Source organism: Pseudomonas fulva (assembly GCF_023517795.1).
GTDB lineage: Bacteria > Pseudomonadota > Gammaproteobacteria > Pseudomonadales > Pseudomonadaceae > Aquipseudomonas > Aquipseudomonas fulva_D.
Map to the genome: position 1 here is coordinate 3639927 of NZ_CP082928.1, position 57225 is coordinate 3697151.

Here is a 57225-nt window from a genome sequence, read left to right on the forward strand (position 1 = left end):
CGCGGCCAAGGCGCTCGGTGCGTTTCGCAAGAACGTGCCGCAGTACCTGGCCGACAAGCAGTACGCCACCGGCTGGGATGATGGCTTCCAGCAATGCCAGGCCAGCGCCAACGCCGATATCGAGCGGCGCCTGCAGCCGGAGAACGATCGGGACCGTGATTGGCGCCACCAGGTCGACCAGGACATGGCCAAGGCCATGAGCCGTTCGCTGAAGCGCAGCTGAGTCGGTCGATTCGCGGTGCAGCGGCGCCTTTAAAAAGTCATCTGGACAGGGCACATTGAGGGGCCCGACCGTCGAGAACCCTGCATGGCCCATGCCCCACGTGACGACCGCAGTCCCTGGTCGATCTTCCTGATCTTTCTACGCCTGGGGCTCACCTCGTTCGGCGGCCCGGTCGCCCATCTCGGCTACTTTCGCCAGGCGTTCGTCACTCGCCGGGGGTGGCTGAGCGAGGCGGCCTATGCGGAGCTGATCGCCATCGCCCAGTTCATGCCTGGGGCGGCGAGCAGCAAGGTGGGCATGGCGATCGGGCTGTCCCAGGCTGGCTACCGTGGCGCACTGGCCGCATGGCTCGGCTTCACCCTGCCGTCGGCCCTGTTGCTGATGGCGTTCGCCTACGGTCTGGTCGCCAAGGGTGATGCCCTGGCCTCCGGTGCCTTGCAGGGCCTGAAGATCGTCGCCGCCGCCATCGTCGCCCAGGCGGTGTGGGGCATGGCCCGTGCGCTGTGCCCGGATACCCCACGGCGGGTACTGATGCTGGTGGCGGCGGCCGTCGCGCTGCTGGTGCCGGGCGCCATCGGGCAGTTGGCGGTGATCATCGGCGCAGGCCTGGTTGGTATCGCACTGCTCAAGTCGAAGACGCCGGCCGTTGCCGATTCGCTGCCCATCGCTATAAGTCGAAGGGCCGGCACGCTCTGGCTGGCGCTCTTTGCGCTGCTGCTGGCTGGCCTGCCACTGCTGGCTCAGCTGCTGAACAGTCCGTTGCTGAGTATGCTCGAGGTGTTCTACCGAACCGGCGCCCTGGTATTCGGCGGTGGCCACGTGATGCTGCCGCTGCTGCAGGCCGAGGTGGTGCCCAGCGGCCTGCTGGGCAACGACCTGTTCCTGGCCGGTTACGGCGCTACCCAGGCGGTGCCGGGCCCGCTGTTTACCTTCGCGGCCTTCCTCGGCACGGCCATGGCCGGCTGGCTGGGCGGCCTGCTGTGTCTGCTGGCGATCTTCGCGCCATCGTTTCTGCTGCTGGTCGGTGTGCTGCCATTCTGGGCGAGATTGCGCACTTGGCCGCGCCTGCAGGCGGCGATGGCGGGGGTGAATGCCGGGGTGGTCGGTTTGCTGCTGGCCACGCTCTACCAGCCGGTAGGCACGGGCGCCGTCGGCAACCTGCTGGACTTCGCTCTGGTGCTGCTCGCCCTGCTGGCGCTGATGGCCGGCAAGCTGCCGCCGTGGTTGGTGGTGCTGGCTGGTGCGCTTGTCGGCCTGCTCGTACTGTGACGGTCTCTACCATCGGCAGGGACGACGAGCATGGCTTTCGATTGGCACGGCGGCACCATCACCCGCGATACGCCGGTGAGCAGCAATTACCGCAACACCCAGAACGTGCGCCGCTTCATGAGCGCGCAGTGTGGCACCGGCTTTCGCTTCGACCGGCCGCTCATGGCCTGGATTCGCAGCGGCGCGCCGCGCACCATGGGCGATGTGGTCGACGAATGGACACGCCGTAACGGCGCTGTCCAGGCCTGAGAACCTTTTCATAACCTTTCCGCCCAGGTTGGCAGCTAAGTGGCGGGAGCGGCCATTTGCAGGCCGTAGGGTGGATGACGCCTTTCTCATCCACCATTGCGATCCTGAGGTGGTGGACGGGTGAAGCGTCGTCCACCCTACGAAAGGCCGCTTCTGCCTTGTAGTTGCTGCTTGATGCGCATAAAGATCGTGAACAGGCTCTGAGACCGGCTTCTAGTCGCTGCCGTGGCGCAGGCGTTCCACCAGCGGCGGCAGCTCGCTCATGCGCCCGATCAGGTGCTGAACGCCCAGTTGGCGCAGGGCTTCGCCATGCTCGGGCGGAATATGGCTGGCGCCGAGAAAGCCGATCACCTGCATGCCTGCGGTCAGCGCCGCCGTGGCGCCGGTGATGCTGTCCTCGACCACCAGGCAGCGGCTCGGGTCGACGCCGGCGCGTTCGGCGGCCAGCAGGTAGAGGTCCGGTGCCGGCTTGGGCCGTTCGACCTGATCGGCGCTGAAGGCCCCGATGTTGACCCGCTCGACCAGCTCGCAGCGCTGCAGGGCGAAGGCCAGCGCATCGGCGTAGCTGTTGGAGGCCACGGCCAGCGGCAGGTCGATCTGCAGCAGCGCTTCACGCACGCCGTCGATCGGCTTTACCTGCTCGCGGATCAGCGCCTTGGTGATGGCGCGGTTCTTCTCCAGAAAGCCCTCGGGCAACGGCTTGCCGAAATGCGCCTCGGCGCGGGCCATGATGTCGCGGGTCTGCAAACCGAAGGTGCCGGCCAGTACCACGTCCAGTTCGTGGGCCGGGTAGTGTTCGGCCAGGGCGGCATGCAGATGGCGCTCGGCGATGATCTCGCTGTCGATCAAGACGCCGTCGCAGTCGCAGATCAGCAGTTCGATGGGCGGTTTCGGCGGCATGGCAGGCTGTCTCCTGTAAAAGCGGGAGGGCCTGTGTAACACAGAAACCCGTTCAGTTCGAACCGCTCGCCACGGCTTCGGCCGGCCGTTGCAGCAGCAACAGGGGCAAGCCGGCGGCCAGGATCGCCAGGCCCAGCAAGGCGCCGACCCCTGCATACAGGGTGCTCGACCAGAACAGCCCCAGGCAACTGGCTGCGAACACCAGCGGCAGCAGTGGGTAAAGCGGCACGCTGAACGGTCGGCCGCGGGTGGGCTGCAGGCGGCGCAGACGCAGCAGCGACAGGGCGGTCAGGCACATGAACAGCCAGAACACCGGCGCGGTGTAGGCGACCATGCTCTGCACGCCGTTTTCGCTCAACGCGCCGAACAACAACAGTGGCAGGGTAATCAGGCACTGCACCAGCAGCGCCCGCACCGGCGTGGCGGCGCGGTCGTTCCAGGCGCCGAGCATCGCCAGCTGCGGCACGTCGCGGCCCAGGGCGTAATAGACCCGCGAGCCGGTGAGGATGGTGGCGTTGAGGGTGCTGATCGCGGTGATGCAGATCAGCGCGCTGAGCAGCACGCCGCCCCAGGGGCCGGCGACGATGGTCATCAGGTCGGCGCCGATGGCGCTGGACTGGCGCAGGCCCTCGAGGCCGAAGATGTCGAGGAACACCAGGTTGGCCAGCAGGTACACGCCGGTCACCACCAGGGTGCCGAACAGCAGCACGCGACTCATGTTGCGGCCCGGGTTGCGCAGCTCGCCGGACAGGTACGCGGCCTCGTTCCAGCCGCCGTAGGTGAGCAGCACGAACACCATGCCCATGCCGAGCATGCCGGCCAGGTTACCGCCGCCGTCGACCGCCGCCGGCGCTACCTCGGTTAGCGGTTCGGCCAGCAGCAGGCCGGCGACCACCACCGTGAGCAGCGCCAGCAGGGTGATGCCGGTGAACAGCACCTGCAGGCGCTTGGATTCATGGGTGCCAAGGATGTTCAGGGCGGTCAGCGCCAGCACCACCAGGGTGGCGTGCCAGGCGCTGCCGTATTCGCCGAGCGGCAACAGGCGCTGGGCATAGTCGCCGTAGATGAAGGCCACCACGGCGATCGCCCCGGTCTGGATCACCGTGCCCCTGGCCCAGGCGAACAGCAGGCTGACCTGCCGGCCCCAGGCCAGGTTGAGGTAATGGTATTCGCCGCCGCGATCCGGGTAGCTGGCGCCCAGTTCGGCGTAGCACAGCGCGCCGACCAGCATCACCAGGCCGCCGGCCAGCCACAGGCCGATATACACGAAGGCGTTGTCGGCGTGGTGGGCCACCAGGGGCGGGAAGCCGAAGATGCCGACGCCGATCACCACGCCGACCAGCATGGCGACGCCGTCGAGCACCGACAGGCCGGGTTGTCGTGCCGCTGCGCGTGCGCTCATGGCTTAGCTCCGCCGTGCGCGCCAACCGGTTACCGCGCCTTCGGCGGAAATCGGTTCGATGCGATCACCCTCGACCTGGCCGACGTACAGCTGGCCGTCGACCTCGAAGCGCACTTCGGTGCCGTTCAGACGCCCGCGCAGGCGCTCCTGATGCCCGGTGGTGCCGCTGATTTCCTGGAAGCGCTGCTCGAGGTCGACGGTGAAGGTTTCGCCCTCGCGCTCGACCGTCCAGTTGCCGGCGATCCTGGCCGGTACGATCCACAGGTAGATGCGCGCGCCCTCGACGATATCGCTGCGATCCGGTTCCCAGTCCTCCATGCTGAAGGCGTGGGACACCACCCGGGTGCCGGGTCGCAGGGTGTCGAGGATCACCGGGCGCAGGCGCATGTTGACGGTATTGAGCAGGTACATGGTCAGCACGTCGGCATCGGCGATGTCCTTCTTGAACAGGTCGCCCTGCTCGAACACCACCTTGTCGGCGACGCCGGCCCGCTCGGCGTTGGCCTCGGCTTCCTCGATGCGCAGCGGGTTCAGGTCGATGCCGTAGGCGGCCTTGGCGCCGCGATCCTTGACCGCCGCGATGGCGATGCGGCCATCGCCGGAGCCCAGGTCTATCACGTAGTCGTCGGGACCGACGTCGGCCATCTCCAGCATGCGCGCCACCACCGGTTCCGGTGTCGGTACGTAGGGTACGTCGAGGGCGATGGTCTGGGCCTGGGCGGCGGACTGCAGCAGGCCGAACAGGGCCAGGGCAGAGGCGCACAGGGAAAGGGGGCGAACGGCTGCGGTTGTCATCGGCGGATACCTCTCAGCGGAGTCGGCAGGGGAAGGGAACGATTTTCCGACCGGAGCCTAAGCGCCAGGGTTCGACCTGTGGAACCCGGCCTGCCGGCCGGCCGCCGGAAAATCGCCCCGCAGCCCAACGGGTACGGCGCCTGCCGGGTGTGTTACCTCATGTGAAACCATTGCCTTGGTCGCGCCGAGAAGGCATGGTGGCGGCATTTTTCAGCCACGGGATCGAGCTGCGCATGCGCCTTCTGCACACCTCCGACTGGCACCTGGGCCAGCACTTCATGGGCAAGACGCGCCAGGCCGAGCACCAGGCGTTCTGCGCCTGGCTGATCGAGCAGGTGCGCGAGCACGGGGTGCAGGCAGTGCTGGTCGCCGGGGATATCTTCGACACCGGCTCGCCGCCCAGCTATGCCCGTGAGCAGTACAACCATTTCGTGGTGGCGCTGCGCGAAACCGGCTGCCAGCTGGTGGTGCTCGGCGGCAACCATGATTCGGTGGCCATGCTCGGCGAGAGCCGCACCCTGCTGGCGCAGCTCGGCACCCGGGTGATTCCCGGCGTCGGCGCCCACCTGCACGAACAGTTGCTGGTGCTCGACGGCGCCGATGGCGCGCCGGCGGCGCTGCTCTGCGCCATCCCCTTCATCCGCCCGCGCGATGTGCTGCGCAGCGAAGCGGGGCAGAGTGCGGCGGACAAGCAACTGTCTTTGCAGCAAGCCATTCACGCCCATTACCAGGCGCTGTACGAGCTGGCCCTGGCGCGGCGCGGCGAACTCGGCGCGGCTCTGCCGATCATCGCCACCGGCCACCTGACCACCGTGGGCGCCAGCGCCAGCGAGTCGGTGCGCGAGATCTACGTCGGCGCGCTGGAGGCCTTTCCGACCTCGTCCTTCCCGGCGGTCGACTACATCGCCCTGGGGCATATCCATCGGCCGCAGAAGGTCGCCGGCCTGGAGCATATCCGCTACAGCGGCTCGCCGATCCCGCTGAGCTTCGACGAAGCCCGCCAGCAGAAGGAAGTGCTGCTGGTCGACCTGGACGAGGCAGGCCTGCGTGAGGTGCGCGCCTTGCCGGTGCCGCGCCTGCAGGCCCTGCAGTCGCTGCGTGGCTCGTTGAAGACGCTGCCGACGGCGCTGGCCGAGGCGGCGCGCGAAGGCAACGCCGAGCGCCCGGTATGGCTGGAAGTGCAGGTCGAGCTGGACGATTACCTGAGCGATTTGCCGGTGCGCATCGCCGCGCTGTGCGACGGCCTGCCGGTGGAGGTACTGCGCATTCGTCGCGCCCGTGGCAACGCGGTCGCCAGCCTGCAGGGCGAGCAGGGCACGCTCGACGAACTGACCCCCGAGCAGGTGTTCGAGCAGCGCCTGGCCAGCGAAACCCTGGAGCCCGAGCAGCGGCAGCGCCTGCAGGGGCTTTACGGCAAGGTGCTGGCTGAACTGCGCGACGATCCTGCCTGATTCAGACTAGTTTTATGATCTTTCAGCCCAGGTTCGTCTATTTTGGCAGCTAAGTGGCGCAAGCGATCATTTGCAGTGGTGGGCTAAAGCCCACCCTACCGATAGTGCCAGCCTCGTAGGGTGGGCTTCAGCCCACCGATGTGAGCAGGTTTGAAATCGCAGCACGAAAGGCCGCTTCTGCCTTGCAGCTGCCGCTTCACGCGCATAGAAGGTCATGAGCAGGCTCTCAGGCCCTGAAGAAACTCACCCGCTCGATCAGCCGGCGTGCCAGCGACGACAGTTCCTCGCTGGCAGCGGACACCTGGGTGGAGCCCGCGGTGGTTTCCACCGTGCTGGCGTGAATGCGGCTGATGTTCTGGTTGACGTCTTCGGCCACCAGGCTCTGCTGCTGAGCGGCGCTGGCGATCTGCGCGTTCATGTCCTTGATCGCGCCGACCTCCTGGCGAATCCGGCCCAGGGCCTGCTCGGTCTCGGCGGTCTGCGCGACCGTCTTGCGGGCCATCTCGCTGCTGGTCTGCATGATCTGCGCGGCGCTGCTGGCGCCGGCCTGCAGTTGCTCGATCATGCCGCTGATTTCCCGGGTCGAGGTCTGCGTGCGATTGGCCAGGGAGCGCACCTCGTCGGCCACCACGGCAAAACCGCGGCCATGCTCGCCGGCCCGGGCCGCCTCGATGGCGGCATTGAGCGCCAGCAGATTGGTCTGGTCGGCAATCGAGGTGATCACCGCGATGATGGTCTCGATGTTGCTGCTGTCGCGGGCCAGTTGCTCGACCCGCTCGGCGGCCGCGTCGAGCACCCTGGCCAGTTCCTGAATCGCCTGGCCGCCCTGGGTGACCAATTGGCTGCCGGTCTCCACTTCGCCGTCGGCGTTGCGGGTGGCCGAGGCCGCGGTGTCGGCATAGCCGGCCACTTCGTTGACCGTGGCCGCCATCTGGTTGATCGCCGCGGCCATCTGCTCGGCTTCTTCGGACTGCGCCTGCAACTGCCGGTTGTTGCTGGCCGACGTGGCGCGCAGCTGGTCGGCGGACAGGTTCAGCTCGCTAGCGGCGCTGCGCACCTGGCTGATGGTGTCGCCGAGGCGTGCACTCATGTCCTTCACCGCGCCCATCACGCTGTGCGGGTAGCGGGTGTCGATGCGCTGGTCGAGGGCGCCGCCGGCCAGGCGCTGGATGACCTCGGCCACCTGGTGCGGTTCGGCGCCGAGGGTCGAGCGCAGGCGGCGGATGATCAGCAGCGAGACGATCACGCTGAGCAGGATCGCCACGCTGGTGACCGCCACGATCAGCAGGCCGAAGCTGCCCGCGGTTGCACGCACGCCATCCAGGCTGCTGGTGATGTCCTTCTCCTGCAGGTCGATAAAGGCGTTGATGTCCTTGAGCCATTGCGTGTAAAGGGCTGCCACCTCCCGCGACAGCAGCGCCTGGGCGCCCTCGATGTCACCCCTCTGGCGCTGCTCGATCAGCCGTTGGGTCAGTTCGCGGGCGCTGCGCTCGATGGTCTTGATCTGGCCGAGCTGGCGTTGCTCCTCGGCACTCGAACCGGCAGCGGCAACCAGCCTGTCGAGCGGCGCGGCCGATTGCTGGTAGAAGCCGTCGAGGCGTTCGATGTTGCGCAGCTGGACGTCCATCGCCGCCGGGTCGCGGGCCAGCACCAGGTCACGGATGGCGATGGCGCGGTCATGCACGCTGCCGCGAAAGTTGATCGCGTAGCGTTGCTTGAGGCTGGCGCCCTCGTTGACCTCGCTGAGGCTGCTGTCGATCACCTGCACACGCTGGATTCCAACCAGGGCGACCAGAATCATCAGCGATAATACCAGCCCGAAGCCCATGGCCAGGCGCTGGGCGATCGTTAACGGTTGCGACATTTTTCGAGGTACCTATGGAGGGGAGAGGCCACAGGTTCGCTCGCAACGCAGTGATTGCAGGAAAGGTTGGCCTGAGGGCGCTGAGGCTATTGGTTCCGTGGCGGAAATCAAGCGCTTTGTGCTGGCTGATTGATGCTATAGCGTGCCGCTATGGCGTGTGATTTCGCCGTTTGCCGCCGGCACCTGTCAAGGGCGCCGGTTCTGCTCCTGCGCCCGACTCCGGGGAAGCGGGCGCGAGGGCGGCACTCAGATACGGAACTGCCCGAGCAGGCGACCGAGTTGCTCGGCCAGTTGCTTGAGGTGCTGGCTGGCCGCGCTGGATTGCTCGGCCGACTCGGCGGCGCTGTGGGCCAGCGCCGCGGTATGGGTGACGTTCTGGTTGATGTCGTCGACCACATGGGACTGCTGCAGCGTGGCGCTGGCGATCGAGGCATTGAGGCCAGTCAGGTTGCGCAGCGACTGGGCGATCTGCGCCAGGCTCTCGCCGGCCTGGCTGGCCTGCTCGACCGTCAGGCGCGAGGCCTGGCTGCTGTCGCCGATGGCTTTCACCGCAGCCTGGGAATTGCCCTGCAGGCGCTCGATCATGCCCTGGATCTCCGCCGTGGATTTCTGCGTGCGCTGGGCCAGCAGGCGTACCTCGTCGGCGACCACGGCAAAGCCGCGGCCCTGTTCGCCGGCACGGGCGGCTTCGATGGCGGCGTTGAGCGCCAGCAGGTTGGTCTGCTCGGCGATCGAGCGGATCACCTCCAGCACGCCACCGATCTGCGTGCTTTCGCTGGCCAGCGATTCGATCACCGCCACGGCCTTGTCGATGGTGGCGGACAACTGGTCGATCTGCTGCAGGCTGGCATCGATATTGTGCTGGCCCTGGCGCGCCTGTTCTTCGGCGGTGTGCACTTCGCTGGAAGCGTGCTCGGCGTTCTTGGCCACATCCTGCACGCCGTAGGTGACTTCGTTGACCGCGGTGGCGACCAGCTCCATCTGCTGGGCCTGTTGCTGGCTGTGCTGCTGCGCGGCGCTGGAAATGTCGCCGAGCGAGGAAGCGGCCTGGTCGAGGGAGGCGGCGGAGTCGAGCAGTTGGCGGATCACCTGGCGCATCTTGCCGGTGAAGGCGTTGAAGTGCCCGGCCAGGGCGGCCAGCTCATCGCGGCCCTGGTCGTCGAGCCTGTGGGTCAGGTCGCCCTCGCCACTGGCGATATTGGCCATGGCGGTGACCGCCTGCTGCAGGGGCACGGCGATGCTGCGTGAAATCATCACCACCAGGGCGATCAGCAGCAGGGTGGCCGGTACACCGATGGCCAGCGCCTTCAACGCCTGGGACCTGAACTCGGCCTGCACATCGTCGACGTACACGCCCGAACCGATGATCCAGCCCCAGGGCTGGAACAGCTCGACGTAGGAAATCTTCGGCACCGGCTCGCTGGCGCCCGGCTTGGGCCAGCGGTAGTCGATCGGCCCGGCGCCCTGACTTCTGGTGAGTGCCACCATGTCGTTGAACAGCGCCTTGCCGTCCGGGTCCTTGATGCTGGACAGGTTCTGCCCCTCGAGCTTGGCATTGGTCGGGTGCATGATCATGGTCGGCGTCTGGTCGTTGATCCAGAAGTACTCCTGACCACCGTAGCGCAGGTTGCGGATCACCTCGATCGCCTGCTTCTGCGCCTGCTCGCGGCTCAGCGTGCCGCTGGCCTCCAGGCCCTGGTAGTGCTTGAGAATGCCCACGGCGGTCTGCACCACGTGCTGGGTCTTTTCGGCCTTGCCGGCATACAGGCCAAGGCTGATCTGATTGAGCATGTAGGCGCCGAGCAGCACCAGCATCAGCACCGGCATCGCGATGATGAGCCACAGACGACGATTAATCGGCAAGCGACGCAAGCTGTTCATGGGGGCATTTCCTGATCTTGTTGTTCTTGTAAGGGCAGCCGGTGCGAGCCGGCAGCCGTTTTGCACCTGATAGCACTTCACTGGCTCGGCGTAAATCGAAAAGATGCGGGCACGGTTTTTTTACCGTCGAAATGGCTGAAAGCCCCTGTTTACGGGGTTTTCAGGTCGTCGGACATCAGTCGAGCGGTGGCGCCGACCCAGCCCGCCACACGCCTGGGCGAGGCGAGGCGAGGCGAGGCGGCAGGCGCGCATCCTGCCGCAAAGGCGGGGCGGGGAAAGGTCAGCAGATATCGATCTGGTAGCGAAAGTTGGCCGCTGCCGCGCGCGACAGGCGGTACTCCAGCGGGCTGCGGTCGTAACCCAGGGCCGTGCGTTCGATCACCACGATGGGGTCGCCCTCGCCAATGGCCAGGGTGTCGGCCATTGGCCCGTCGGCGCAGCCCACGGTCAGGGTTTCCCGGGCCGAGGCGATGCACTGGCCGCACTGCTTCTCGTAGAAGGGGTAGAGCAGGTCGCCGAAGGTGTCCGAGTCGATATCCAGCAGCACGATGAAACGCGAAGCGGGCAGCCAGATCTCCTCGTGGAACAGGGTGCGGTCTTTGATCACCCGCAGGCGCTCCATGCGCAGCACCTGCTCGCCGGCTTTCAGGGCGAGCGCCTTGGCGATCTCCCTGGAGGGCTTTTGCAGGGCCTTGGAAAGAATCCGGCTGGTGGGGATTTCCCGGTCGCCGCTGGCATCCACCTGGCGAAAGAAGCGCGCCAGCGAGGCGTCGAAATTCGGCCGCCGCACGAAGGTGCCACGGCCCTGGCTGCGCAGCAGCAACCCTTCGTTCACCAGGGTATCCACTGCTTTGCGCACCGTGCCGATGGCCACGCCGTAAAGCTTGGTCAGCTCTGCTTCGGTGGGGATGGGCGCGCCGGGCGACCACTCGCCAGCGGCGATCTTGGCGAGCATTTCCTCACGCAATCGTTGGTACAGCGGCAGGCGTTGGTCGTATCCGAGGGTCATCGCGTCTGGTGGTCCGGTTGCAACAGGCTGGCGCCACTCTACCACCGGCTGATCGATTGACAGAATGGCTGAAGCAAATATATGGTCAACTATTCATATATATGAATGTATGTCGTGATAACAAGGGCCAGCCCTGCTGCCGGCCTTCACAACAATCGATCAGGTACGCCCAATGAGCACCTTCAGCCCTGCCATCACCGGCATCGACACCCACGCGCATATCTTTCGCCAGGATCTGCCGATGGTCGCCAACCGCCGTTACAGCCCGCACTACGACGCCTTGGTCGAGCAATACCTTGCCCATCTGGACGCCCATGGCCTGTCCCATGGCGTGTTGATCCAGCCGAGTTTTCTCGGCACCGACAACGGCTTTATGGTCGAGGCGTTACGCCTGCACCCGGAGCGCCTGCGCGGCGTGGCGGTGGTCGACGTGGCGATCACCGATGCCGAGCTGGACGCGCTCGCGGCAGCCGGCGTAGTGGGCATTCGCCTGAACCTGATCGGCAAGGAGTTGCAGGACTACACCGGCGCCGCCTGGAGCGCCTTGTTCGAGCGCCTGGCCCGTCGTGGCTGGCAGGTGGAAATCCAGCGGGGCATCGATGACCTAGCGCAGATCGTGCCGGCCATCGTTGCCGCGGGCGTCAAGGTGGTCATTGACCATTTCGGCCTGCCCGCTGGTGGTATCGATGCGCACAACCCCGACCACCAGGCATTTCTGCAATTGCTCGGCGATTCGCGGGTGTGGCTGAAGCTGTCGGCGGCCTACCGCAGCAACACCGACCCGGTGCAGTGCGCCGCGGTGCTGGCGCAGGTGCGTGCAGCGGCCGGCGGTATCGAGCGTTTCCTGTGGGGCAGCGATTGGCCCAACACCCAGTTCGAAGATCGGACAGACTATGCCGAGCAGTTCGAATTGATCGAGGCGCTGTTGCCGGATGCGGCCGAGCGTCATCAGGTCCTGGTCGCCAACCCGGCGCGCCTTTTCGGTTTTCCCGGCAGCCGCTGATCCCATTCGAACAACAACAGGAAATCTCTCACCATGATGAGCATCATCGTCGTCGCGGCCATCGTCGTCGCGGTCGCCCTCGGCTACAAGACCAAGATCAACATCGGCCTGTTCGCCATTGCCTTCGCCTACCTGATCGGCTGTTTCGGCATGGGCCTGAGCCCGTCCGACGTCATCAACATGTGGCCACTGAAGATCTTCTTCATCATCTTCTCGGTGTGCCTGTTCTACAGCTTCGCCACGGTCAACGGTACCCTGGAAAAGCTCGCCGAGCACCTGATCTACCACTGCCGCAAGGTGCCGCAGTTGCTGCCCTTCGCGGTGTTCTTCACGGCCACGGTGATCGCCGCGATGGGCGCGGGCTATTACACCGTGCTGGCGTTCATGGCGCCGATCACCCTGCTGCTCTGCCAGCGCACCGGCATGAGCCTGATCGTCGGCGGCATGGCGGTGAACTATGGCGCCCTGAGCGGTGCCAACTTCATGTCCAGCCAGAGCGGCATCATCTTTCGCGGCCTGATGACCAACGTGGGGATCAGCGACAACGATGCCTTCATCAATGCCTTCGGGATCTTCGTCAGCACCCTGATCATTCCCCTGCTGGTGATCTCGGCGTTCGTGTTCCTGACCCGCGAAGGCCGTGCGATGAAGACCGCCGTGTTCGATGCCGGCGAGCCGACGGCGCTGAACCGTGAGCAGAAAATCACCCTGTGGCTGACCCTGGCGATGATGGCCATCGTGCTGGCTGCGCCCATTGCCCATATCGCGCTGCCCGACAACGGCACCATCGGCTTCATCAATTCGAAGATGGATATCGGCCTGATCGCCAGCATCTTCTCGGTCATCGCCCTGCTGCTGAAACTGGGCGACGAACGCAAGGCCATGGCCTCGGTACCCTGGGGCACGCTGATCATGATCTGCGGCGTCGGCATGCTGATCTCGGTAGCGATCAAGGCCGGCACCATCGACGTATTGGCGTCGTGGATCGGCGGCAGCATTCCACCGGTTCTGGTGCCCGTGGTGTTCGGCATGGTGGCGGCGTTCATGTCGCTGTTCTCCAGTACCCTGGGCGTGGTGACGCCAGCGCTGTTTCCCATGGTGTTGCCGATCGCGCAGTCGCTGGGCCTGGAGCCGATGGTGCTGTTCATCGCCATCGTGGTCGGCGCTCAGGCCACGTCGATATCGCCGTTCTCCTCGGGTGGCAGCCTGATCCTCGGCTCCTGCACCTCGGAGCAGAGCCGCACCGCGCTGTTCCCGCAACTGCTGTTCAAGGCCGCGCCCATCGGCTTCGTGGCCGCGCTGGTGTTCAACGTGGTGCTGACGTTCGTCTACTGAGGCGAACATCGGCAAAAAAAACCGCAGCCAGGCTGCGGTTTTTTATGGCCTCTGCGTAGCCCGGGTTGAGCGAAGCGATACCCGGGAACCCGATTATTTGGGCTGCAGCTCCAGCAACCGGCCGCCGCTGCCGTCTTCCAGCAGCCACAAGCTGCCATCCGGACCTTGCTCCACTTCGCGGATGCGCGCGCCCATGTCGTAGCGCTCGGCCTCGCGGGCGTTGTCGCCGTCGAAGGCGACGCGCACAAGCGCCTGGGAGGACAGCCCGCCGATCAGCCCGGCGCCGTTCCAGCCGGGAAAATGCTCACCCTGGTAGATGACGAAGCCTGCTGGCGAGATGACCGGGGTCCAGGTGATCTTCGGTGCCGCGAATTCCGGCCGGGTGTCGTGGTCCGGGATCGGCTTGCCGCCGTAGTGATCACCGTTGGAGACCTCGGGATAACCGTAGTTTTCGCCGCGCACGATCAGGTTCAGCTCGTCGCCGCCGGCCGGGCCCATCTCGTGTACCCACAGCTTGTCGTTGGCGTCGAAGGCGATGCCGAGCATGTTGCGATGGCCCAGCGACCACACCTGCGCGGCCACGCCGCCCTGGTCGGCGAACGGGTTGTCGCCCGGCAGGCTGCCGTCATCGTTGAGGCGCACCAGCTTGCCGAGGTTGGCCTTCATGTCCTGGGCCGGGGTGAACTTCTGCCGCTCGCTGGAGGTGATCCACAGCTTGCCGTCCGGGCCGAAGGCCAGGCGATGTCCATAGTGGCCGCTGCCGCTGACTTTCGGCGTCTGCTGCCAGATCACGCTCAGCTCGGTCAGGGCGCCGCCGCCATCGTCATTGAGTTGCAGCTTGGCGCGGGCGACCGCAGCGCCGCGGGTGTCGCCCTCACCGGCTTCGGCATAGCTGATATACACGTAGTGATTGTTGGCGAAGTCCGGGTGCAGGATCACGTCGCCAAAGCCGCCCTGGCCGCCGTAGGCGACTTCCGGCACGCCGGCGATATCGCTGGCTTTACCGCTCTTCGGGTCGACATGCTTGAGTACGCCGCGCTTCTCGGTGACCAGCAGCGTGCCGTCGGGCAGGAAGGTCATGGCCCAGGGCTCGTCGAGGGTGGCACGTGGCTCGGCAGTGAATGGCCACTGTGCCTGGGGCAGGGCCTCCGCCGCCTGGGCGCCGAGACTGGCGAGACCGAGTGCGATACCACCGAGCAAAAGATGAACGGGACGGGTCATGGCGAATCTCTCCTGATAAGCGAACCTCACACGTTACCCGCGCGACGCAGATGTAACAGGACGTATTTGTTACCACCCGCGTCAACGACTGCGTTCGGCAAGGCCCCGCCAGCCGGCAACAATGCCACAATAGCCACCTGCTACCGTTTCGAGCCCAGCCCAGCCGTCATGAAAATCCTCAGCCTGCGCCTGAAGAACCTCAACTCGCTCAAGGGCGAGTGGAAGATCGATTTCACCGCCGAGCCGTTCGCCAGCAATGGCCTGTTCGCCATCACCGGGCCGACCGGGGCGGGCAAGACCACGCTGCTCGACGCCATCTGCCTGGCCCTGTATCACCGCACCCCGCGCATGGACAAGGTCGGTGGCGAGAACGAGCTGATGACCCGACACACAGCCGAGTGCCTGGCCGAGGTCGAGTTTGCGGTGAAGGGCCAGGGTTACCGGGCGTTCTGGAGCCAGCGTCGTGCGCGGGACAAGGCCGATGGTGCGCTGCAGGGCGCCAAGGCCGAGCTGGCGCGGCTAGACGGCGAGATCATCACCGACAAGCTCAGCGAAAAGCCAAAGGAGGTGGAGCGCCTCACCGGCCTGGATTTCGGCCGCTTCACCAAGTCGATGCTGCTGGCCCAGGGCGGTTTCGCGGCTTTCCTCGAAGCCTCCGCCAACCAGCGCGCCGAGCTGCTCGAAGAGCTGACCGGCACCGATATCTACGGGCTGATTTCCCAGCGGGTGTTCGAGCAGACCCGTGAGGTGAAGACCGCACTCGACCAGCTGCGCGCGCGCGCCGAGGGCGTCGAGTTGCTCGATGACGGGCAGCGCCAGGCGCTCGCCGACGAGGCGGCGCAGTTGGCCGTCGAGGAGGGCGCGACGCAGGCCGCCTGTACCGAAGCCGGTCGGCAGCGCCAATGGCTGACCGACCTGGCGCGTGCCGACGCGCAGGTCACCGCGGCGGCGGCTCAGGTCGAGGCGGCCACCTTGGCCGAGCAGGATGCCGCTGGCGAGCTGAAGCGCTTGCGTGACAGCGAGCCTGCGCAGCGCCTGCAGCCGGCTTATCAGGCCCGGCGTGAGGCCGCCCGAGTACTGGCTGCCTGTGAAGAGGAACAGCGCGCCCATCGACAGCAACTCGCCGAAGCCCAAGCGCGGCTGCGCGACCACCTGCACCAGGCCGCCAGGGCCAGCGCGGCAGTCTCCCTGGAACAGCACCAGGCTTTGCAGCGGCTGGAGGAGGAGTGTCGCGCCCTCGATGCGCAGTTGCAGGCTTCGGCCGACCAGGAGCGGCTGAGCGCCCAGCTCAGCGGCTGGCAGCGCGCCTTCGAGGTGCGCGATCAGGCCCGGCAGGCAATCGCCGGGTTGCAGGCCAGGCGGCAGGCGGGCGCCGACCAGCTCCAGCAGTTCGAACTCGACCTGAGCCGCCTCGCGCAGTCGCTGCAGGCCGTGGCCCAGGCCAAGGTCGATGCCGAGCAGCGGGTCGCCGAGGTGCAGGGGCGCTGGCAAACCGCGCTGGCCGGGCGCAGCGAGAGCGACTGGCGCACCCACTGGCAGCAGGTGCATGCCCGCGGCAGCGCGCTGGAGCAACTGGCGCAGCTGGCCGAACGGCGCGCGCAACTCACCCAGCAACTGCAGCGCGTTACCGCCAACCTCGCTAAGCAGCTGCAAGGCCTGGGCGAGCGTGAAGCGCAGCGTACGGCCCTGCGCGAGCGCTACCGCGAAGTCAAACAGCGGCTGAGCGATCAGGACAAACTGCTCGAGCAGGAGCAGCGTATCCAGGCCCTGGAGGCCTACCGTGCCCAGCTGCAGGCCGATGAGCCATGCCCGCTGTGCGGCGCCATCGAGCACCCGGCCATCGCCGCCTACCAGGCGTTGGACGTGTCGGCCACGCAGCGTGAGCGCGACGACGCGCGGCAGACCCTCGAGGCCTTGACCGAGCAGGGCCAGAGCCTCGGCAATCAGGTCGCCACGCTGCAGGCCCAGGTGACGCAGAGCCGTGAGCAGGAGCAGGACCTGCAGCGCCAGCTCGACGCGCTGACCGCTGCCTGGCAGCGCCAGGGCGAGGTCCTCGAGCCATTGCCCGAAGGCGAGGCGGCGCTGGCCGCTGCGCAGACGCGGCAGATTGCCGAGCGCGTCGAGGTCGACGCGACCTTGAAGCAGCTCGACAACCTGAAGCAGGAGCTCGAACGCGCACGCCAGGACGCCACGATCGGCAGCCAGAAACACGCGGCGGCCCAGCAGCAACTGGGCGCCGTCGAACGTGATCGCGACCGTGCCCTGGCGGCGCAACAGGCGCTGGACGAACAGCTGGCGGCGCAGCGTGCGCATCAGCAGCAGATCGAGGCCGAGCTGACGGCGCAGCTGGCCGCCTTTGGCCATGCCTTACCCGAGGACGGCGCGAGCTGGCTGGCGGCGCGGCAGGCCGATGTCGAGCATTGGCAGGGGGCGGTGCAGCGGCGTCAGGCACTGGCGCAGCAGCAACCGGCATTGCTGCACCAGGCCGGTGAGGCCGACAAGCAGGCGCAGCAGTGGCAAGGGCGGTGGCAGGAGGCGGGCGGTGAGCCGATCGTCGCCCAACTGCTCGACGGGGCGGCAGCGCAGCTCGAATCCGCCGAGGCCGGGTGGCAGAGCGCCGAGCGCCGTTGCCTGGAGCTGCGCATCACCCTGGACGGCTGTGCGCAGCGCCAGGTTGGCCTGCGCGAGGCAGAGCAGACTGCCACGGCGTACTGGCAGGCGGCGCTGGCGGCCAGCCCGTTCAGCGATGAAGGCGAGTTTCTCGGCGCCTCTCTCGATGACCAACAGCGCGAGCAGTTGCAGGCGCTCAAGCAGCGCCTGGAAAAGGCCCAGACCGAAGCCCGGGCGTTGCATGCGGCCGCTCAGGCGCAACTGGACGCACTGCGTGCCGAGCCGCAGACCGAACACAGCGCCGAGTATCTGGATGAACAGCTGCAGAGCCTGCAGGCGACCCTGAAGCAACTCGGCCAGCGCCAGGGGGAGATTCGCGGGCAACTGCAGGGCGATGATCAGCGCCGGCTCAACCAGCAGGCGCTGTTCGAGGCCATCGCCCGGCAGCAGGGCGAGTACGACAGCTGGCAGCAGCTCAACAGCCTGATCGGTTCGGCCGATGGCGCCAAGTACCGGCGCTTCGCCCAAGGGCTGACCCTCGGCCACCTGGTGCACCTGGCCAACGGTCAGTTGCAGCGCTTGCACGGTCGTTACCAACTGGCGCGCAAATCCCTCGGCGAGCTGGAACTGGAGGTGGTCGACACCTGGCAGGGCGACGTGGCCCGCGACACCCGAACCCTGTCCGGCGGGGAAAGTTTTCTGGTCAGCCTGGCCCTGGCCCTGGCGCTGTCCGATCTGGTCAGCCACAAGACGCGCATCGACTCGCTGTTTCTCGACGAAGGCTTCGGCACCCTGGATGGCGAAACCCTGGAAGTGGCCCTCGATGCCCTCGACAACCTCAACGCCAGCGGCAAGATGATCGGCGTGATCAGCCACGTCGAGGCGCTCAAGGAGCGGGTCGCCGTGCAGCTCAAGGTCAATAAAGGTGTAGGTATGGGTTACAGCACGCTGGAGAAACGCTATGCAGTTTAGAGTTCTTATTCTTTGTCTGTTAGTTGCTGGCGCAGCCCGCGCCGAAGACGTGCAGAAAGACCATGGCCTGCAGGCGATGGACGAGCGCGGCTGCGTGCTTGGCAATGCCGGCATGCAGGCGCCGACCCTGACGTTGATGGCGGCGGCCTACAGCGAGTCCGAGGCGCGCAAGGGGATGGCGCTGGCGCAGATGAAACAGGCGCTGGAGGCCGGCTGCCCGGTCGACGAGCCGGACCAGATGGGGCTGTCCGCCCTCAATGGTGCCATCCTCTACAACGAGCCGGTGTTGGTGAAGCTGCTGCTCGAACAGGGCGCCAACCCGAAGCGCAAGATCGTCAGCCCGAAGACCATGCTCAACGGCCTCGACTCCTTCGCCTTTCTCGATCTGCTCGACAAGCGCGACGGCAAGCGTGACCGCAAGGCCATCGGCAACCTGCTGAAGGCGGCGCGCTAGGGGCTGTTGCCGCTTCACCCCAGCGTTTCGCTTGTGCCGCTGGCGGCGTTTACCGCCGGTTGCACATTCAGCGCGGAACCATGTGGCGGGTAGGGCTATCTGTTGTAGGGAATTTTCATCGCCCCGGTCAGGGGCGGCGTGCAGACTCCTTATCGATTCCGGGATGCCCATGCATAGACGTAACCTTCTCAAAGCCTCCATGATGCTGGCCGCCGCCAGTGGCCTGCCGGCCAGCCTGTTCAGCCTGCACAGCTTCGCCAAGACCGCTGACGGCGAAGCCGAGCCCTTCGATTTCAAGCAACTGCAGGCTCGCGCCAAGCGCATGGCCGGCAGGGCTTACCAAAGTACCGCCGAGGTGTTGCCAGAGACCCTCGCCAAGTTGACGCCCCAGCAGTTCAACGCCATCCAGTACGACCCGGCCCACTCGCTGTGGAACGAACTGGACGGCCAGCTGGATGTGCAGTTCTTCCACGTTGGCATGGGCTTTCGCCAGCCGGTGCGCATGCACGCCGTCGACCCGAAGAGCCGCCAGGCCCGTGAGGTGCATTTCCGCCCCGACCTGTTCGAGTACGGCAAGAGTGGCGTGGATGTATCGCAGCTCAAGGGCGACCTGGGCTTCGCCGGCCTCAAGGTGTTCAAGCAGCCGAATATCGCCAAGTACGACATCGTCTCTTTCCTCGGTGCCAGCTATTTCCGTGCGGTGGACAACACCGGCCAGTACGGCCTGTCGGCCCGGGGCCTGGCGATCGACACCTTTACCGATACCCCGGAAGAGTTCCCCGACTTCACCGAGTTCTGGTTCGAGACGCCGGACAAGGATGCGACCCGCTTCGTGCTCTACGCCTTGCTCGACTCGCCGAGCGCCACCGGCGCTTTCCGCTTCGATATCGACTGCCAGGAAAAGCAGGTGGTGATGGATATCGATGCCCATATCAACGCCCGCAAGACCATCAAGCAGCTGGGCATCTCGCCGATGACCAGCATGTTCTCCTGCGGCGGCCATGAGCGGCGCATGTGCGATTTCATCGCCACGGCGATCCATGACAGCGATCGCCTGTCCATGTGGCGCGGCAACGGCGAGTGGGTCTGCCGGCCGCTGAACAACCCGGAAAAACTGCAGTTCAACGCCTTCGCCGACACCAACCCGAAGGGCTTTGGCCTGGTGCAGTTCGACCATGACTTCAAGTCCTACCAGGACACCGTGGTCTGGTACAGCCGCCGTCCGAGCCTGTGGGTCGAGCCGACCACCCAGTGGGGCGAGGGCAGCATCGACCTGCTGGAGATTCCCACCACCGGCGAAACCATGGACAACATCGTCTGCTTCTGGAACCCCAAGCAGCCGATCGAGCCCGGCACCTCGCTGAACTTCGGCTACAAGCTGTACTGGGCCGCGCTGCCGCCGGTGAAACCGACCCTGGCCCAGGTGCATGCCACCCGTTCCGGCATGGGTGGCTTCACCCTCGGCTGGGCGCCGGGCGAGCATTGGCCGAAGGTCTGGGCACGGCGCTTCGCCATCGATTTCGCGGGCGGCCCGCTGGCCAAGATGGATGCCAAGGCCCAGGTCGAGGTGGTGGTCGAGGCGTCCCACGGCGAGGCCAAGGATTTCAGCATCCTGGCCCTGTACCCGGAGGTGGAAGGCTTCCGCGCACAGTTCGACTGGTTCCCCACCAGCGACAGCGTCGAACCGGTGAACATGCGCGCCTACCTGCGCCGCGTGGACAACAAGGAAGTGCTCAGCGAGACCTGGCTGTACCAGTACTTCCCGCCGGCGCCGGCCGAGCGCCGCTACCCTGACTGGAAGAGCGATTCCTGACCGCCTGACCCGTGGCAGGCGCCTCCTTTGGGCGGCGCTCTGCCCACGCTCCTGGCCGGCCTGATAGACTGGCGCACTTTTCCAGATTTCAAGAAGCGCGCCATGGCCCTGCCGTCCACGACCTACAAGATCGATCTCAATCTCACCGATATCGATCGCAGCATCTACGAAAGCCTGCGTTTCACCGTGGCCCGCCACCCTTCGGAAACCGAGGAGCGCCTGGCTGCACGGCTGATCGCCTATGCGCTGTTCTATCAGGAACACCTGGCCTTTGGCCGTGGCCTGTCGGACGTCGACGAGCCGGCGCTGTGGGAAAAGAGCCTGGATGGTCGTGTGCTGCACTGGATCGAAGTCGGCCAGCCGGACAGCGAGCGCATCACCTGGTGCTCGCGGCGCACCGAGAAATTCAGCCTGGTGGCCTACGGCAACCTGCGCGTCTGGCAGACCAAGTGCCTGGACCCGGTGCGCACCCTGAAGAACATCAACGTCGTCTCCCTGGGCCAGGAGGCCCTGGCCGAACTGTCCCAGGATCTGCCGCGTTCGCTGAGCTGGAGCGTGATGATCAGCGACGGCGAACTGTTCGTCACCGACGAGCGCGGCCAGCACGAGATTCCGGTCGAGTGGCTGACAGGCGAGCGTTTCTGAGTCTTTCGTTTTACTGTAAGAGCCTGTTCACTATCTATGGTCTCCTGTTCATCGACTTTGCTGGCAAAGTTGTATAAGCGGCCTTGTAGGGTGGACGACGCTTCATCCGTCCACCGTTCTGCAATTGCCAGGGTGGACAAAAAAAGCGTTGTCCACCCTACGTCAGCTACAGATCGTGAGCAGGCTCTAATGAATAGAAGTTGATTTTCATGCGTATCGAGTCCCGCCCGCTTCCCGCCTCACTGCCCGACCTGGGCAACCTGCCGCCCCTGTTGACCCGCCTTTATGCCGCACGCGGGGTGCTCTCGGCAGTGGAACTGGAAAAGGGCCTGGCGCGGCTGATTCCGTTTACCCAACTCAAGGGTATCGAGGCGGCGGTCGAGCTGTTGGTCGAAGGTCTGCGCCAGGGTCAGCGCATGCTGATCGTCGGCGACTTCGACGCCGATGGCGCCACGGCCAGCACCGTCGGGCTGCTCGGCCTGCGCATGCTGGGCGCCGCCCATGTCGATTACCTGGTGCCCAACCGCTTCGAGTACGGCTATGGCCTGACCCCGGAAATCGTCGCCGTGGCGCTGAGCCGCGAGCCCGAACTGCTGATCACCGTGGACAACGGCATCTCCAGCATCGACGGCGTGGCCGCTGCCAAGGCGGCCGGGCTGAAGGTTCTGGTCACCGACCACCACCTGCCGGGCCACGAGTTGCCGGCGGCCGACGCCATCGTCAATCCCAACCAGCCGGGCTGCAGCTTCCCGAGCAAATCCCTGGCCGGCGTCGGGGTGATCTTCTACGTGCTGCTGGCGCTGCGTGCGCGGCTGCGCGAGCTGGGCTGGTTCACGGCCGAGCGAGTGGAGCCCAACCTGGGCGAACTGCTCGACCTGGTGGCCCTGGGCAGCGTGGCCGACGTGGTACCGCTGGACGCCAACAACCGCATCCTGGTGCACCAGGGCCTGGCGCGTATTCGTGCCGGTCGCGCCCGCCCCGGGCTGCGTGCGCTGCTGGAAGTGGCCGGCAAGCAACATGGGCGCATCACCTCCACCGACCTGGGTTTCATTCTTGGCCCGCGCCTGAACGCGGCAGGGCGCCTCGACGACATGAGCCTGGGCATCGAGTGCCTGCTCTGCGAGGACGAAGCCCTGGCCCGCGACATGGCCGTGCAGCTCGACCAGCTCAACCAGGACCGCAAGGCCATCGAGCAGGGCATGCAGCGCGAGGCGCTGGCGCAGCTCAAGGACCTGCCGGTGGAAAACCTGCCGTTCGGCCTCTGTCTGTTCGAAGCGGACTGGCACCAGGGGGTGATCGGCATCCTCGCCTCGCGCCTGAAAGAACGCTACCACCGCCCGACCATCGCCTTCGCCGATGCCGGCGAGGGCATGCTCAAGGGCTCGGCGCGCTCGGTACCGGGCTTTCATATCCGCGATGCGCTCGACGCCGTGGCGTCGCGCCATCCAGGGCTGATCAGCAAGTTCGGCGGCCACGCCATGGCCGCCGGCCTGTCGTTGCCGGCCGAGCACTTCGAGACCTTCGCCAAGGCCTTCGACGAAGAAGTGCGTCGCCAGCTCTGCGAGGACGACCTGACCGGCCGCCTGCTTTCCGACGGCGTGCTGAGCATCGACGAATTCAACCTGCCCCTGGCCCGCGAGCTGCGCAACGCCGGCCCGTGGGGTCAGCATTTCCCCGAGCCGCTGTTCCACGGCGCCTTCCAGCTGGTGCAGCAGCGCATCGTCGGCGAGCGCCACCTCAAGGTGGTGCTCAAGAGCGAATGCGGCAGCCTGCAGCTGGACGGCATCGCCTTTGGCGTCGACCGCGAGGTGTGGCCCAACCCGACCGTGCGCTGGGTGGAGCTGGCCTACAAGCTGGACGTCAACGAATTCCGCGGCCAGGAGTCGGTGCAGTTGTTGATCTCCCACTTGGCCCCGCGCTAGCAAGCCGATAAAAATTCCCTGCTGGTTCAGGTTTGAACGGAGCCAGCTTCAAGCCTGTCTATTCGACGAGGCTTGAGGCGTGGGTGCGTGCGCGCAATATCCTGACGCAATCTGTAACCGACGACGGCCCGGCTTCCCAGTAGATTCGTCCGTTCCTGAACCATTGGAGAACTCCATGAATACGCGCGGCTTGCTCGACCAACTGCTGAAGTCCGGGCAGGAATTGCTGCAACAGAAAACCGCTGGCAAGTCCTCTTCCGGGCTTGGTGGTGCGCTGGGCGGCCTGCTCGGCGGCAACGCCGCTGGCGCCGGCAAGGGCGACAACGGCGGCATCGGCTCGATGCTCAAGGGCGCCGGTGGCGGCGCGGCCCTGGCCATGCTGCTGGGCAACAAGCGAGTACGCAAGGTCGGTGGCAAGGTGGCGATCTATGGCGGCCTGGCCGCGCTCGGCGTGATCGCCTACAAGGCTTACGGCAACTGGCAGGCCAAGCAGGCGGGCGCGCCCAAGGGCGAGCCTCAGACGATTGATCGTCTGCCGGCGGCCGAAGTGGAGCTGCACAGCCAGAGCATTCTCAAGGCGCTGGTGGCGGCGGCCAAGGCCGATGGCCATGTCGACGAGCGCGAGCGCGAGTTGATCGAAGGCGAGTTCAGCAAGCTGGCCAGCGACACTGAAACCCAGCACTGGCTGCACGCCGAGCTGAACAAGCCGCTGGATCCGGCCGATGTGGCGCGCGCCGCCAACACCCCGGAAATGGCCGCGGAAATGTACGTGGCCAGTGTGCTGATGGTCGACGAGGAGCACTTCATGGAGCGCGCCTACCTGGACGAGCTGGCCCGCCACCTGAAGCTCGACCCCGCCCTCAAGGCCGAGCTGGAAGCCCAGGTTCGCCAGGATCTTCAGTAACCCCCGCACCCGGCTGCCGACGGCCACGCGCCGTCCGGCAGCCGCCGACCTTCTTCGCCCTCTATGACCCGGCGCCTGTTCTACAGTACATAGGCCCGGTCTCGCTTGCGCTGCACACGCAACGCCCCTAGAGTCCGGCAGCATGAGCTGCGGGCGCTGCCCTACGGCTGGATCAGGAATATCGGCAATGGGGTTGAATGTGAAGAACTGGACTGTTCGCCAGCGTATCCAGGCAAGTTTTGCGGTCATCATCGCCATCATGCTGCTGATGGCCGCCGCCTCCTTCGAGCGTCTGCTCAAGGTCGAGGACGGTGCCACCCGCCTGCTGGACGACGCCATGCCGGGCATGTTCCATATCACCCAGGTACGCAGCGCCTGGACGGACATGTTCCACCAGACCATCGTCCAGGTCAGTTTGCGTGAGCAGCACAGCCTTACCGATGCCGACAAGCAGCTGGTCAAGGGCGCCAGCGACAAGCTGGACTCGTCCCTGGTCGATTACCGCGCCACCATGCGCGACGACACCGAGCGCAACGCGCTGGTGGCCTTCGAAAAGACCCGCGAGCTGTTCCTGCTGCAGCAGGCCGAAGTGCTGGACCTGTACGCGCAGGGGCGCCAGGCCGAGGCCAGGGCGGAGCTGAACGGTGCGCTCACCGATACCTGGAACGAGGGCCGCACCCAGCTCACCACGATGATCGAGCTCAACCGCGACATGGCCTACGCGTCGGCCGGTGACATCGTGTCGGCGGTCAACCGCGCCGAGCTGAGCATGGCGGTTTCCGTGCTGCTGGCGATCGTCGCGGCGTTCGTCTGTGGCTACTTCCTGATGCAGGCGATCACCCGCCCGGTGCAGCAGGTGGTCGACACCCTACGGGTGCTGGCCAGTGGCGACCTGACCGCGCGCCTGAACCTCGGCCGCCGCGACGAGTTCGGCGCCATCGAAACCGGCTTCAACGGCATGGCCGAGGAGATCAAGACCCTGGTCGCCCAGGCGCAGCGTTCGTCCGTGCAGGTCACCACCTCGGTCACCGAGATCGCCGCCACCTCCAAGCAGCAGCAGGCCACCGCCACCGAAACCGCCGCCACCACCACGGAAATCGGCGCCACCTCGCGGGAGATCGCCGCCACGTCGCGGGACCTGGTGCGCACCATGACCGAGGTCTCCGGGGCCGCCGAGCAGACCTCGACCCTGGCCGGCGCCGGGCAACTGGGCCTGGCGCGCATGGAAGACACCATGCACCAGGTGATGAGCGCCGCCGAACTGGTCAACGCCAAGCTGGCGATCCTCAACGAGAAGGCCGGCAACATCAACCACGTGGTCACCACCATCGTCAAGGTCGCCGACCAGACCAACCTGCTGTCGCTCAACGCGGCCATCGAGGCCGAGAAGGCCGGCGAATACGGCCGCGGCTTCGCGGTAGTGGCCACCGAGGTGCGGCGCCTGGCCGACCAGACGGCAGTGGCCACCTACGACATCGAACAGATGGTGCGCGAGATCCAGTCGGCGGTGTCGGCCGGGGTGATGGGCATGGACCGCTTCTCCGAAGAAGTGCGCCGCGGCATTGCCGAGGTCGGCCAGGTCGGCGAGCAACTGGCGCAGATCATCCACCAGGTGCAGGCCCTCGCGCCGCGGGTGCTGATGGTCAACGAAGGCATGCAGGCGCAGTCCACCGGTGCCGAACAGATCAACCAGGCCCTGGTGCAGCTCAGCGAGGCGTCGTCGCAGACCGTCGAGTCGCTGCGCCAGGCCAGCGCCTCCATCGACGACCTCAACCTGGTGGCGAACGGTCTGCGCGCCGGCGTCAGCCGCTTCAAGGTCTGAACCGATGGCCGAGCCAGGCAGGCCTTCGCCGGGGCGGCGTAACCCGGGGCAACTGTTCCTGCTGTTCAGCATGGGCAGCGACCGTTACGGCCTGGACGTTCACGAGGTGGTCGAGGTATTGCCGTTGCGCCGCTTCAAGCAGATTCCCGCTGCGCCTGAGTGGGTCGCCGGGTTGTTCGTGTTTCGCGGCACGCCGGTGCCGGTGATCGACCTGAGCGCCCAGGCGCTCGGCCAGCCCGCGGTGGTGCGCACCAGCACCCGGCTGGTGGTGGTGCACTACAGGCCCCAGGGCGATCAACCGGCGCGCTGGCTGGGCCTGATTCTCGAGCAGGCCAGCGATACCCTGCGCAGCCCTGCCGAGGCCTTCGTGGACAGCGGCGTCGCCCTGGCGGACGCCCGTTATCTGGGGCCGGTGCTCAAGTCCGAGCAGGGCCTGGTGCAGTGGGTGCGGGTTGCCGATCTGCTCGACGAACCGGTTCGCCAACTGCTGTACGCGGAGGGCGCTCGATGAACGCGCGCTTCGAGCAGTTGCTGCACGGCCTGATCGGCCTGGATGCCGAATCGGTCGGCCAGGCGGTGATCGAGCGTGCGGTTCGCCAGCGGGTCGCGGCCCTCGGTTGTGCCAGCGAGGATGCCTATTGGCTCAAGGTGCAGGCGTCGGCCAGCGAGCAGCAGGCGCTGGTCGAGGCAGTGGTTGTGCCGGAGACCTGGTTCTTCCGCTACCCGGAATCCTTCGTCGCCCTCGCCAACCTGGCCCGCGAGCGCAGCACGCAGCTGGCTGGCGCCCGGCCGCTGCGCATCCTCAGCCTGCCGTGCTCGACCGGCGAGGAGCCCTATTCGATCGCCATGGCACTGCTGGATGCCGGCCTGCCTGGCGATGGCTTTCGCATCGATGCCATGGACATCAGCGAGGTCAACCTGCAGCGCGCCGAGCGTGCCCTGTACGGCCGCAACTCCTTTCGTGGCGATGACCTGGGCTTTCGCGACCGCCATTTCGCCGAGACTGCCGAAGGCTTCGAGCTGCGCGGCGAGGTGCGGCGCAAGGTCCGCCTGCTGGCCGGCAACCTGTTGGCCCCCGGCTTGCTGGCCGGCGAGGCCCCCTATGATTTCGTGTTCTGTCGCAACCTGCTGATCTATTTCGATCGGCCCACCCAGCACAGGGTAGCGGCGGTGCTGCAGCGTCTGATGCGCGACGACGGCGCACTGTTCATCGGCCCGGCCGAAGCCAGCCTGTTCAGCCAGATCGGCATGCGGGCGCTCAACATCCCCCTGGCCTTCGTATTCCGTCGGCAGGCCCCGCGGCCCGCCAGCACGCCGGTTCAGCCCGTACCGAGCATCGGCACGCGGCCCAGGCCTGCGGCCGTGGCGGCCCCCGCCGCCAGGGCGACTGCGCCGGTGCGGCGCGCCCCGGCGGCAGCGCCTGCGCAGGCGGTAGGCGGCGCGGATACCGCACTGGACGAAATCGCCGCCCTTGCCAATGCCGGGCGCAGCGATGAAGCCCGCGCTGCCTGCGAGCGCTACCTGGCCAGCCATGGGCCGACCGCCCAGGCCTTCTACTGGCTGGGCCTGCTCAGTGATGTGGCCGGTCGCAGCAGCGAGGCCCAGGATTATTACCGCAAGACCCTGTACCTGGCGCCGACCCATGCCGAGGCCCTGGCGCACCTGTCGGCGCTGCTCGCCGCCCGGGGCGATCTGGCCGGCGCCAGGCGCCTGCAACAGCGTGCGGACCGTGGAGTGAGCCGCAATGAGCGATAGTCTGCTGCCGCTGAGCGACGCCGAACGCGACGCCGTCGACGACTGCTGGAACCGCATCGGCGTACAGGGCGACAAGTCCTGCGAGCGCCTGGCCAGGCATATCCACTGTCGTAATTGCGAGGTGCATGCCGAGCTGGCCACCCGCCTGCTCGACCGTTTCGCCCTGCAGCGCGACGACGCCCAGCCCGAGGAGGAGTGGGGCGAGCAGGACAGCGGCGAGCGTCGGTCGCTGCTGCTGTTCCGCGTTGGCGATGCCTGGCTGGCGTTGCCGACCCGGGCGCTCAGCGAAGTCGCCGCCAGCACGCCGATTCATTCGCTGCCGCACCAGCGTTCCGTGGGGCTGATCGGCGTGACCAACGTGCGCGGCGCCCTGGTGGCCTGTTTTTCTCTCGCCGAAATGCTCGGGCTCGATAGCGGCGAGGCGGTCAGCGAGCGGCGTGTGGTGCCGCGCATGCTGATCTTCAACCTGGCTGACGGGCCGGTGGTGATCCCGGTCGACGAGGTCGAGGGCATCGAGGCGATCGCCCTCGGCCAGATCGTCGAGTCGGGCGCCGGCAGTGCGCCGGTGGGGCGCCGCTTCGCCGCAGGCGTATTGCAGTGGAAAGGCCGTAGCGTGACCCTGCTCGACGAGCAGATCGTCCAGCAGACCATCGCCAGGAGTCTCGGATGACCCCCGATCAGATGCGCGACGCGTCGCTGCTGGAGCTGTTCAAGCTCGAGGCCGAGGCCCAGACCCAGGTGCTCAACGGCGGCCTGCTGGTGCTCGAGCGCGACCCGCGGCATGCCGGCAGCCTGGAGGCCTGCATGCGTGCGGCCCACTCGCTCAAGGGCGCGGCGCGTATCGTCGGGCTGGACGCCGGGGTCAAGGTTGCCCACGTGATGGAGGACTGCCTGGTCGAAGCCCAGGAAGGTCGTCTGCTGCTCAGTCCGGAACATATCGATGCCTTGCTGCAAGGCGCCGATCTGCTGCTCGGCCTCGGTACGCCACCGGCGCAGCCCGGCGTGCTCGACCCGGCTATCGACGCGCTGGTGGCGCGCCTGGGGGCGCTGGCGCGGGGACTCCCGGTGCCACCGGCGGCGCCGGTCAAGGCGCCTGTTGCCGAAACGGCCAGCACCGAACCGCCAGTCAAAGCGCCCGTGATCGAACCACCGGTGGCGCCAACGTCCGCCAGGCAGGAGGCGAGCGAGCCGGGCGGCGAGGGCCGGGCACGGATTCTCAGGGTCAGCGCCGAGCGACTCGATCACCTGCTGGATATTTCCAGCAAATCGTTGGTGGAGTTCCAGCGCATCAAGCCCCTGGGCGACAGCCTGCAGCGCCTGAAACGCCTGCAGGCCACCGCCCGCCGCGCGCTGGACGTCGCCCGTGAGGCGCTGCCCAAGGGCGCGGTGGATGCCCAGGCCGAGGCCATGTTGCTGGAAACCCGCCAGGCGCTCGGCGAGTGCCAGCAACTGCTGGCCCAGCACATGACCGACCTGGACGACTTCGGCTGGCAGGGCGGGCAGCGTGCCCAGTCCCTCTACGATGCCGCACTGGCCTCGCGCATGCGGCCGTTCGCCGATGTGCTGGCCGGCCAGGAACGCATGCTGCGCGACCTGTCGCGGGCCCTGGGCAAGCAGGTGCGCCTGGTGGTCGAGGGCGAGGGCACCCAGGTCGATCGCGACGTGCTGGAACGCCTCGAAGCACCGCTGACGCACCTGCTGCGCAATGCCCTGGACCACGGCATCGAAACGCCCGAGCGGCGCCTGGCACAGGGCAAGCCGGCCGAAGGGCAGATCCTCATCCGCGCCCGTCACCATGCCGGCATGCTGCTGCTGGAACTGCGCGATGACGGCGGCGGCGTGGACCTCGAGAAACTGCGGCGGGCGGTGATCGAGCGCGGCTTCGCCACCGAGCAGACCGGCGAGCAACTGACCGAGGACGAGCTGCTGGCCTTCCTGTTCCTGCCCGGCTTCAGCATGCGCGACCAGGTGACCGAGGTGTCCGGTCGTGGCGTCGGCCTGGATGCGGTGCAGCACATGGTGCGCCAGCTGCGTGGCGGCGTGCGCATGCAGCAGCGCCAGGGCGAGGGCTCGACCTTCCACCTGGAGGTGCCGCTGACCCTGTCCGTGGTACGCAGCCTGGTGGTCGAGGTGGGCGGCGAGGCCTATGCGCTGCCCCTGGCGCATATCGAACGCATGACCCGCCTGCAGGCCGAGGACATCGTCCAGCTCGAGGGCCGCCAGCATTTTTGGAGCGAAGGCCAGCACGTCGGCCTGATCGCCGCCAGCCAGATTCTCCAGCGCCCGGAAGGCAAGCCCAGCGACAACGGTATCCCGGTGGTGCTGATCCGCGACCGCGACAGCCTGTTCGGCCTGGTGGTCGAGCGCTTCCTCGGTGAGCGCACCCTGGTGGTGATGCCCCTGGACCCGCGCCTGGGCAAGGTGCAGGACGTTTCCGCCGGCGCGCTGCTGGACGACGGCACCCCGGTGCTGATTCTCGATGTCGAGGACATGCTCCACTCGGTGGCCAAGTTGCTGGGCAGCGGTCGCCTGGAGCGGGTCGACCGCAGCGCCCGGCAGCAGGCCGGCAGCAAGCGCAAGCGCGTGCTGGTGGTCGACGACTCGCTGACCGTGCGCGAACTGGAGCGCAAGCTGCTGCTGTCGCGCGGCTACGACGTCGCCGTGGCGGTGGATGGCATGGATGGCTGGAACGCCTTGCGCGCCGAGCACTTCGACCTGCTGATCACCGATATCGACATGCCGCGCATGGACGGCATCGAACTGGTCACCCTGGTGCGCCGTGACAGCCGTTTGCAGTCGCTGCCGGTGATGGTGGTGTCCTACAAGGATCGCGAAGAGGACCGCCGGCGTGGCCTGGATGCCGGGGCCGACTATTATCTTGCCAAGGCCAGTTTCCATGACGAGGCGTTACTCGACGCCGTGGTTGACCTGGTCGGGGAACCCCACGAATGAGGATAGGGATCGTCAATGACATGCCGCTGGCGGTCGAGGCCATCCGCCGCGCCCTGGCCCAGGAGCCGGCGCACCGTATCGCCTGGGTGGCGGGCGACGGGGCCGAAGGCGTGGCCTGCTGCCAGGCCGACACGCCGGATCTGGTGCTGATGGACCTGCTGATGCCGGTCATGGACGGCGTCGAGGCGACGCGGCGGATCATGGCCCAGACACCCTGCGCGGTGCTGATCGTTTCGGTGGATATCGAGCAGTACGTCAATCGCGTGTTCGAGGCCATGGGCCATGGCGCCCTGGATGCGGTCAACACGCCGTCACTGGCCGGCGAGAGCAGTGACGCGGCAGCGCTGCTGCGCAAAATCCAGAACATCGGCTGGCTGATCGGTCAGAGCGGCAATCGCAAGGCTAGTGTTGCATCCGTTTCGCCCAGCGCCTCGGCCGCGCGCCGGTTGGTGGCGATCGGCGCGTCGGCCGGCGGGCCGGCTGCGCTCGCCCTGCTGCTCAAGCAACTGCCCCGCGATTTCAACGCGGCGGTGATGCTGGTGCAGCATGTCGACGAGGTGTTCGCCGCCGGCATGGCCGACTGGCTGGCCGGTGAGTCGGCCCTGCCGGTGCGCCTGGCCCGCGATGGCGAGCAGCCGCAGCCCGGCGTGGTGCTGCTGGCCGGTACCAACAACCACATGCGCCTGTTGCGCAACGGCACCCTGACCTACACCGAGGAGCCGCGCAGCCATGTCTACCGGCCCTCCATCGACGTGTTCTTCGACAGCCTGGTCGAGCACTGGACGGGCGAGGCCATCGGCGTGCTGCTCACCGGCATGGGCCGTGATGGCGCCCAGGGCCTGAAGAACATGCGCAGCCGCGGCTTTGCCACCCTCGCGCAGAACCAGGCCAGCTGCGCGGTGTATGGCATGCCCAAGGCCGCCGCCGAGTTGCAGGCGGCCAGGGAGATACTTGCACTGGAGCGCATTGCACCGCGTATCGTCGAGCTGTTTGGCTGATAGACTAACTGGCACCCACGCAGACCCGCCTTCAATCGGTCCGGAGACCCACATGCAAGCCCCACCCCATTCCATGGAAGCATTCGCTTCACGCAAGGACGGCGCGGTCATGGTGCTGCTGGTCGACGACCAGGCAATGATCGGCGAAGCGGTGCGGCGCGAGCTGCTGGGCGAGGAGGGCATCGACTTCCATTACTGCTCGGATCCGACCCAGGCCATTGCAGTGGCCGAGCAACTGCGCCCGACGGTGATTCTGCAGGACCTGGTAATGCCCGGTGTCGATGGCATCACCCTGCTCGGCGAATACCGCGCCCGACCGGCGCTGCGCGATGTGCCGATCATCGTGCTGTCCACCAAGGATGACGCCACGGTGAAGAGCTCGGCGTTCGCCGCCGGCGCCAACGATTACCTGGTCAAGCTCCCCGATACCATCGAGCTGGTGGCACGCATCCGCTACCACTCGCGTTCCTACATGGCCCTGCAACAGCGTGACGAAGCCTACCGCGCTTTGCGCGAAAGCCAGCAACAGCTGCTGGAGACCAACCTGGTGCTGCAGCGGCTGATGAACTCCGACGGCCTCACCGGGCTGTCCAACCGCCGGCATTTCGACGAATACCTGGAAATGGAGTGGCGCCGCGCCACCCGAGAGCAGACCGCGCTGTCGCTGCTGATGATCGACGTCGACTTCTTCAAGAGCTTCAACGACCGCTTCGGTCACGTCGCCGGCGACGATGCCCTGCGCCGGGTGGCCGCCGCGCTGCGCAGCAGTTGCAGCCGCTCCACCGACCTGGCCGCCCGTTATGGCGGTGAGGAGTTCGCCATGGTGCTGCCCAGCACCTCGGCCGGCGGCGCACGACTGCTCGCGGAAAAGGTGCGCCGCGCCGTCACCGACCTGGGCATTCCCCATGACAAGCCCGAGCCGGGTTCGGTGCTGACCGCCAGCGTCGGGGTGGCCACCCTGGTGCCGCGGGTCGGCCAGGCCTCCCTGCAACTGGTCAGTCTGGCTGACCAGGGGCTGTACATGGCCAAGCAGGCTGGTCGCGATCAGGTCGGCCTGGTCAACGACACCAGCGCCCTGGGCTGAATCACCCCAGGCCGTCGGGCGCGTCGCCATGCAGCATGACCCGGCCACGGCCGGTCTGCTTGGCGAGGTACAGGGCCTGATCGGCCAGCTCCACCACCTGCTCGAGATCGGCGTCGTGCTGGGGCCATAAGGCGCCGCCGATGCTGCAGCCAATCTGCAGTTGCTGGTTTTCCCAGTGAATCGGCGCCGCCAGTGCCAGCAGCGTCCGCTCGGCGACCTGGCGGGCCTGGTGGGCGCCTTCCTCGGCGGCGACTTGCAGGATCATCAGAAATTCGTCGCCGCCCAGGCGCACCACCAAGTCGCCACCGCGCAGGCAGCCGCGCATGCGCGAGGCGGCTTCGCGTAGCACCTGATCGCCTGCGGCATGGCCATGACGGTCGTTGACCGGTTTGAAACCGTCGAGATCCAGGTAGAGCACTGCCAGGCCATCCTGCGTGCCCTGGTTGCGCTGCTGTGCCCGAGGCAGGAAGCGGGCCAGGGCGGCACGGTTCGGCAGGCCGGTCAGCGGGTCGTGGTGGGCACGGTTTTCCAGGGCATCGAGCTCGGCATGCTGGTGCGTGAGGCTTTCCACCAGGTGGCGGATGGAGTGGCTGAGCCGGGCGATTTCCCGGGGGCTGCCGATCTCCGGGATCACGGTGATCTCGCCATTGGCCAGGCGGTCGGCGGCGCGGGCGATGGTGCGCAGCGGTCGGGTCACGTAGCTGGCCAGCAGCCAGCCGCAGGCGGCGAACAGCACGGCAAGCACCACGCCCCAGGCGAAGATGCTCAGGTGCATGGCCTGCACCGGCGCGTCGGCCAGCTGCAGATCTTGGCGAGCCACGACCATCCAGCCCAGGCCCGGGTAGTCGAGGTAGCCCTGGCTCGCCGTCAGCCCGGTCAGGTAGCGCTTGCCGTCGGGCCAGTGCTGCACCGCCCATTCGCTCTGCTGGGCGGCCAGGTTCTGCATCATCGGCAGGTGCAGGCGTTGGCCGACCAGCTCGCGCGGGCCGAGCAGAATGGTGCGGTCACGGCCGATCACGAAGAACTCGATCTGACGGCTGTCTTCGATGGGCTTGAGGATCGCCTCGCGGACCTCATCGGCCCAGGACCACGACAGGTGCGAGGCGAGGACGCCGACCAGGCGGCCCGCGTCGTCACGCACCGGCAGGCTGATATCGACGAACTTCATCGCCTCGCCGGTGGGGTTGGGCAGCAGCTTGGCCAGCAGCACCGCCTCGTGCACGTCGCCGATGAACAGGCCCTGGCTGCCTTCGAGAAACACCGGGCGCTGGGCGATGCTGGCGCCTTCGAGAATTCCGTTGCTGGAGGCCAGCACCTGGCCCTGGGCGTCGGTAAAGCCGATCCAGGCGATGGTCGGGAACTTGCCCTGCAATTCATCGAGCAGGCGACGCACTTCGCGGGCGTCACCCGGCTGGCGCAGGGCGCTGAGGCTGCCGATCACCTGCAGCATGCTGGCGCGGCTCTGCATGTCACGGTCCAGGCGGTCGACCATGGTGTAGGACACCTCGGCCAGGTCGCGACCGATCTCCGCGCGGATGCGCTTGCTCGAGTCGCGGCTGATCAGGCTGCCGAGCAGCAGGCTGAGCAGGCACACCAGCAACACGGTGAGCAGGGCATAGTGGCTACGCAGGCTGTGGGCGCGGAGCATGGTGGCGGGGGATCCTTGGCGCGAGGGCGGTTGGTCGTTCGAGTATAGAAGGGCCGTCGGTCTGCAGGTGGCTCATCAGCGCCTGGGGTCTGCCGCCGTTTCGACGCGAGCAGACCCTGACATGCTGCCAGAATAGCCCGAGTCGGGTATACTCAGCGGCTTTTCCGAAGTTTTACCTGCGAGTGCCGCCAGCCATGGAAATCAACCCGATCCTGAACAGCATCAAGGACCTGTCCGAGCGCACCCAGACCATTCGGGGGTATCTTTGACTACGATCACAAGCATGATCGTCTCGTCGAAGTAAACCGCGAACTCGAAGACCCGAACGTCTGGAACAAGCCCGAATACGCCCAGAGCCTGGGCCGCGAGCGCGCCACCCTGGCGCAGATCGTCGAAACCATCGACGATCTGACCGGTAGCCTGGCCGACTCGCGCGACCTGCTGGACATGGCCGTCGAAGAAAACGACCAGGGCGCCGTCGACGACGTCGCCGCGGAAGTCGAGCGCCTGCGCGAAATTCTCGAGCAGCTGGAATTCCGCCGCATGTTCAGCCACGAGATGGACCCGAACAACTGCTACCTGGATATCCAGGCCGGCTCCGGCGGTACCGAGGCCCAGGACTGGGCCAACATCCTGCTGCGCATGTACCTGCGCTGGGCCGACAAGCGCGGCTTCAGTGCCGAGATCGTCGAGCTGTCCGAGGGTGAAGTCGCCGGTATCAAGGGTGCCACCGTGCACATCAAGGGCGAGTACGCCTTTGGCTGGCTGCGCACCGAGATCGGCGTGCACCGCCTGGTGCGCAAGAGCCCGTTCGACTCCGGCGCCCGTCGCCACACCTCGTTCTCGGCGGTGTTCGTATCGCCCGAGATCGACGACAAGGTGGAGATCGAGATCAACCCGGCCGACCTGCGCGTCGATACCTACCGCTCCTCCGGGGCCGGTGGCCAGCACGTCAATACCACCGACTCGGCGGTGCGCATCACCCACGTGCCGACCAACACCGTGGTGGCCTGCCAGAACGAACGCTCCCAGCACGCCAACAAGGACACCGCCATGAAGATGCTGCGGGCCAAGTTGTACGAGCTGGAGATGCAGAAGCGCAACGCCGCGTCCCAGGCGCTGGAAGACAGCAAGTCGGATATCGGCTGGGGTCACCAGATCCGTTCCTATGTGCTCGACGACTCGCGCATCAAGGATTTGCGTACCGGCGTCGAGCGTAGCGATTGCCAGAAAGTGCTCGACGGCGACCTCGACGGTTACCTCGAAGCCAGCCTCAAACAGGGCCTTTGATCCCGCACTCCATGTGGGGCTCCGCTGCCGGTGAGCGGCGGTGTCCTGCGGATTCCCATCGATTAGTGATTAGACGCCAGGCAGATAGACGACCATGAGCGACCAACAGCCCGACCAGCACGAACTGCAACAGGAAGAAAACAAGCTGATTGCCCAGCGCAAGGAAAAGCTTGCTGTCATCCGTGAGCAGGGCAGTGCCTTCCCGAACGACTTCCGCCGCGACAACCTCTGCGCCGACCTGCAGAAACAGTACGTGGACAAGACCAAGGAAGAGCTGGAAGCGGCTGCCATTCCGGTCAAGGTCGCCGGGCGCATCATGCTCAACCGCGGTGCCTTCATGGTCATCCAGGACATGAGCGGGCGCATCCAGGTCTACGTCAACCGCAAGACCCTGCCCGAAGAGACCCTGGCCCAGGTCAAGACCTGGGACATGGGCGACATCATCGCCGCCGAAGGCACCCTGGCCCGTTCGGGCAAGGGCGACCTGTACGTCGAGATGACGGGCGTGCGCCTGCTGACCAAGTCGCTGCGCCCGCTGCCGGACAAGCACCACGGCCTGACCGACACCGAGCAACGCTACCGCCAGCGCTACGTCGACCTGATCGTCAACGAAGAGGTGCGCGATACCTTCCGCGTGCGCTCCCAGGTCATCGCCCACATCCGCCGTTTCCTCGCCGAGCGCGACTTCCTGGAAGTGGAAACGCCGATGCTGCAGACCATTCCCGGTGGCGCCGCGGCCAAGCCCTTCGAAACCCACCACAACGCCCTGGACATGGCCATGTTCCTGCGCATCGCGCCGGAGCTGTACCTCAAGCGACTGGTCGTCGGTGGCTTCGAGAAGGTCTTCGAGATCAACCGCAACTTCCGTAACGAAGGGGTTTCGACCCGGCACAACCCCGAGTTCACCATGCTCGAGTTCTACCAGGCCTACGCCGACTACGAAGACAACATGGACCTGACCGAGGAGCTGTTCCGCGAGCTGGCCCAGACCATCCTCGGCAGCACCGACGTGCCTTACGGCGACAAGGTGTTCCACTTCGGCGAGCCATTCGTGCGCCTGTCGGTGTTCGACTCGATCCTCAAGTACAATCCGGAAATCACTGCCGCCGATCTGCAGGACCTGGACAAGGCCCGCGCCATCGCCAAGAAAGCCGGCGCCAAGGTGCTCGGCTTCGAAGGCCTGGGCAAGCTGCAGGTGATGATTTTCGAGGAGCTGGTCGAGCACAAGCTGGAGCAGCCGCACTTCATCACCCGTTACCCCTTCGAAGTCTCGCCCCTGGCCCGGCGCAGCGACGACGATCCGAGCGTCACCGACCGCTTCGAGCTGTTCATCGGTGGCCGCGAGATCGCCAACGCCTATTCCGAGCTCAATGATGCCGAAGACCAGGCTGCGCGCTTCCTGCAGCAGGTGGCCGACAAGGACGCCGGCGACGACGAGGCCATGCATTTCGACGCCGACTTCGTGCGCGCCCTCGAATACGGCATGCCGCCGACCGCGGGCGAGGGCATCGGCATCGACCGCCTGGTGATGCTGCTGACCAATTCGCCGTCGATCCGCGACGTGATTCTATTCCCGCATATGCGCCCGGAACTCTAAGAACCTGTTCACGATCTGCTGCGCGTCGGCGCTCCTGCGTTAAAAACAAGCTGGATTGCCAGCCCAGTCGGAATGCTCATTTACCACTTGTAAACTCGCGTGCGAGCCCAGTCCGCTTCCTCGCTTGTTTTTGCGGGGGCGCCTAGCCCTTGGATCGCTCTAGCTCGCGAGATCGTGAACAGGCTCTAAGGGTCGAACGAGCCGCCTCCGGGCGGCTTTTTATTGCCCGTGATTCTGCGCCTATCCTGTTGATGAAGGCCCCGCTTGACGCGCTGCGCCAGGGAGTCGGACTATCAGCCCGGCCACGACTGTCTCAAGGAGAGCATGATGAAAGCCTGGCGCGCATGGGTGGTGCTGTCGTTTCTGCTGTTGAGTGGCTGCCTGGTGACCTTCAAGGAGCCGATCCCGGCCAACGAGGCAGCGCCGATTCCGCTGCTCGGCCTGTGGTCACGCGTGGATGAGTGGGGTGAGTTGCGCTACCTGGACATCAGTCGCTCGGGTGCCAACCTGTACAAGGCCGACACCTACGTCGACAACCCGGACAACCTGCCCAGCGCGCAGAGCTACAGCTTCACCGTCGCCCACCATGGGCGGCGCTGGTACCTGTCCGCCGGTGTGCCCAAGCGGTTGGGCGCCAACTTCGCCATCGGCGGCTTCGAACTGACCCAGGCGGGCGAACTGGTGCTCTTCAACCTCGATGTCGAGCGCATTCGCCAGGCCATCGCCGAGGGCGAGCTGGCGGGTAACGGCGTGGAGATGCCCCAGGGCGAAGGCGTGCTGGTGACCAGTGAATTGGAGGAGGTATTCGCCTACCTCAACGACCCCGCCAACGCCGACCTGTTCGTCGAAGTGGCGCGCTATCAGCGCAGCGCGCCCTGAAATCGTCAGCCACGCAAAGAGGATTGCCATGAACAGCCACACAGCACTCGACGGCTACCAACTGGTGGTGCGCGCGCTGTCCGACCGTATCGTCGAGGCGCAAACGCCGATCCGCGTGCTCGACGCGGTGAAATGGGACGACTCCATTCGCCAGGCGTTTCTCAAGCACAAGGGCCGCGAGCTGCCGGCCATCGACCGCAACTATTACGACAGCCGCCCCCTGGCGTTCGACCCGGCCGCCAAGAAGCTGGAATTCCAGAACATCGAGCGCGACATCACCCGCCAGCTCGGCCAGTTCAACCCGGTGGGGCAGATCATGCGCCGCATGTGCCGCGAGTACCGCATGGTGATTCGCATGCTGGAAGCCCGCGGCACCTCGGATTTCGGGCTGATATCCCAGGAGCTGTATGGCGCCGCGTCCGACGCCTTCCATGCTGGTGACCCGACCCTGGCGGATCTGGGCCTGATGTTTTCCGGCTACCTGAACAACATCGACAGCCGCGGTGACCTCAAGGACGAACCCAAGACGCTGAGTGCCAAGGATGCCGTGGCGCTGTTGCAGAGCCGCCTGAACCTGGTGTTCGGCGAGAGCGACAGCACCATCCGCGTGTTCGAATCCGACGGCATTCTTGCCGACGCCGCGGCGGGCGCCGATTACATCAAGATCCGCAGCGATGCCATGTTCAACGAGCGTGACGTCAAGGCGCTGGAAGTCCATGAAGGCCTAGTGCACGTGGCCACCACCCTCAATGGCCAGAACCAGCCGATCTGCACCTTTCTGGCCAAGGGGCCGCCCTCGTCGACGGTGACTCAGGAAGGCCTGGCGATTCTCATGGAAGTGATCGCCTTCGCGTCCTACCCCAGCCGCCTGCGCAAGCTGACCAACCGCACCCGCGCCATCCACATGGCCGAGCAGGGCGCCGATTTCCTGCAGGTCTGCGATTTTTACCGCGAGCAGGGCTTCAGCCTGGAAGACAGCTACAGCAATGCCAGCCGCGCGTTCCGCGGCTCGGCGCCGGACGGCCTGCCCTTCACCAAGGACCTGTCGTACCTGAAGGGCTTCATCATGATCTACAACTACATCCAGCTCGCCGTGCGCAAGGGCAAGCTCGAACAGATCCCTTTATTGTTCTGTGGCAAGACCACGCTCGAGGATATGCGTACCCTACGCCAGCTGGTCGATGAAGGGCTGGTGAGCCCACCCAAGTACCTGCCGCAGCAGTTTCGCGACCTCAACTCGCTGTCGGCCTGGATGTGTTTCTCCAACTTCCTCAACCACCTGAGCCTGGACCGGATCGAAGCCGACTACGCCAACATCCTTTGAGCTGCCGCTCGGGTGGGGCATGGCGCGACCGGTCTCCACTTCCCCTGAGCCGCCTCACACGGGTGGCCTGCACCCGAGATATCGGCATGACAGAGCGTAACCCCATCCCCCTGATTCTCACTGCCATCGGTAGCGTCGCCGGTACCGTGGCGGTGCTCGGCTATTACGGCTACCTGCACTTCGCGAAGCCCGAGGACGCCTTGCTGCTGGCCGAGTTCACCATGCTCAAGACCGTTCCTGGCGAGGATTACAAGGTGACCCTCAAGCCTGCCGATCAGGTGGCGCAGTGCATCGACGGCGTGCTGGTGCTGTTCGATCTTCAGCAGAAGGGGCTTAGCGGCGTTCTGGTTGATGACCGCAAGCGGGCCGTGCGCTGTAACGGATGACAGGCCGGAAAACGACAAGCCCCGCAAAAGCGGGGCTTGTCTGGTTGGGTCGCCGCGCTCAGGGGAGCGCGGCGAGTCCTAGGCAGGCCGGAGCCTTCAGTTGGTGCGAACCGAGGAACGCGGCGCAACCTGCTTGTCGTCGTTGGAAATGGTCACTTCCACACGACGGTTCATGGCGCGGCCGGCCGAGTCGCTGTTGCTGGCGACCGGGTATTCCTTGCCATAACCCTGGGCGACGATGCGCTCCGGGCCTACTCCCTGGCTGACCAGGGCAGCACGCACGGAGTTGGCACGGCGCTCGGACAGGCTCTGGTTGTACTGAGCCGAACCGGTGCTGTCGGTGTAGCCTTCGACGATCACCTTGCGGTCCGGGTTTTCCTTCAGGAAGTCGGCGAGCTTGGTGATGTTGTGCATGCCGCCGGGCTTGAGCTCGGAGCGATCGAGATCGAACAGCACGTCACCGAAGGTCACCAGGGTGCCGCGCTCGGTCTGCTTGGCGTTCATGCTGTCCTGCAGCTGCTTGATCTGTGCATCGCGCGCTTCCAGGCGTGCCTGGGCACGTTGCGCAGCGCTCTGTTGCAGGCTCTGCTCGGTGGTACGCAGGGCGATGGTCTGCTCGGCCAGCTCAATACGCTTGTTGGCCAGATAAGCCAACTGGTCGACGCGCTTCTCGTCTTCTTTCTCGCGGAAGGCTTTTTCAGCACGCTCCAACGCTTCGCCGGCGTCCTTGGTTTCCAGGGCGGCCACTTTGACCGACTCCGGGTTGGTCTGCAGGCTGGAGTAGCTGCTGCGCGCCTGTTCCAGGTTGACGTTGGGCTTGGAGGCACAAGCGGCCAGGCCGACGCTCAGGGCCAGCAGGGCAGGGATCATCACTTGTTTACGCATGGTCGTTCATCCTTCTATGAATTGACGAAAGCAATGGCGGGGCGTTATTGCTGCTGACCCTGTTTACGGATCTGCTGGGCGCCACGCATGCCTTCCTGACGCAGCTCTTCGATGCCCTGCTGAGCATCCTGAAGCGCCCTGTCAGCCTTGGCTGCCTGGGTCTTGCGGGTCGCTACGCGAGCGTCCCATTCGGCCTGCTCGGCCAGACGCTTGGCTTCTTTGTAGTTCTTTTCGACCAGCTCCAGTTCGGCCTGCTTGAGTTTGTCCTGAGCGGATTTGGTTTCCACCGCAGCGAACTCCGTGCCACCTGAGCTGACGGCTTCATTGACGGCGGACTTGGTCACGGCCATCTGTTCACTGGGCGGATTGCCCGCGCAACCAGCCAGCAGCAGGCTGCTGCCGATGGCCAGCGCAGCGACCTTCCAGCTGGCCAGTTGGGTACGAGCGTTTGGGGCAGTTTTAGCGGTCATGGTGTGCAACTCCATTGGTAAATAACTGGCAAAACAGTCGGTTCCACGATGGTTACCTGCCGTGCGGAGCTCAGGAGCGATAGCAGCTGAGTAAGTTTTTCTCCGGCGACCAATGGTCGCGTCGGCATAATTCTGTGAGTTGGAAGCGGTGCGAAACGTTCAGCAAAAAACTGCGTATTGCCAGTACGGTGACCTCGGCAACCCGGCGCAGGCCGCGCCATCAGCGGCCTGCACGGCTGACCGATCGATCAGGGCATGGTCGTCGGCTGTTCGGCATCGAGCTCCTGGCGGTAATGGCGGGCCAGTTCGAGAAAGCGTGGGGTCGGGCCGATGTCCTCGTAGACCGGGTTGCCTTCTTCATCGGTGGCCACCACTTGGCTGCCCTGTACGTACGGCATGCTGGCCTCCAGGTCTTCCAGGGCGGCCGCCAGCAATTCGGCCAGCAGTTCCTCGGGGCGACGCTTGGGGTACATATGTCCGAGCGCGGCCAGGCGAGCAGCGGCCTCCACATCCAGGTGCACCTGGTAGGGCGTGCTGGCCAGGCGGCCGGTGGCATTCTGTTCCCATTGCTGGACGAGCTGGCGGATCTTCATAGGTACCTCGGGGCAGGGGTGTCTTCTAGAGACCCGGACCGTTCGGCGGCGTTCCGGTGGATGCTCACGGCGAGGCCTACCTGCGGCTTTGGTCGCAGGGCGGCTTGTCAGGCGCGTCATGGCTGGGCAATCTGAAGGCTCACGCAGAGGCGCAGGGAGACTGGTATGACGCAAATCGATGCACGTCTACGCGAGGACGTTCACCAGCTCGGTGAGCTGCTCGGCAGTACCATCCGCGACCAGCACGGCGAGGCCTTTCTCGACAAGATCGAGCGCATCCGCAAGGGCGCCAAGGCCGCGCGCCAGGGCTCGGCCGACGGCGCACGGCAGCTCAGCGACACCCTTGACGGGCTCGCCGACGACGAGCTGCTGCCGGTGGCCCGGGCCTTCAACCAGTTTCTCAACCTGGCCAATATCGCCGAGCAGTACCACCGCGTGCGCCGTCGTGAAGCCGGCGAGGCGCAACCCTTCGAAAACCGGGTGTTCGACGAGCTCCTGCAGCGCCTGCGCGCCAATGGCCATGATCGCGAGGCCCTGGCCCGCCAGGTCGCGCAGCTGGATATCGAACTGGTGCTCACCGCGCACCCCACCGAGGTATCACGGCGCACGCTGATCCAGAAGTACGACGCCATTTCCGCCCAACTGGCCGAGCAGGACCACAGTGACCTGTCGAACGCCGAGCACGATGCCATCGCCAGCCGCCTGCAACGGCTGATCGCCGAGGCCTGGCACACCGAGGAAATCCGCCGGGTGCGACCCACCCCGGTGGACGAAGCCAAATGGGGCTTCGCGGTGATCGAGAATTCACTGTGGTACGCGCTGCCCACGGTGATGCGCAAGGCCGACCAGGCGTTGCAGCGCGAAACCGGGCAGCGCCTGCCCCTGGAGGCCGCGCCGATTCGCTTCGCCTCCTGGATGGGCGGCGATCGCGACGGCAACCCCAACGTGACCGCCAAGGTGACCCGCGAGGTGTTGCTGCTGGCCCGCTGGATGGCCGCCGACCTGTACCTGCGCGACATCGACAGCCTGGCCGCCGAACTGTCCATGCAGCGCGCCAACGACGAGCTGCGCGCCCGCGCCGGCGACAGCGCCGAGCCGTATCGGGCGGTGCTCAAGCAACTGCGCGAGCGGCTGCGTGCCACCCGTACCTGGGCCCACGAATCCCTGGCCGGGCCGGTCAATCCACCGGCGCAGGTGCTGCACGACAACGCCGACCTGCGCGAGCCGCTGCTGCTCTGCGACCGCTCCCTGCATGACTGCGGCATGGGCGTGATCGCCGATGGCCCGCTGCTGGATTTCCTGCGCCGCGTCAGCACTTTCGGTCTGTTCCTGGTGCGCCTCGACGTGCGCCAGGACGCCACCCGCCATGCCTCGGCCATGGCCGAGATCACCGAGTACCTGGGCCTGGGTCGCTATGACAGCTGGGACGAAGAACAGCGGCTGGCGTTCCTGCAGGATGAACTGCGCGGTCGCCGGCCCTTGCTGCCGGCCGATTTCAAGCCCAGCGACGACACGGCCGAAGTGCTCGCCACCTGCCGCGAAGTGGCAGCTGCGCCGGCAGCCTCGCTGGGTTCCTACGTGATTTCCATGGCCGGCGCCGCCTCGGACGTGCTCGCCGTGCAGCTCTTGCTCAAGGAAGCCGGCCTGCGCCGCCCCATGCGCGTGGTGCCGCTGTTCGAGACCCTGGCGGACCTGGACAACGCCGCCATCGCCATCGAGCGACTGCTCGGTCTGCCGGACTATCGAGCCGGTCTGCAGGGCCCGCAGGAAGTGATGATCGGCTATTCGGATTCCGCCAAGGACGCCGGCACCACGGCGGCCGCCTGGGCGCAGTATCGCGCCCAGGAAAGCCTGGTGAGGATCTGCCGTGAACATGCTGTCGAGCTGTTGCTGTTCCATGGCCGCGGCGGCACCGTGGGGCGCGGCGGCGGCCCGGCCCACGAGGCGATCCTGTCGCAGCCGCCCGGTTCGGTGAACGGGCGCTTTCGCACCACCGAGCAGGGCGAGATGATCCGCTTCAAATTCGGCATGCCGGATATCGCCGAGCAGAACCTCAATCTCTACCTGGCCGCGGTGCTGGAGGCCACCTTGTTGCCGCCGCCGGCGCCGCGACAGGCTTGGCGCGAGCAGATGGACAAGCTGGCCGCCGACGGCGTGGCCACCTACCGCGGCGTGGTGCGCGAGCATCCGCAGTTCGTCGAGTACTTCCGCCAGGCCACCCCCGAGCAGGAACTCGGACGCCTGCCCCTGGGCAGCCGGCCCGCCAAGCGCCGCGAGGGCGGGGTGGAAAGCCTGCGGGCGATCCCGTGGATCTTCGCCTGGACCCAGACGCGTCTGATGCTGCCCGCCTGGCTGGGCTGGGAGGCCGCCCTGCGCAATGCGCTGCAGCGCGGCGAAGGTCAGCTGCTGCGCGAAATGCGCGAGCAGTGGCCGTTCTTCCGCACCCGGATCGACATGCTGGAAATGGTGTTGGCCAAGGCCGACGAGTCGATCGCCAGGCTGTACGACGAGCGCCTTGTGAGCAGCGAACTGCATCCCCTGGGCGCCCATTTACGCGACCTATTGTCGCAGGCGAGCGAGGTGGTGCTGGGCCTGACCGGCCAATCGCAGCTGTTGACCCATAGTCCCGAGACCCTGGAATTCATCACCGTGCGCAACACCTACCTGGATCCGCTGCACCTGTTGCAGGCCGAATTGCTGGCCCGTTCCCGGCAGCGCGAACAGGAGGCAGGCAGCGCGCTGGAGCAGGCGCTGCTGGTCAGTGTCGCGGGAATCGCCGCCGGGCTGCGCAATACCGGTTGAGGGCTGCCGCCGACTGGCTAGTTTCAGGGATCAGGGGGCAAAAAGCCGGGAATTTCCGGCTATGTGCAGACATTGGTCGCTGGAGGCGCGCTTGCGACTTTGGTTGCATGGCGCCCGCTGCTCGGCTGCGTTCAAGCTGTACAGGCGTAACGGCACAAGCACGATGAAGTCGCCATGGGCGGCGACTTTCGACCGCTTGTGCGGCATTGGAGCGCTGTGTATCTTGATCGACCTTCTGACAGTTCGGCACCTGGCCGGGCTGGCGAAACCCAGTTGCGATTGGCCCCGCAAGGCGAGTCCACCATCACTACCAAGAACTTGAGGAGCACATCGATGCGCGTGATTCTGTTGGGGGCGCCCGGTGCCGGCAAAGGTACTCAGGCAGGTTTCATCACCAAGAAATTCTCGATTCCCCAGATCTCCACCGGCGATATGCTGCGTGCGGCGGTCAAGGCCGGCACCGAGCTGGGCCTGGCAGCCAAGAGCGTGATGGACGCTGGCGGCCTGGTTTCCGATGAGCTGATCATCAACCTGGTCAAGGAGCGCATCGCCCAGCCCGATTGCGCCAACGGCTTCCTGTTCGACGGCTTCCCGCGCACCATTCCGCAGGCCCAGGCCCTCAAGGATGCCGGCGTGCAGATCGACCACGTGGTGGAAATCGCCGTCGACGACGAAGAGATCGTCGGCCGCATCGCCGGTCGCCGCGTGCACCCTGGCTCGGGCCGCGTCTACCACACCGAGCACAACCCGCCGAAAGTAGCCGGCAAGGACGACGAAACCGGTGAAGAGCTGATCCAGCGCGAAGACGACAAGGAAGCCACCGTACGCCATCGCCTGTCGGTCTACCATTCGCAGACCAAGCCGCTGGTGGATTTCTACCAGAAGCTGTCGGCCGCCGAGGGCACGCCCAAGTACAGCGCCATCGAAGGCGTCGGCTCGGTCGAGCAGATCACCGCCAAGGTGCTGGCAGCGCTGAGCTGACCTGACCCACTTCTACAACGGCCCGCTTGCGGGCCGTTGTCGTTTCTGGGCATGCCAGGGCGGTCGCGACTCAGGCGCAGGTCGCATGCGAGCAGTCACGGCAGCTGCCGTTTCGCTACTATCCAGCATCTTCGTTGCCAGCTGGCATGTCCGCAATTCCAGTCGGCGCCCGTCTGCGTCTGCTGGTTTGCTCGACCGTCACGAAGAACTTCGAGAAAGGCGGTCATAACCACCACCCCATCAGAGTGCATTCCATGACCCAGAACAGAAGATTCGCCTGCTTGCCCATCGCCCTCGCGTTATCGGTACTGAGTGCATCCGTCGCCCTGGCCGACGGCGCCCCCGACAAGAAGGGCGAGTGCTCGGTTGACCAGTTCACCATGGCGCTGCGTTACCAGCAGCAATCGGCGGAAGTTCGCGCCTTGCAGATGCAGGCTTACAACATTGCCACCGAGAAACTCGACGCCGCCGTGGCGGCGGCCGATGATCCTTCCAAGCTGGCCATCGTCACCGACGTGGATGAAACGGTGATCGACAACTCCGCGCTGCTGGCACGCGATCTCGCCAACTGCCACACCTACGACGGCTGGGACACCTGGTTGCCCTGGGAGCGTGACGGCGATCCGGTGCTGATCCCCGGTGCCAGGAAATTCCTCGAGCATGCCGACAAGCTGGGTGTGGCCATCCGCTACGTGTCCGACCGCTCCGAGGAGCAGAAGGACTACACCCTCAAGGCCCTGAAGAAGCTCGACCTGCCCCAGGTCAGCGCCGACAGCGTGCTGCTGCTCGGGCCGCCCAAGGTGGAGCGTCGTGCGCTGGTCGCCAAGGACCATCGCATCGTGATGCTGCTCGGCGATACCCTGCATGATTTCGACGCACGGTTCCGCAAGACACCGGTGGCCGAACAACGCGCCACCGCCGAAGCCGAGTCGGCGAAGTGGGGCACCGAGTGGATCGTGTTCCCGAATGCCGGTTACGGCACCTGGTCCAAGGAGCCGCTCAAGGCCTGGGCCGCCAAGCCCGTTATCGAGAAGTGGTAGGCCCCCTGGCCGATCGCTGATCGGTTGTTCGGCGCCCGCCTGGGCGCCGGTGCTGGGCTCGGGCGGTCGCCTGGCCGCCAGGCGTGCTTTCGGCGGCACCGGTTGGCTCGCTGCGCTGGAAAAAACCGGCCCAAACCGTTTTAATGCCCGCCCGCTCAGCCACCTGTACACAATGCCATGACCACTCTGCTGGCCCTCGACACCGCCACCGAAGCCTGCTCCGTCGCCCTGCTGCATGACGGCCGGGTGACGAGCCACTACGAGGTGATTCCGCGCCTGCATGCCCAGAAGCTGCTGCCGATGATCAAGGCGCTGCTGGCCGAGCAGGGCGTCGCGCTGGCGGCGCTGGATGCCATCGCATTCGGGCGCGGCCCAGGGGCCTTCACCGGTGTGCGCATTGCCATCGGCGTGGTGCAGGGGCTGGCCTTCGCCCTGGACCGTCCGGTGCTGCCGGTTTCCAACCTGGCGGTGCTGGCACAGCGCGCGCAGCGCGAGCAGGGTGCCAGCCAGGTGGCCGCCGCCATCGATGCGCGCATGGACGAGGTGTACTGGGGCTGCTACCGCGCCGAGGCGGGTGAGATGCGCCTGGTCGGGCGCGAAGCGGTGCTGGCGCCGGAGCGGGCGCAACTGCCGGACGGTGCCCAGGGCCAGTGGTTCGGTGCCGGCACCGGCTGGGGCACTTTCGCCGAGCGTATCGGTGGCCAGGTCGTGGCCTGCGATGGCGCGATGCTGCCCCATGCCGAAGACCTGCTGAGCCTGGCCCGTTTTGCCTGGGACCGGGGCGAGGCCGTGGTGGCCGACCAGGCCCAGCCGATCTATCTGCGCGATCAGGTCGCTACGCCGAAGATGCCGCCGCCGGCGGGCTTTTGAACCATGGCCGACGAGAGGGTCGTCCTTTTGTCGTCAACTTCTCGGCATCCATTGCCAAGGGGGGGCGGCGCAGCTAGATTGCCAGTACTTCCGCACGCCTTCCTGCCGAGCCTTCATTGATGCGTATCGACGGTAACATCGCGCCCTACTCACCGGATCGTGGTCCCCGCTCGGGAACCGCGGTCACGCCTTATCGCGAGGCGAACCGGGAAGTAGAGGTCAAGCGCGAGCAACCGTCGTCGACCGCCGGCACCCAGGGCTTCGAGCAGACCCCGCAGATCCGTCGCGTGCAACAGAGCAATGCGAGCACCGACAACTTCCCGGTGCGCTCGCTGGACGTCACCTACCAGCCCGCCATGAGCAATCGCGCCGCCCAGGCCATCGCCAGCTACAGCAGCACCGCAGCCTTCGCCCGCGAGGTGGATGCGCAGCAGGTATTGGGCCTGGATCTCTACGCCTGATCGACTTGGGGTCGGCCTGCCTCGCCTTGTCAGGCACAATAGGCGTTTTCCGCCGATCAGCGATTCTCGATGCTTCCGTACTTCCTTGGTTGTCCCTCCTGGAACGAACTCGCCTGGCGCGGCAGCTTTTACCCGCCAGACCTGAACATGAGCGACAGCGTGGAGCACTATTGCCGCGTGTTCAATGCGGTGGAGGGCAACACCACCTTCTATGCGCGGCCCGACGGGGACAAGCTCGAGCGCTGGGTGGCGCGCATGCCCGCGCATTTTCGCTTCTGCGCCAAGGTGCACAAGGACATCAGCCACGAAGGTGACCTGCGTGACCAGGTGGGCAGCACCCAGGCATTTCTCGACCTGCTCGCCCCGCTGGGCGAGCGGGTCACGCCGCTGTGGCTGCAGCTGCCGGCGCAGTTCGGCCCTTCGCGGTTGGGGGAGCTGGCGGTTTGGCTGGATGAATTCCCTTACCGGCGGATCGCCGTGGAAGTGCGCCATCCGGCATTCTTCGACAAGGGCGACGAGGAGCGGGTACTGAATCGGCTGCTTCACGAGCGTGGCGTCGAGCGTATCTGCCTGGATTCCCGGGCGCTGTTCAGTTGCACCTCCAGGGATCCGGCGGTGCTGCATGCCCAGGCCAAGAAGCCGCGCCTGCCGATTCGCCCGGCGGCGTTCACCGACAGCCCCCAGGTGCGCTTTATCGGCGGGCCCGATCTGGACGCCAACCAGGCTTTTCTGGAGCCCTGGCTGGACAAGGTGGCGGCCTGGATCGAGCAGGGCCTGACACCCCACGTATTCCTGCATACCCCGGATAATCACCTGGCCGCGGCCCAGGCATTGCGTTTTCACGAGCTGCTGAGCGAGCGCCTGCCCGGCTTGCCACCGTTGCCGCCGTATACCGACAACGAGCCCAGAGCCGAGCAGTTGGGGTTGCTTTAAGGCAGGAGCAGCCACTCGCCGCTTTTGCTTTTTGATGTTTCTGCTGCTCGGCAATAGCAGACGACATCAATCGCCCCTTCAGGAGGCCGAATGGAATCGTTGTATAGGGGGACGAGCCGCATGGATGCGACGAGAGGCCTGATGGGCCATGGATGGCCCTTCCAGGCCGGCCCCCGGAACGACGATGCAATGAGGGAACCCCAGCGCAGCTGGGGCTGGATGTCGGGGCTAGACTTTTTGGTTACTTTTGGGGCAATGCTGTACGGACCGGAGACATAGCTGACAGGTGTACGGGGACATGGTTGACACTTTCGGTGAGTAGACCTTGCCGGGAGTCCCACCATGCCCTGGAATACGAGAGATGCTATGAGCCTGAAGGAAGAGTTCGTTGCCTTGGCGTTAGATGCCGCCAGCAACCGACGAGAGTTATGTCGGCGTTTCGGTATCAGTCCGCAAACAGCATACAAATGGCTACGCCGCTATGCAGAGCATGGCTCCGAAGGATTGCAGGAGCACTCAAGGCGGCCGCACAGCAGCCCCTCTCAGACGCTACCGGATCTTGAGGCAAAGGTTGTCGCCTTGCGTCGCGAGCACCCTGCCTGGGGCGGGCGCAAGATTAGCCATGTGCTGAACTGTTCCATTGCGCCCAGCACGGTCACCAATGTTTTGCATCGACACGGCTTGGTCGAGCCAGCAGGCGAGGAGATCAAGAAGCCTTGGCTGCGCTTTGAGCATGATGCGCCCAATGACCTCTGGCAGATGGACTTCAAAGGCTATTTTCAGACCGCTGAGGGTCATTGCCACCCACTTACCGTGGTGGACGATCACTCGCGCTTCAGCCTTGCGATCCAGGCTTGTGGCAATCAACAGCGTCTGACGGTTCAGGAGAAGCTCATTGAGATCTTTCGCTGTTACGGTTTACCGGCGCGCATCAATGTGGATAACGGCCCGCCCTGGGGGTCACCACGTAACCCGGGAGAACTCTCTGAGCTCGGTGTTTGGCTGGTCAGGCTAGGCGTCAGGTTAAGTTTCAGCCGTCCTTACCATCCTCAAACCAATGGTAAGTGCGAGCGATTTCATCGAGCACTCAAGCTCGAAGCCCTCAAGGGCAAACACTTTCATAGTTTGGATGAGGCGCAAGCCGCCTTGGATCGCTGGCGCAACATCTACAACCATCAACGGCCTCACGAAGCCCTGGGCTATCAGGTGCCGATGTCACGTTACCGCATGAGCCCCTGGCGATTTCCTGAGACGCTGCCTGAGTTCGAATATGGCGTGGATGACGTGCTGACCAAGGTCTATCACAACCGCTTGCGCTTCAGGAAACGCTACTTCCGTGTCGCCAAAGGGCTAGCTGGGCAACTGGTTGCTGTCCGTCCTCGTGCAGACAGTGACTTATTATTTGACCTGTATTTTTGTCATCACCATCTTCGAACCATCGACCTGAACATGCCGGATTATTAGCGTCCATAATGTGTCAACCATGTCCCCGCACATGCGTCCACTATGTCTCCGGTCCGTACAGGGCAATGCCAAAAGTAACCCGCTCGTCAGAGCGGAACCGAACGTACAAACAACACGTTGATGCTGGCTGACTCGCTGTAGCAGCTATGCTCGTGATTTTCGCGGGCATGGCCCGCTCCCACAAATACTCCGCCGATGTCCGCTCTCGCCACCTTCCTGGCCGTCAAGCCAGGCGCAGGTGGTTGTCCCAGAAGCCGGCCGGCAGTTCCAGGGGCTGCATGGCGATGCGTTCGCTGCGGCAGTCGTAGAGGCGGCAACGGCCGATACCGGCGCTGACCACGAAACCGTTCTCCACCGCGCCGACGCCGGCGCAATCGGGCAGGGCGGCGTCCAGGCGCACCGCGCCGTTGTCCAGGTCCCAGATGAACAGGCGATTGCCCCGCGGTGCGGTCATCGCCAACAGGCGCAGGTCGCTGTGCACCGCCACGCTGGCAGTGTACTGGCTCATCATCTGGCGCTGTGCATCGGCCATGGGGAAGTGCTGGAACGGCTGGCCCGGGCGCTTGATCGCCACCAGCGGCACGGCGTCCATGGCATCGCCCATGTATTGCTGGCCGCTGACCACGGTGCCGTCGCTGGCCACGGCCAGGTGGCGCACGCTGTTCATCGGCTCGGGCAGCTGTTCCTTGCTGCGCAGGGTACCGTCGCGGCCCATCAGCACCAGGCTGGCCTCCATGGCGTCGAGGTTCATCTCCACCCGGCTTTCCGCCTCGGTGCGAATGCCGCCGTTGGCCACCACCAGGGTTTCACCGTCGGGCATCCACAGCAGCTGGTGCGGGCCCAGGCCGTGGCTGGACAGCTCGTCGCGGTGCACCAGGCGCTCGCCTTCCAGGCGATAGGCGCCGATCACGCCACGACCGGGGTCGCGGGTGTCGTTCTCGGTGGCGTACAGCCATTCGCCGTCCTTGTGGAACACCGCGTGGCCGTAGAAGTGCCGATCCTGCTCGCTGTGCAGGGTCTGCAGCAGGCGGCCATCGCGGGTGTCGATCAGGTAGCTTTCGGTGCTAGGGCGGCGCCCGACGAACAGCGCCATGGGCAGGCTGGGGTGGGGCACCACGTCATGGCAGCGCTCGGTCACCTGGGTGACGAAGGCGCGCTCGCCATCGAGGCGATAGCCGACCGCATAGTGCTTGCCGCCTTCATCGTTGCGCGCTGACAGCAGCAGCGGCTGGTGGCCGGTATGGGTCAGCTTCCAGCCGCCGACGGCGCCGGCCGCCAGCAGGGTGGCGCTCAGGCCGAGGAATGCCCGGCGTTTCATGGTCATGGTTCAGTCTCCGTCGTGGGCGTTGAAGCCCAGCTGGATGCCCAGCGCCCGGGCCAGCTCGCCTTCGTGCAGGCGGTGCAGCACGTTGAGGCTGTCGTAGAAGGCGTTGAGACTCTGGCGGCCGGCGTCGTTGGCGAGCAGTTCGCCGAGCGGGCGCTGCAGGCCGGCGAGCTGCTTGCGGCTCTCGGCGTAGGCAGCATCGATGCGTTTCTTCAGATCGGCCTGATCGCTGCCGAGCAGGGCCTGCAGGCCGTCATTCTTGGCGCCGTGCCAGAGCTGCTCGGCGCCGCTCAGAGCGGCACCCAGGTTGCTCAGGCTGGCCTGGCTGCGCCAGGCTTCGGCCTGGTAGGGCTGCGGCACACCCTTGCTCTGCCGGCCCAGGGGGGCGCCGAGCTTCTTCTTCAGGCCGTCGATGGCGCTGACCTGGGTGCGCAGCATGTCGGAAATCGCCTCGCCCGCTTCGGCGTACCGCTCGTTGGGGAAGGTGCGAAACAGCGCCAGGGCGCCTTCGTCGCCTTGCCACTTTTCCAGCACCGTGCTGGCCAGTGCCTGCTGGTGCTCGCCGATGGCTACCAGCAGCGGGCAATAACGGGCTTTCTGCTCGGCGTTGTGCAGGTCGATCTCGGGGTCGAACATCAGGTATTCGTATGCGGTGAGCCCCTGGACCACCACGCTGGCCTTTTCCAGATCGGCCGCGCCGAGTTGCGGCTTGGCCTTGACCAGCGCCTCGACCTGGCGGGCCACCAGGTTCTTCTTGTCCGGCCAGAACTGCACCTGCCAGGCGCGGTTGCCTTCGGCCAGCGGCCCCACCGCCAGTGGCTGCAGGCTGGCCCAGGCGCTCTGGGCGGTGAAGAAGGCTTGGCGGGCGCTGCCCAGGTCTTCCTGGCCGGCGCAGAACGCCTTGGCGCTGCTGGCCAGGGCAACATCCGCCTCCTTCCAGGTGGCGTGGGCCGGTAGCAACACGCCTTCGGCCAGCGCCGAACTGGTGGTGGCCTGTGGGTCGGCCGGCGAACAGGCAGCCAGGGTCAGGCCCAGCAGGGCGACGGTCAGCGGAGAACGAATCATGCGCGGCTCCTTACAGTGAGTTCAGAAAGGCCAGGAGCGCGGCGCGCTCCTCGCTGGAAAATTGCAGCACCCGCTGCTTGGCTGCTTCGGCTTCGCCGCCGTGCCAGGCGATGGCTTCGAGCAGGTTGCGGGCGCGGCCATCGTGCAGGAACTGGGTATGGCCGCTGACCGTTTCGGTCAGGCCGATGCCCCACAGCGGCGCGGTGCGCCACTGGCGACCATTGGCAAGAAACTCGTCGCGGCCATCGGCCAGGCCGTCGCCCATGTCATGCAGCAACAGATCGCTATAGGGGCGAATGGTCTGGCCTGCCAGCTCCGGTTCGGCGGCATCGGCGGCGGTAACGAAGCTGGGCGTGTGGCAGCCCTGGCAGCCGGCACGGTGGAACAGGCTCTTGCCGGCCAGCACCTGGGCGTCGTCGACACCACGGCGCGCCGGCACGGCGAGGTTGCGGGTGTAGAACAGCACCATGCTCATGATGTTGTCGCTGACTTCCGGCTGGCCGCCATGGGGCGCTTGGCGGCAGGCGGTCGGCGCCTCGGTGCAGCCGTCGGTGGGCAGCAGATTGCTGGTCAGGCCCATGTCCTGCAGGAAGGCGTGGGCGTTCTGCTGCTCGAGCGTCGGTTGCCCGGCCTTCCAGCCGAAACGGCCAAGGACGGTTTGCTGACGTGCATCGTCCCACACCCGATTGGGCTGGCCCCTGATGCCATCGCCGTTGCGATCATCCGGGTCGGCGTTGGCCAAGATCGCTGCTTCGGGAATCGCCTCGAGCAGCCCCAGGCCGATCATCGGCGGAGCGACGCGCGCCGAGAACAGGGTGGCCGGGTGCATCGGCCCGTAGCCAAGCTGGCTGATATTCAGCTGCGGTTTGCGCAGCTCGATACTGTAGCCGTCGGCGAAGCGCACCTGCTCGGTGCTGTATTCGACGCGCACCTTGCCTTCCGGGGCAACGCCGGGGTTGGCCATGTCCTGCAGCTGGGCGCCGTAGGTAGGCTCGGGCAGCACACCGAGGCGCTCCAGTACGGCACGGTCGGCGTCACCAGCCGGAATCGACAGGCGTACCAGCATCGACATCGCGTTGACGCTGCCTGGCTCTGGCGGGTGGCCGCGGCCATCGCGGACATGACAGTTCTGGCAGGCATTGGTGTTGAACAGCGGGCCGAGACCGTCACGGGCCGTGGTGGTCGAGGGGGCGATCACCCAGGGGTTGCGAAAGAAGCTGTTGCCCACGCTGAAGTCCAGGCGGCGTTCGGGCGCCAGATTGGCGGAGGGCAGGGAGAAGGCCACGCGGTCGCTGCGTGACACGGTGGCAGCGCCGCCGGACAGTGCTTCGCCGGGTTCGGCTGCGGTGAAAGTCGGCGACTTGTCGCAGGCGGTCAGGCCGAGAGCCAGAAACAACAGTGGCAACAGGCGACCGGGTGACGCTGGCATGGATGATCCGCAGGGCAGAAATCGAGGGCGGGAATCTTAGCAGTCTGCGCCGGTTTAAATAAGATGGATTTGCGTTTAATCGGCCAGCGCAACCAGGCTCTGCGCCGGAACCCAGCCGGTTTCGCCGCTGACCTCGCGCAGGCACCATAGCCAGCCGTTGAGGTGGCGGCTGGCAACCAGGTGTTCGTTGATCCGGGTATCCAGTTCCCGCGCGGTATAGCCTTCCAGCGCACGTGCGCTACCGTCGCCAAGCAATTCGAGAATGCTCAGCGGCACCCAGCCGCCAGGGTGTGCGTCGGTGCGGCAGAAATACCAGTCTTGCCAGTCTTCAGGGCCGTCGTAGCGCTCGCCAAGCTGAAGCAGGGTTCCGGCGTCGAAGCCGATGGGGTCCGGATATTCGCTCCGGTGGGCGGTGACGACCACATAGCATGTGGGCTTCATGAATACCTCCTGTGCTCGCGACGTGGTACGCCGCCAGGCACAAAAAAGCCGGTGCGAAACCGCGCACCGGCTTGTTCATCGCTCGGTTACCGTGCCGATCAGAACTCGTGATCGGCGGTGTCCGGGTTCAGGTCGCTGATGCCCAACTTGCCGGCGGCCTGTTCGATGGCACCGGTCTGCTTGACCAGGGCCGCGATGGCGTCGCGCACCAGTTGCTGGCCTTCGGCATTGCCGGCGGCGATCAGTTGATCGAAGTGCACACCCTTGTCGGCGCTGTCGACCAGGGCCTGGAGCTTGGCCTGGGTGGCGTCCAGATCGGCCTTCACGGTGCTGTCGGTGGCGGCGTCGGCCTTGGCGACCAGCGACGACAGGCTCGGGCCGCTGAGGGTGCTGCCGTCGACCTTCTTGTACTCGCCCAGGTAGACGTTACGGATGCCCAGGCCGTTGTAGTAGTGGGAGTTGTGGGTGTTGTCGCTGAAGCAGTCGTGCTCGTCTTCGGTGGAGTTGGCTTCCAGGGCGACCTTCATGCGCTCGCCGGCCAGCTCGCCGAGGGACAGGCTGCCCATGCCGAAGAGCATCTTGCGCAGGCCGTTCTCGGCGGATTCGCCTTCCAGGGTGGCGCGGTAGTTGTCGGCCACGCCGGCTTTCCACTGACCGGCCATTTCGTCGAGGTCGGCGACCAGCAGCTCGGTGGCGGCTTTCAGGTAGGCACGGCGACGCTCGTTGTGGCCGCCGGTGGCGCCGTCACCGACCAGGTAGTCAGTGGCCGGACGCTCGCCGGCGCCGGGACCGGTGCCGTTCAGGTCCTGGCCCCAGAGCAGGAACTCGATGGCGTGGTAGCCGGTGGCGACGTTGGCTTCGGAGCCGCCCAGCTCGTTGAGGCTGGCGAGCAGGTCCGGGGTGATCTCGGTGACGTCGAGCTTGTCTTCGCCGACCTGGATCTCGGTGTGGGCGATGATGTTGGCGCCTGCCGCCGGGTTGCCCAGGGCGTGCTGGTAGTCGGCGTCGACGTAGTCGATCAGGCCTTCGTCCAGGGGCCATGCGTTAACCTGGCCTTCCCAGTCGTCGACGATGGTGTTGCCGAAGCGGAACACTTCGCTCTGCATGTAGGGGACGCGCGCGGCCAGCCAGGCTTCGCGAGCGGCTTTCAGGGTTTCGTCGTTGGGGTTGGCGAGCAGGGCATCGACGGCGCTCTGCAGCTTCTTGGCGGTGCTGGCGGCGTCCTCGAACACGGCGGATGCCATATCCGCGTAATGCTTGACCACGGCCTGTGCAGCGGCTTCGTCGAAGGCGCCGGCTGCTGCTGGAGCGCTGCTGCCGGTCGCTTGCGCAGCCGGGGCGGCGGCTTGGTTGGCAGGCGCCTTGTCTTCGCCGCAGCCCGCGAGGGCAATGGCGATGGTCAGCAGGCTGGCAGAGGCCAGGGGCATACGAATCATGACGAAATCCTTTGCGTGTTAATGGAGAGTACGCGTGGTGCTCCACGCGGGCTGCAACATAATGCGAAAGATTTGCATTTTAAGCAAAGGGTCGATGTGCCAGCACCGGATCGCGCCGGCTGGCGCGATCCGGTTTTGAGGCGGGAGGTCAGAGCGTGGCGGGATTGATATGCCGCTGCGAGCGGCTTGACTGCTTGAGGTACTGGGTCAGCTCGCGGGCCGGCAGCGGCCGGCTGTAGTAGTAGCCCTGACCTTCATGGCAGCCCTGGGCGATGATGTAGGCTTCCTGCTCGGCGGTTTCCACGCCTTCGGCGATGACCTGCATGCCCAGGCTCTTGCCCAGCTGGATGATGGCGCGAACGATGGTGGCGTCGTCCTCGTCGTCGAGCAGGTCCTGCACGAAGCTCTTGTCGATCTTGATCTTGTCCAGGGGCAGGCTCTTCAGGTAGCTGAGCGAGGAGTAGCCGGTACCGAAGTCGTCGATGGCGATCAGCGCCCCGGAGCGGCGCAGGCTGAGCAGGTGCTGGGCGGCGGTGCTGATGTCCTCCATCAGGCCGGTTTCGGTGACTTCCAGCTCCAGGCTGCGCGCCGGCAGGCGATACATCTGCATCAGGTTGTTGACCACCCGCGGCAGCTCGGCGTGGTGCAGCTGTACGGTCGACAGGTTGACCGCCATGCGCAGGTCGCCATAGCCCTGGTCGTGCCACTCGCGCAGCTGGCGGCAGGTCTGGTCGAGTACCCACTCGCCAATGGCGATGATGCTGCCGTTCTGCTCGGCCAGCGGGATGAACAGGTCGGGGCCGACGAAGCCGTGCTGCGGGTGCTGCCAGCGCAGCAGCGCCTCGACGCCGACCACCCGCTGGTCGCGGTAGCTGATCTGCGGCTGGTAGACCACGTGCAACTGGTTCAGCGCCAGGGCGTCGCGCAGGTCCTTTTCCAGCTCGCGGCGGCGACGCATCTCGCTGTCGACGCTGGCGATGTAGAACTGGTAGCGGTTGCGCGAACGGCTCTTGGCCAGGGTCATGGTCTGTTCGGCCTTCTGCAGCAGCTTCTCGGGGCTGTCGCCATCTTCCGGGAACAGGGTGATGCCGATGGTAGCGCGCAGCTGCACCTGGTGATCGTCGAGGGTGAAGGGCGTTTCCAGGTCGTCGAGCACGCTCTGCGCCAGTTCGGCGGCTTCGTAGGGCTGCTCGATATCGGCCTGCACCAGGGCGAACTGATCGCCGCCCAGGCGCGCCAGGGCGCCGAGCCGACCACTGTGGCTGCGCAGGCGGTCGGACAGCGCCAGCAGCAACTGGTCGCCGGTCTGGTAGCTGAACTGCTCGTTGATGCCCTTGAAGTCGTCCAGGCCGACGCACAGCACCGCCACGCGGC

The 57225-nt window shown here is 66.0% G+C and carries 48 protein-coding genes and 2 pseudogenes (2 of these 50 running past the window's edge); 31 read left to right on the top strand and 19 right to left on the bottom strand.

Going from position 1 to position 57225, the window contains the following annotated elements:
- The 3 genes from K8U54_RS16625 to K8U54_RS16635 form a co-directional block, all read left to right on the top strand.
- Positions 1–223: the 3' portion of a hypothetical protein gene (locus K8U54_RS16625; RefSeq protein WP_249906849.1), read on the top strand. The gene continues 143 nt to the left of window position 1, outside the view; the window shows 223 of its 366 coding nt (coding positions 144–366); the start codon falls outside the window, past its left edge; the stop codon is at positions 221–223.
- An 84-nt stretch (positions 224–307) separates the two neighbouring features.
- Positions 308–1492, top strand: coding sequence for a chromate efflux transporter (gene chrA, locus K8U54_RS16630; protein ID WP_249906850.1), 1185 nt, complete (start codon positions 308–310; stop codon positions 1490–1492).
- 30 nt (positions 1493–1522) lie between these two features.
- Positions 1523–1741 (top strand): DUF6434 domain-containing protein, encoded by a 219-nt coding sequence (locus K8U54_RS16635; RefSeq protein ID WP_249906851.1) that lies wholly within the window; start codon positions 1523–1525, stop codon positions 1739–1741.
- A 213-nt stretch (positions 1742–1954) separates the two neighbouring features.
- On the opposite strand, the gene K8U54_RS16640 is transcribed toward K8U54_RS16635, so the two are convergent.
- From K8U54_RS16640 to K8U54_RS16650, 3 genes are read right to left on the bottom strand one after another with little or no spacing between them, the layout of a single operon-like run.
- Positions 1955–2641, bottom strand: a complete 687-nt coding sequence (locus K8U54_RS16640; protein ID WP_249906852.1) for an HAD family hydrolase — start codon at positions 2639–2641, stop codon at positions 1955–1957.
- Between the two features lie 52 nt (positions 2642–2693).
- Positions 2694–4043 carry an APC family permease gene (locus K8U54_RS16645; protein ID WP_249906853.1) on the bottom strand — a complete coding sequence of 450 codons (1350 nt, stop codon included), beginning with the start codon at positions 4041–4043 and terminating at the stop codon, positions 2694–2696.
- Between the two features lie 3 nt (positions 4044–4046).
- Positions 4047–4838, bottom strand: a complete 792-nt coding sequence (locus K8U54_RS16650; protein WP_249906854.1) for a 50S ribosomal protein L11 methyltransferase — start codon at positions 4836–4838, stop codon at positions 4047–4049.
- A 233-nt stretch (positions 4839–5071) separates the two neighbouring features.
- On the opposite strand from K8U54_RS16650, the gene sbcD reads away from it, so the two are divergent.
- Entirely contained in the window at positions 5072–6289 is a 1218-nt protein-coding gene (gene sbcD / locus K8U54_RS16655) for an exonuclease subunit SbcD (RefSeq protein WP_249906855.1), read from the top strand.
- Positions 6290–6515: 226 nt separating this feature from the next.
- Here the strand turns inward: sbcD and K8U54_RS25370 are convergent, their stop codons facing one another.
- From K8U54_RS25370 to K8U54_RS16670, 5 genes and pseudogenes are all read right to left on the bottom strand, one after another.
- On the bottom strand, positions 6516–7397 hold the full coding sequence (locus K8U54_RS25370; RefSeq protein ID WP_434060030.1) for a methyl-accepting chemotaxis protein: 882 nt from the start codon (positions 7395–7397) through the stop codon (positions 6516–6518).
- A 291-nt stretch (positions 7398–7688) separates the two neighbouring features.
- Positions 7689–8153: pseudogene (locus K8U54_RS25375) on the bottom strand (MCP four helix bundle domain-containing protein); the annotation flags it as partial.
- Positions 8154–8399: 246 nt separating this feature from the next.
- Positions 8400–9251, bottom strand: a complete 852-nt coding sequence (locus K8U54_RS25380) for a methyl-accepting chemotaxis protein (RefSeq protein WP_434060031.1) — start codon at positions 9249–9251, stop codon at positions 8400–8402.
- 54 nt (positions 9252–9305) lie between these two features.
- Positions 9306–10034: pseudogene (locus K8U54_RS25385) on the bottom strand (cache domain-containing protein); the annotation flags it as partial.
- Positions 10035–10314: 280 nt separating this feature from the next.
- Positions 10315–11043, bottom strand: coding sequence for a GntR family transcriptional regulator (locus K8U54_RS16670; RefSeq protein ID WP_249906858.1), 729 nt, complete (start codon positions 11041–11043; stop codon positions 10315–10317).
- A 172-nt stretch (positions 11044–11215) separates the two neighbouring features.
- On the opposite strand from K8U54_RS16670, the gene K8U54_RS16675 reads away from it, so the two are divergent.
- Positions 11216–12046, top strand: coding sequence for an amidohydrolase family protein (locus K8U54_RS16675; protein ID WP_249906859.1), 831 nt, complete (start codon positions 11216–11218; stop codon positions 12044–12046).
- A 33-nt stretch (positions 12047–12079) separates the two neighbouring features.
- Positions 12080–13381 carry an SLC13 family permease gene (locus K8U54_RS16680; protein ID WP_249906860.1) on the top strand — a complete coding sequence of 434 codons (1302 nt, stop codon included), beginning with the start codon at positions 12080–12082 and terminating at the stop codon, positions 13379–13381.
- 93 nt (positions 13382–13474) lie between these two features.
- Here K8U54_RS16680 and K8U54_RS16685 read toward each other — a convergent pair whose 3' ends face one another.
- Positions 13475–14602 carry a PQQ-dependent sugar dehydrogenase gene (locus K8U54_RS16685; protein WP_249906861.1) on the bottom strand — a complete coding sequence of 376 codons (1128 nt, stop codon included), beginning with the start codon at positions 14600–14602 and terminating at the stop codon, positions 13475–13477.
- Positions 14603–14770: 168 nt separating this feature from the next.
- Here K8U54_RS16685 and K8U54_RS16690 point away from each other — a divergent pair, with 168 nt between their 5' ends.
- The 13 genes from K8U54_RS16690 (at position 14771) to K8U54_RS16750 (ending at position 32533) form a co-directional block, all read left to right on the top strand.
- Positions 14771–18184: an AAA family ATPase gene (locus K8U54_RS16690; RefSeq protein ID WP_249906862.1), complete on the top strand. Its 3414-nt coding sequence runs from the start codon at positions 14771–14773 to the stop codon at positions 18182–18184.
- Positions 18185–18233: 49 nt separating this feature from the next.
- Entirely contained in the window at positions 18234–18638 is a 405-nt protein-coding gene (locus tag K8U54_RS16695) for a hypothetical protein (RefSeq protein WP_249906863.1), read from the top strand.
- A gap of 169 nt (positions 18639–18807) precedes the next feature.
- A complete protein-coding gene (locus tag K8U54_RS16700) occupies positions 18808–20451 on the top strand; it encodes a glucan biosynthesis protein D (RefSeq protein WP_249906864.1) in 1644 nt (547 codons plus the stop codon).
- A 102-nt stretch (positions 20452–20553) separates the two neighbouring features.
- The gene (locus tag K8U54_RS16705; protein WP_249906865.1) at positions 20554–21096 is read left to right on the top strand and encodes a YaeQ family protein; all 543 of its coding nucleotides are present in this window, start codon (positions 20554–20556) and stop codon (positions 21094–21096) included.
- A gap of 209 nt (positions 21097–21305) precedes the next feature.
- Positions 21306–23018, top strand: coding sequence for a single-stranded-DNA-specific exonuclease RecJ (recJ, locus tag K8U54_RS16710; RefSeq protein WP_249906866.1), 1713 nt, complete (start codon positions 21306–21308; stop codon positions 23016–23018).
- A gap of 175 nt (positions 23019–23193) precedes the next feature.
- On the top strand, positions 23194–23922 hold the full coding sequence (locus tag K8U54_RS16715; protein WP_249906867.1) for a tellurite resistance TerB family protein: 729 nt from the start codon (positions 23194–23196) through the stop codon (positions 23920–23922).
- 199 nt (positions 23923–24121) lie between these two features.
- Positions 24122–25744, top strand: coding sequence for a methyl-accepting chemotaxis protein (locus tag K8U54_RS16720; protein ID WP_249910459.1), 1623 nt, complete (start codon positions 24122–24124; stop codon positions 25742–25744).
- Positions 25745–25748: 4 nt separating this feature from the next.
- Positions 25749–26255: a chemotaxis protein CheW gene (locus K8U54_RS16725; RefSeq protein WP_249906868.1), complete on the top strand. Its 507-nt coding sequence runs from the start codon at positions 25749–25751 to the stop codon at positions 26253–26255.
- On the top strand, positions 26252–27499 hold the full coding sequence (locus tag K8U54_RS16730; protein ID WP_249906869.1) for a CheR family methyltransferase: 1248 nt from the start codon (positions 26252–26254) through the stop codon (positions 27497–27499). The genes K8U54_RS16725 and K8U54_RS16730 overlap by 4 nt, the downstream gene beginning before the upstream one ends.
- Positions 27489–28169 (top strand): chemotaxis protein CheW, encoded by a 681-nt coding sequence (locus K8U54_RS16735; protein WP_249906870.1) that lies wholly within the window; start codon positions 27489–27491, stop codon positions 28167–28169. The genes K8U54_RS16730 and K8U54_RS16735 overlap by 11 nt, the downstream gene beginning before the upstream one ends.
- Positions 28166–30451, top strand: a complete 2286-nt coding sequence (locus tag K8U54_RS16740) for a hybrid sensor histidine kinase/response regulator (protein WP_249906871.1) — start codon at positions 28166–28168, stop codon at positions 30449–30451. Before K8U54_RS16735 ends, K8U54_RS16740 begins: the two co-directional genes overlap by 4 nt.
- Complete coding sequence (locus K8U54_RS16745; protein WP_249906872.1) at positions 30448–31449, top strand: chemotaxis response regulator protein-glutamate methylesterase; 1002 nt, start codon at positions 30448–30450, stop codon at positions 31447–31449. The genes K8U54_RS16740 and K8U54_RS16745 overlap by 4 nt, the downstream gene beginning before the upstream one ends.
- A gap of 52 nt (positions 31450–31501) precedes the next feature.
- The gene (locus K8U54_RS16750) at positions 31502–32533 is read left to right on the top strand and encodes a diguanylate cyclase (RefSeq protein ID WP_249906873.1); all 1032 of its coding nucleotides are present in this window, start codon (positions 31502–31504) and stop codon (positions 32531–32533) included.
- A 1-nt stretch (position 32534) separates the two neighbouring features.
- Here the strand turns inward: K8U54_RS16750 and K8U54_RS16755 are convergent, their stop codons facing one another.
- Positions 32535–34181, bottom strand: coding sequence for a sensor domain-containing diguanylate cyclase (locus tag K8U54_RS16755; RefSeq protein ID WP_249906874.1), 1647 nt, complete (start codon positions 34179–34181; stop codon positions 32535–32537).
- A gap of 194 nt (positions 34182–34375) precedes the next feature.
- Here K8U54_RS16755 and prfB point away from each other — a divergent pair.
- The 5 genes from prfB (at position 34376) to K8U54_RS16780 (ending at position 39657) form a co-directional block, all read left to right on the top strand.
- Positions 34376–35471, top strand: a protein-coding gene (prfB, locus tag K8U54_RS16760; RefSeq protein WP_249906875.1) for a peptide chain release factor 2 whose coding sequence is annotated in 2 segments (ribosomal slippage) — positions 34376–34447 and positions 34449–35471 — 1095 coding nt in all. Because the reading frame shifts where the segments join, the coding sequence is not laid out codon by codon here.
- Between the two features lie 94 nt (positions 35472–35565).
- Positions 35566–37068: a lysine--tRNA ligase gene (lysS, locus tag K8U54_RS16765; protein WP_249906876.1), complete on the top strand. Its 1503-nt coding sequence runs from the start codon at positions 35566–35568 to the stop codon at positions 37066–37068.
- A 327-nt stretch (positions 37069–37395) separates the two neighbouring features.
- Positions 37396–37947, top strand: a complete 552-nt coding sequence (locus K8U54_RS16770; RefSeq protein WP_249906877.1) for a hypothetical protein — start codon at positions 37396–37398, stop codon at positions 37945–37947.
- A 28-nt stretch (positions 37948–37975) separates the two neighbouring features.
- On the top strand, positions 37976–39271 hold the full coding sequence (locus K8U54_RS16775; protein ID WP_249906878.1) for a flavohemoglobin expression-modulating QEGLA motif protein: 1296 nt from the start codon (positions 37976–37978) through the stop codon (positions 39269–39271).
- A gap of 86 nt (positions 39272–39357) precedes the next feature.
- Positions 39358–39657 (top strand): hypothetical protein, encoded by a 300-nt coding sequence (locus tag K8U54_RS16780; RefSeq protein ID WP_249906879.1) that lies wholly within the window; start codon positions 39358–39360, stop codon positions 39655–39657.
- Positions 39658–39753: 96 nt separating this feature from the next.
- Here the strand turns inward: K8U54_RS16780 and K8U54_RS16785 are convergent, their stop codons facing one another.
- The 3 genes from K8U54_RS16785 to K8U54_RS16795 all read right to left on the bottom strand — a co-directional run bounded on the left by K8U54_RS16785 (position 39754) and on the right by K8U54_RS16795 (position 41605).
- Positions 39754–40542, bottom strand: a complete 789-nt coding sequence (locus K8U54_RS16785; protein WP_249906880.1) for an OmpA family protein — start codon at positions 40540–40542, stop codon at positions 39754–39756.
- Between the two features lie 44 nt (positions 40543–40586).
- Positions 40587–41027 carry a DUF4398 domain-containing protein gene (locus tag K8U54_RS16790; protein WP_249906881.1) on the bottom strand — a complete coding sequence of 147 codons (441 nt, stop codon included), beginning with the start codon at positions 41025–41027 and terminating at the stop codon, positions 40587–40589.
- Between the two features lie 233 nt (positions 41028–41260).
- Positions 41261–41605 carry a pilin assembly protein gene (locus K8U54_RS16795; RefSeq protein ID WP_249906882.1) on the bottom strand — a complete coding sequence of 115 codons (345 nt, stop codon included), beginning with the start codon at positions 41603–41605 and terminating at the stop codon, positions 41261–41263.
- A 165-nt stretch (positions 41606–41770) separates the two neighbouring features.
- On the opposite strand from K8U54_RS16795, the gene ppc reads away from it, so the two are divergent.
- The 7 genes from ppc (at position 41771) to K8U54_RS16830 (ending at position 50156) form a co-directional block, all read left to right on the top strand.
- A complete protein-coding gene (ppc, locus tag K8U54_RS16800; protein ID WP_249906883.1) occupies positions 41771–44407 on the top strand; it encodes a phosphoenolpyruvate carboxylase in 2637 nt (878 codons plus the stop codon).
- A gap of 333 nt (positions 44408–44740) precedes the next feature.
- Positions 44741–45388, top strand: coding sequence for an adenylate kinase (gene adk / locus K8U54_RS16805; protein ID WP_075963049.1), 648 nt, complete (start codon positions 44741–44743; stop codon positions 45386–45388).
- 281 nt (positions 45389–45669) lie between these two features.
- On the top strand, positions 45670–46428 hold the full coding sequence (locus tag K8U54_RS16810; protein WP_249906884.1) for a 5'-nucleotidase, lipoprotein e(P4) family: 759 nt from the start codon (positions 45670–45672) through the stop codon (positions 46426–46428).
- A gap of 177 nt (positions 46429–46605) precedes the next feature.
- Entirely contained in the window at positions 46606–47298 is a 693-nt protein-coding gene (gene tsaB / locus K8U54_RS16815) for a tRNA (adenosine(37)-N6)-threonylcarbamoyltransferase complex dimerization subunit type 1 TsaB (protein WP_249906885.1), read from the top strand.
- A gap of 119 nt (positions 47299–47417) precedes the next feature.
- Positions 47418–47759: a hypothetical protein gene (locus tag K8U54_RS16820; protein WP_249906886.1), complete on the top strand. Its 342-nt coding sequence runs from the start codon at positions 47418–47420 to the stop codon at positions 47757–47759.
- Positions 47760–47828: 69 nt separating this feature from the next.
- Positions 47829–48692: a DUF72 domain-containing protein gene (locus tag K8U54_RS16825; RefSeq protein WP_249906887.1), complete on the top strand. Its 864-nt coding sequence runs from the start codon at positions 47829–47831 to the stop codon at positions 48690–48692.
- Between the two features lie 342 nt (positions 48693–49034).
- The gene (locus tag K8U54_RS16830; RefSeq protein WP_249906888.1) at positions 49035–50156 is read left to right on the top strand and encodes an IS481 family transposase; all 1122 of its coding nucleotides are present in this window, start codon (positions 49035–49037) and stop codon (positions 50154–50156) included.
- A gap of 223 nt (positions 50157–50379) precedes the next feature.
- On the opposite strand, the gene K8U54_RS16835 is transcribed toward K8U54_RS16830, so the two are convergent.
- From K8U54_RS16835 to K8U54_RS16860, 6 genes are all read right to left on the bottom strand, one after another.
- The gene (locus K8U54_RS16835; RefSeq protein WP_249910460.1) at positions 50380–51474 is read right to left on the bottom strand and encodes a DUF1513 domain-containing protein; all 1095 of its coding nucleotides are present in this window, start codon (positions 51472–51474) and stop codon (positions 50380–50382) included.
- A gap of 9 nt (positions 51475–51483) precedes the next feature.
- Entirely contained in the window at positions 51484–52545 is a 1062-nt protein-coding gene (locus K8U54_RS16840) for an imelysin family protein (RefSeq protein ID WP_249906889.1), read from the bottom strand.
- Positions 52546–52555: 10 nt separating this feature from the next.
- Positions 52556–53974 (bottom strand): di-heme oxidoredictase family protein, encoded by a 1419-nt coding sequence (locus tag K8U54_RS16845; protein WP_249906890.1) that lies wholly within the window; start codon positions 53972–53974, stop codon positions 52556–52558.
- A gap of 75 nt (positions 53975–54049) precedes the next feature.
- On the bottom strand, positions 54050–54415 hold the full coding sequence (locus K8U54_RS16850) for a ligand-binding protein SH3 (RefSeq protein WP_249906891.1): 366 nt from the start codon (positions 54413–54415) through the stop codon (positions 54050–54052).
- A 98-nt stretch (positions 54416–54513) separates the two neighbouring features.
- On the bottom strand, positions 54514–55851 hold the full coding sequence (locus tag K8U54_RS16855; protein WP_249906892.1) for an imelysin family protein: 1338 nt from the start codon (positions 55849–55851) through the stop codon (positions 54514–54516).
- Positions 55852–55999: 148 nt separating this feature from the next.
- Positions 56000–57225, bottom strand: the 3' portion of a protein-coding gene (locus K8U54_RS16860) for a putative bifunctional diguanylate cyclase/phosphodiesterase (protein WP_249906893.1). It continues 838 nt past the right edge of the window; the window shows 1226 of its 2064 coding nt (coding positions 839–2064); its start codon lies off the right edge, out of view; its stop codon occupies positions 56000–56002.

Excerpts from the sequence above, each read along its gene's own strand:
- chrA (WP_249906850.1), top strand. The coding sequence starts at position 308 with ATGGCCCATGCCCCACGTGACGACCGCAGTCCCTGGTCGATCTTCCTG.
- K8U54_RS16635 (WP_249906851.1), top strand. The coding sequence starts at position 1,523 with ATGGCTTTCGATTGGCACGGCGGCACCATCACCCGCGATACGCCGGTG.
- K8U54_RS16640 (WP_249906852.1), bottom strand. The coding sequence starts at position 2,641 with ATGCCGCCGAAACCGCCCATCGAACTGCTGATCTGCGACTGCGACGGC.
- K8U54_RS16645 (WP_249906853.1), bottom strand. The coding sequence starts at position 4,043 with ATGAGCGCACGCGCAGCGGCACGACAACCCGGCCTGTCGGTGCTCGAC.
- K8U54_RS16650 (WP_249906854.1), bottom strand. The coding sequence starts at position 4,838 with ATGACAACCGCAGCCGTTCGCCCCCTTTCCCTGTGCGCCTCTGCCCTG.
- sbcD (WP_249906855.1), top strand. The coding sequence starts at position 5,072 with ATGCGCCTTCTGCACACCTCCGACTGGCACCTGGGCCAGCACTTCATG.
- K8U54_RS25370 (WP_434060030.1), bottom strand. The coding sequence starts at position 7,397 with ATGGGCGCGGTGAAGGACATGAGTGCACGCCTCGGCGACACCATCAGC.
- K8U54_RS25380 (WP_434060031.1), bottom strand. The coding sequence starts at position 9,251 with ATGCGCCAGGTGATCCGCCAACTGCTCGACTCCGCCGCCTCCCTCGAC.
- K8U54_RS16670 (WP_249906858.1), bottom strand. The coding sequence starts at position 11,043 with ATGACCCTCGGATACGACCAACGCCTGCCGCTGTACCAACGATTGCGT.
- K8U54_RS16675 (WP_249906859.1), top strand. The coding sequence starts at position 11,216 with ATGAGCACCTTCAGCCCTGCCATCACCGGCATCGACACCCACGCGCAT.
- K8U54_RS16680 (WP_249906860.1), top strand. The coding sequence starts at position 12,080 with ATGATGAGCATCATCGTCGTCGCGGCCATCGTCGTCGCGGTCGCCCTC.
- K8U54_RS16685 (WP_249906861.1), bottom strand. The coding sequence starts at position 14,602 with ATGACCCGTCCCGTTCATCTTTTGCTCGGTGGTATCGCACTCGGTCTC.
- K8U54_RS16690 (WP_249906862.1), top strand. The coding sequence starts at position 14,771 with ATGAAAATCCTCAGCCTGCGCCTGAAGAACCTCAACTCGCTCAAGGGC.
- K8U54_RS16700 (WP_249906864.1), top strand. The coding sequence starts at position 18,808 with ATGCATAGACGTAACCTTCTCAAAGCCTCCATGATGCTGGCCGCCGCC.
- K8U54_RS16705 (WP_249906865.1), top strand. The coding sequence starts at position 20,554 with ATGGCCCTGCCGTCCACGACCTACAAGATCGATCTCAATCTCACCGAT.
- recJ (WP_249906866.1), top strand. The coding sequence starts at position 21,306 with ATGCGTATCGAGTCCCGCCCGCTTCCCGCCTCACTGCCCGACCTGGGC.
- K8U54_RS16715 (WP_249906867.1), top strand. The coding sequence starts at position 23,194 with ATGAATACGCGCGGCTTGCTCGACCAACTGCTGAAGTCCGGGCAGGAA.
- K8U54_RS16725 (WP_249906868.1), top strand. The coding sequence starts at position 25,749 with ATGGCCGAGCCAGGCAGGCCTTCGCCGGGGCGGCGTAACCCGGGGCAA.
- K8U54_RS16730 (WP_249906869.1), top strand. The coding sequence starts at position 26,252 with ATGAACGCGCGCTTCGAGCAGTTGCTGCACGGCCTGATCGGCCTGGAT.
- K8U54_RS16735 (WP_249906870.1), top strand. The coding sequence starts at position 27,489 with ATGAGCGATAGTCTGCTGCCGCTGAGCGACGCCGAACGCGACGCCGTC.
- K8U54_RS16740 (WP_249906871.1), top strand. The coding sequence starts at position 28,166 with ATGACCCCCGATCAGATGCGCGACGCGTCGCTGCTGGAGCTGTTCAAG.
- K8U54_RS16745 (WP_249906872.1), top strand. The coding sequence starts at position 30,448 with ATGAGGATAGGGATCGTCAATGACATGCCGCTGGCGGTCGAGGCCATC.
- K8U54_RS16750 (WP_249906873.1), top strand. The coding sequence starts at position 31,502 with ATGCAAGCCCCACCCCATTCCATGGAAGCATTCGCTTCACGCAAGGAC.
- K8U54_RS16755 (WP_249906874.1), bottom strand. The coding sequence starts at position 34,181 with ATGCTCCGCGCCCACAGCCTGCGTAGCCACTATGCCCTGCTCACCGTG.
- lysS (WP_249906876.1), top strand. The coding sequence starts at position 35,566 with ATGAGCGACCAACAGCCCGACCAGCACGAACTGCAACAGGAAGAAAAC.
- K8U54_RS16770 (WP_249906877.1), top strand. The coding sequence starts at position 37,396 with ATGAAAGCCTGGCGCGCATGGGTGGTGCTGTCGTTTCTGCTGTTGAGT.
- K8U54_RS16775 (WP_249906878.1), top strand. The coding sequence starts at position 37,976 with ATGAACAGCCACACAGCACTCGACGGCTACCAACTGGTGGTGCGCGCG.
- K8U54_RS16780 (WP_249906879.1), top strand. The coding sequence starts at position 39,358 with ATGACAGAGCGTAACCCCATCCCCCTGATTCTCACTGCCATCGGTAGC.
- K8U54_RS16785 (WP_249906880.1), bottom strand. The coding sequence starts at position 40,542 with ATGCGTAAACAAGTGATGATCCCTGCCCTGCTGGCCCTGAGCGTCGGC.
- K8U54_RS16790 (WP_249906881.1), bottom strand. The coding sequence starts at position 41,027 with ATGGAGTTGCACACCATGACCGCTAAAACTGCCCCAAACGCTCGTACC.
- K8U54_RS16795 (WP_249906882.1), bottom strand. The coding sequence starts at position 41,605 with ATGAAGATCCGCCAGCTCGTCCAGCAATGGGAACAGAATGCCACCGGC.
- ppc (WP_249906883.1), top strand. The coding sequence starts at position 41,771 with ATGACGCAAATCGATGCACGTCTACGCGAGGACGTTCACCAGCTCGGT.
- adk (WP_075963049.1), top strand. The coding sequence starts at position 44,741 with ATGCGCGTGATTCTGTTGGGGGCGCCCGGTGCCGGCAAAGGTACTCAG.
- tsaB (WP_249906885.1), top strand. The coding sequence starts at position 46,606 with ATGACCACTCTGCTGGCCCTCGACACCGCCACCGAAGCCTGCTCCGTC.
- K8U54_RS16820 (WP_249906886.1), top strand. The coding sequence starts at position 47,418 with ATGCGTATCGACGGTAACATCGCGCCCTACTCACCGGATCGTGGTCCC.
- K8U54_RS16825 (WP_249906887.1), top strand. The coding sequence starts at position 47,829 with ATGCTTCCGTACTTCCTTGGTTGTCCCTCCTGGAACGAACTCGCCTGG.
- K8U54_RS16830 (WP_249906888.1), top strand. The coding sequence starts at position 49,035 with ATGCCCTGGAATACGAGAGATGCTATGAGCCTGAAGGAAGAGTTCGTT.
- K8U54_RS16835 (WP_249910460.1), bottom strand. The coding sequence starts at position 51,474 with ATGAAACGCCGGGCATTCCTCGGCCTGAGCGCCACCCTGCTGGCGGCC.
- K8U54_RS16840 (WP_249906889.1), bottom strand. The coding sequence starts at position 52,545 with ATGATTCGTTCTCCGCTGACCGTCGCCCTGCTGGGCCTGACCCTGGCT.
- K8U54_RS16845 (WP_249906890.1), bottom strand. The coding sequence starts at position 53,974 with ATGCCAGCGTCACCCGGTCGCCTGTTGCCACTGTTGTTTCTGGCTCTC.
- K8U54_RS16850 (WP_249906891.1), bottom strand. The coding sequence starts at position 54,415 with ATGAAGCCCACATGCTATGTGGTCGTCACCGCCCACCGGAGCGAATAT.
- K8U54_RS16855 (WP_249906892.1), bottom strand. The coding sequence starts at position 55,851 with ATGATTCGTATGCCCCTGGCCTCTGCCAGCCTGCTGACCATCGCCATT.